Source organism: Xanthobacter autotrophicus, from assembly GCF_030015065.1.
GTDB lineage: Bacteria > Pseudomonadota > Alphaproteobacteria > Rhizobiales > Xanthobacteraceae > Xanthobacter > Xanthobacter autotrophicus_D.
In genome coordinates this window covers 1-55,344 of sequence record NZ_JAIVFN010000009.1, presented here as the reverse complement: position 1 = coordinate 55,344, position 55,344 = coordinate 1, and the positions used below count along the sequence as shown (strand labels likewise).

At 68.1% G+C, this 55,344-nt stretch carries 54 protein-coding genes, 2 tRNA genes and 3 pseudogenes (1 of these 59 only partly in view); 28 read left to right on the top strand and 31 right to left on the bottom strand.

The window, feature by feature from the left end; genetic code table 11:
* The 3 genes from K9U40_RS03955 to K9U40_RS03945 all read left to right on the top strand — a co-directional run.
* Positions 1-2,136, top strand: partial view of a hydantoinase B/oxoprolinase family protein gene (locus K9U40_RS03955; protein WP_282888910.1) — the 3' portion only. Its footprint begins 141 nt before the window's first position; only the last 2,136 of its 2,277 coding nucleotides appear in the window; its start codon lies beyond the left edge, outside the window; its stop codon occupies positions 2,134-2,136.
* Entirely contained in the window at positions 2,133-2,984 is an 852-nt protein-coding gene (locus K9U40_RS03950) for a hypothetical protein (protein ID WP_282888909.1), read from the top strand. The genes K9U40_RS03955 and K9U40_RS03950 overlap by 4 nt, the downstream gene beginning before the upstream one ends.
* A 396-nt stretch (positions 2,985-3,380) precedes the next feature.
* Positions 3,381-4,349, top strand: a complete 969-nt coding sequence (locus K9U40_RS03945) for a transporter (protein ID WP_282888908.1) — start codon at positions 3,381-3,383, stop codon at positions 4,347-4,349.
* Between the two features lie 73 nt (positions 4,350-4,422).
* Here the strand turns inward: K9U40_RS03945 and K9U40_RS03940 are convergent, their stop codons facing one another.
* The 3 genes from K9U40_RS03940 to K9U40_RS03930 form a co-directional block, all read right to left on the bottom strand.
* Positions 4,423-6,648: a xanthine dehydrogenase family protein molybdopterin-binding subunit gene (locus K9U40_RS03940; protein WP_282888907.1), complete on the bottom strand. Its 2,226-nt coding sequence runs from the start codon at positions 6,646-6,648 to the stop codon at positions 4,423-4,425.
* Between the two features lie 3 nt (positions 6,649-6,651).
* Positions 6,652-7,113: a (2Fe-2S)-binding protein gene (locus K9U40_RS03935; protein WP_282888906.1), complete on the bottom strand. Its 462-nt coding sequence runs from the start codon at positions 7,111-7,113 to the stop codon at positions 6,652-6,654.
* Between the two features lie 198 nt (positions 7,114-7,311).
* The gene (locus K9U40_RS03930; RefSeq protein ID WP_282888905.1) at positions 7,312-7,641 is read right to left on the bottom strand and encodes a hypothetical protein; all 330 of its coding nucleotides are present in this window, start codon (positions 7,639-7,641) and stop codon (positions 7,312-7,314) included.
* Between the two features lie 296 nt (positions 7,642-7,937).
* Here K9U40_RS03930 and K9U40_RS03925 point away from each other — a divergent pair, with 296 nt between their 5' ends.
* Positions 7,938-11,087 (top strand): hypothetical protein, encoded by a 3,150-nt coding sequence (locus K9U40_RS03925; RefSeq protein WP_282888904.1) that lies wholly within the window; start codon positions 7,938-7,940, stop codon positions 11,085-11,087.
* Between the two features lie 26 nt (positions 11,088-11,113).
* Here the strand turns inward: K9U40_RS03925 and K9U40_RS03920 are convergent, their stop codons facing one another.
* The gene (locus K9U40_RS03920; protein WP_282888903.1) at positions 11,114-11,848 is read right to left on the bottom strand and encodes a hypothetical protein; all 735 of its coding nucleotides are present in this window, start codon (positions 11,846-11,848) and stop codon (positions 11,114-11,116) included.
* A gap of 58 nt (positions 11,849-11,906) precedes the next feature.
* Between K9U40_RS03920 and K9U40_RS03915 the strand changes: the two genes are divergently transcribed.
* Together K9U40_RS03915 and K9U40_RS03910 are read left to right on the top strand one after the other, a co-directional pair.
* A complete protein-coding gene (locus K9U40_RS03915) occupies positions 11,907-13,838 on the top strand; it encodes a hypothetical protein (protein ID WP_282888902.1) in 1,932 nt (643 codons plus the stop codon).
* A gap of 22 nt (positions 13,839-13,860) precedes the next feature.
* On the top strand, positions 13,861-14,406 hold the full coding sequence (locus K9U40_RS03910; protein ID WP_282888901.1) for a hypothetical protein: 546 nt from the start codon (positions 13,861-13,863) through the stop codon (positions 14,404-14,406).
* Positions 14,407-14,752: 346 nt separating this feature from the next.
* Here the strand turns inward: K9U40_RS03910 and K9U40_RS03905 are convergent, their stop codons facing one another.
* From K9U40_RS03905 to K9U40_RS03895, 3 genes are all read right to left on the bottom strand, one after another.
* Complete coding sequence (locus K9U40_RS03905) at positions 14,753-15,016, bottom strand: hypothetical protein (RefSeq protein ID WP_282888900.1); 264 nt, start codon at positions 15,014-15,016, stop codon at positions 14,753-14,755.
* 120 nt (positions 15,017-15,136) lie between these two features.
* Positions 15,137-15,916, bottom strand: a complete 780-nt coding sequence (locus tag K9U40_RS03900) for an anti-sigma factor family protein (protein WP_282888899.1) — start codon at positions 15,914-15,916, stop codon at positions 15,137-15,139.
* Positions 15,913-16,443: a sigma-70 family RNA polymerase sigma factor gene (locus K9U40_RS03895; protein ID WP_282888898.1), complete on the bottom strand. Its 531-nt coding sequence runs from the start codon at positions 16,441-16,443 to the stop codon at positions 15,913-15,915. The genes K9U40_RS03900 and K9U40_RS03895 overlap by 4 nt, the downstream gene beginning before the upstream one ends.
* A gap of 200 nt (positions 16,444-16,643) precedes the next feature.
* Between K9U40_RS03895 and K9U40_RS03890 the strand changes: the two genes are divergently transcribed.
* On the top strand, positions 16,644-17,069 hold the full coding sequence (locus tag K9U40_RS03890; protein ID WP_282888897.1) for a nuclear transport factor 2 family protein: 426 nt from the start codon (positions 16,644-16,646) through the stop codon (positions 17,067-17,069).
* Between the two features lie 82 nt (positions 17,070-17,151).
* Positions 17,152-17,913: a substrate-binding domain-containing protein gene (locus K9U40_RS03885; protein WP_282888896.1), complete on the top strand. Its 762-nt coding sequence runs from the start codon at positions 17,152-17,154 to the stop codon at positions 17,911-17,913.
* Positions 17,914-18,300: 387 nt separating this feature from the next.
* Here K9U40_RS03885 and K9U40_RS03880 read toward each other — a convergent pair whose 3' ends face one another.
* From K9U40_RS03880 to K9U40_RS03840, 9 genes are all read right to left on the bottom strand, one after another.
* Positions 18,301-19,284: a beta-ketoacyl-ACP synthase III gene (locus K9U40_RS03880; RefSeq protein WP_282888921.1), complete on the bottom strand. Its 984-nt coding sequence runs from the start codon at positions 19,282-19,284 to the stop codon at positions 18,301-18,303.
* Between the two features lie 11 nt (positions 19,285-19,295).
* Positions 19,296-20,561, bottom strand: a complete 1,266-nt coding sequence (locus K9U40_RS03875) for an adenosylmethionine--8-amino-7-oxononanoate transaminase (protein ID WP_282888895.1) — start codon at positions 20,559-20,561, stop codon at positions 19,296-19,298.
* Entirely contained in the window at positions 20,558-21,199 is a 642-nt protein-coding gene (gene bioD, locus K9U40_RS03870; RefSeq protein ID WP_282888894.1) for a dethiobiotin synthase, read from the bottom strand. Before bioD ends, K9U40_RS03875 begins: the two co-directional genes overlap by 4 nt.
* Positions 21,196-22,335 (bottom strand): 8-amino-7-oxononanoate synthase, encoded by a 1,140-nt coding sequence (locus K9U40_RS03865; protein ID WP_282888893.1) that lies wholly within the window; start codon positions 22,333-22,335, stop codon positions 21,196-21,198. The genes bioD and K9U40_RS03865 overlap by 4 nt, the downstream gene beginning before the upstream one ends.
* A 207-nt stretch (positions 22,336-22,542) precedes the next feature.
* On the bottom strand, positions 22,543-23,154 hold the full coding sequence (locus K9U40_RS03860) for a GntR family transcriptional regulator (RefSeq protein WP_282888892.1): 612 nt from the start codon (positions 23,152-23,154) through the stop codon (positions 22,543-22,545).
* 271 nt (positions 23,155-23,425) lie between these two features.
* Positions 23,426-23,602: a hypothetical protein gene (locus tag K9U40_RS03855; protein ID WP_282888891.1), complete on the bottom strand. Its 177-nt coding sequence runs from the start codon at positions 23,600-23,602 to the stop codon at positions 23,426-23,428.
* A gap of 9 nt (positions 23,603-23,611) precedes the next feature.
* Complete coding sequence (gene kdgD, locus K9U40_RS03850; RefSeq protein ID WP_282888920.1) at positions 23,612-24,517, bottom strand: 5-dehydro-4-deoxyglucarate dehydratase; 906 nt, start codon at positions 24,515-24,517, stop codon at positions 23,612-23,614.
* A 65-nt stretch (positions 24,518-24,582) separates the two neighbouring features.
* Positions 24,583-25,314, bottom strand: coding sequence for a FadR/GntR family transcriptional regulator (locus K9U40_RS03845; protein ID WP_282888890.1), 732 nt, complete (start codon positions 25,312-25,314; stop codon positions 24,583-24,585).
* Positions 25,315-25,458: 144 nt separating this feature from the next.
* Positions 25,459-25,800: a hypothetical protein gene (locus tag K9U40_RS03840; protein ID WP_282888889.1), complete on the bottom strand. Its 342-nt coding sequence runs from the start codon at positions 25,798-25,800 to the stop codon at positions 25,459-25,461.
* On the opposite strand from K9U40_RS03840, the gene K9U40_RS03835 reads away from it, so the two are divergent.
* Complete coding sequence (locus K9U40_RS03835; RefSeq protein WP_282888888.1) at positions 25,793-27,322, top strand: aldehyde dehydrogenase (NADP(+)); 1,530 nt, start codon at positions 25,793-25,795, stop codon at positions 27,320-27,322. The genes K9U40_RS03840 and K9U40_RS03835 overlap by 8 nt on opposite strands.
* A gap of 110 nt (positions 27,323-27,432) precedes the next feature.
* On the opposite strand, the gene K9U40_RS03830 is transcribed toward K9U40_RS03835, so the two are convergent.
* Positions 27,433-28,179, bottom strand: coding sequence for a FadR/GntR family transcriptional regulator (locus K9U40_RS03830; protein WP_282888887.1), 747 nt, complete (start codon positions 28,177-28,179; stop codon positions 27,433-27,435).
* 337 nt (positions 28,180-28,516) lie between these two features.
* Between K9U40_RS03830 and K9U40_RS03825 the strand changes: the two genes are divergently transcribed.
* From K9U40_RS03825 to K9U40_RS03800, 6 genes and pseudogenes are all read left to right on the top strand, one after another.
* Positions 28,517-29,884: an MFS transporter gene (locus tag K9U40_RS03825; protein ID WP_282888886.1), complete on the top strand. Its 1,368-nt coding sequence runs from the start codon at positions 28,517-28,519 to the stop codon at positions 29,882-29,884.
* Between the two features lie 93 nt (positions 29,885-29,977).
* Positions 29,978-31,531, top strand: coding sequence for a galactarate dehydratase (gene garD, locus K9U40_RS03820; RefSeq protein WP_282888885.1), 1,554 nt, complete (start codon positions 29,978-29,980; stop codon positions 31,529-31,531).
* A 213-nt stretch (positions 31,532-31,744) separates the two neighbouring features.
* Positions 31,745-31,907, top strand: a pseudogene (locus K9U40_RS03815) (zincin-like metallopeptidase domain-containing protein); the annotation flags it as partial.
* A gap of 232 nt (positions 31,908-32,139) precedes the next feature.
* On the top strand, positions 32,140-32,385 hold the full coding sequence (locus K9U40_RS03810; RefSeq protein ID WP_282888884.1) for a helix-turn-helix domain-containing protein: 246 nt from the start codon (positions 32,140-32,142) through the stop codon (positions 32,383-32,385).
* Positions 32,382-32,990 (top strand): hypothetical protein, encoded by a 609-nt coding sequence (locus tag K9U40_RS03805; protein ID WP_282888883.1) that lies wholly within the window; start codon positions 32,382-32,384, stop codon positions 32,988-32,990. The genes K9U40_RS03810 and K9U40_RS03805 overlap by 4 nt, the downstream gene beginning before the upstream one ends.
* Positions 32,953-33,438, top strand: coding sequence for a hypothetical protein (locus tag K9U40_RS03800; RefSeq protein ID WP_282888882.1), 486 nt, complete (start codon positions 32,953-32,955; stop codon positions 33,436-33,438). The genes K9U40_RS03805 and K9U40_RS03800 overlap by 38 nt, the downstream gene beginning before the upstream one ends.
* Here K9U40_RS03800 and K9U40_RS03795 read toward each other — a convergent pair.
* Positions 33,412-35,154: an Eco57I restriction-modification methylase domain-containing protein gene (locus tag K9U40_RS03795; RefSeq protein ID WP_282888881.1), complete on the bottom strand. Its 1,743-nt coding sequence runs from the start codon at positions 35,152-35,154 to the stop codon at positions 33,412-33,414. The two genes, K9U40_RS03800 and K9U40_RS03795, sit on opposite strands and share 27 nt — an antisense overlap.
* A 132-nt stretch (positions 35,155-35,286) precedes the next feature.
* Between K9U40_RS03795 and K9U40_RS03790 the strand changes: the two genes are divergently transcribed.
* The 5 genes from K9U40_RS03790 (at position 35,287) to K9U40_RS03770 (ending at position 37,624) form a co-directional block, all read left to right on the top strand.
* On the top strand, positions 35,287-35,871 hold the full coding sequence (locus K9U40_RS03790; RefSeq protein WP_414114801.1) for a hypothetical protein: 585 nt from the start codon (positions 35,287-35,289) through the stop codon (positions 35,869-35,871).
* A 132-nt stretch (positions 35,872-36,003) separates the two neighbouring features.
* A complete protein-coding gene (locus tag K9U40_RS03785) occupies positions 36,004-36,204 on the top strand; it encodes a type II toxin-antitoxin system VapB family antitoxin (protein ID WP_282888880.1) in 201 nt (66 codons plus the stop codon).
* Positions 36,201-36,584 (top strand): type II toxin-antitoxin system VapC family toxin, encoded by a 384-nt coding sequence (locus K9U40_RS03780; RefSeq protein ID WP_282888879.1) that lies wholly within the window; start codon positions 36,201-36,203, stop codon positions 36,582-36,584. The genes K9U40_RS03785 and K9U40_RS03780 overlap by 4 nt, the downstream gene beginning before the upstream one ends.
* A gap of 126 nt (positions 36,585-36,710) precedes the next feature.
* Positions 36,711-37,097 carry a hypothetical protein gene (locus K9U40_RS03775; RefSeq protein WP_234053603.1) on the top strand — a complete coding sequence of 129 codons (387 nt, stop codon included), beginning with the start codon at positions 36,711-36,713 and terminating at the stop codon, positions 37,095-37,097.
* Positions 37,094-37,624, top strand: coding sequence for an RES family NAD+ phosphorylase (locus K9U40_RS03770; protein WP_282888878.1), 531 nt, complete (start codon positions 37,094-37,096; stop codon positions 37,622-37,624). The genes K9U40_RS03775 and K9U40_RS03770 overlap by 4 nt, the downstream gene beginning before the upstream one ends.
* Before the next feature lie 15 nt (positions 37,625-37,639).
* On the opposite strand, the gene K9U40_RS03765 is transcribed toward K9U40_RS03770, so the two are convergent.
* From K9U40_RS03765 to K9U40_RS03755, 3 genes and pseudogenes are all read right to left on the bottom strand, one after another.
* Entirely contained in the window at positions 37,640-37,870 is a 231-nt protein-coding gene (locus K9U40_RS03765) for a DUF2274 domain-containing protein (protein ID WP_282888877.1), read from the bottom strand.
* Positions 37,867-38,139, bottom strand: a pseudogene (locus K9U40_RS03760) (TrbI/VirB10 family protein); the annotation flags it as partial. The gene K9U40_RS03765 and the pseudogene K9U40_RS03760, both read right to left, overlap by 4 nt.
* A 695-nt stretch (positions 38,140-38,834) precedes the next feature.
* A pseudogene (locus K9U40_RS03755) lies at positions 38,835-39,517 on the bottom strand (IS5 family transposase); the annotation flags it as partial.
* 161 nt (positions 39,518-39,678) lie between these two features.
* Between K9U40_RS03755 and K9U40_RS03750 the strand changes: the two are divergent.
* The gene (locus K9U40_RS03750; protein WP_282888875.1) at positions 39,679-40,149 is read left to right on the top strand and encodes a hypothetical protein; all 471 of its coding nucleotides are present in this window, start codon (positions 39,679-39,681) and stop codon (positions 40,147-40,149) included.
* A gap of 102 nt (positions 40,150-40,251) precedes the next feature.
* Here the strand turns inward: K9U40_RS03750 and K9U40_RS03745 are convergent, their stop codons facing one another.
* Positions 40,252-40,476 carry a hypothetical protein gene (locus K9U40_RS03745; protein ID WP_282888874.1) on the bottom strand — a complete coding sequence of 75 codons (225 nt, stop codon included), beginning with the start codon at positions 40,474-40,476 and terminating at the stop codon, positions 40,252-40,254.
* A 248-nt stretch (positions 40,477-40,724) separates the two neighbouring features.
* Between K9U40_RS03745 and K9U40_RS03740 the strand changes: the two genes are divergently transcribed.
* On the top strand, positions 40,725-40,910 hold the full coding sequence (locus K9U40_RS03740; RefSeq protein WP_282888873.1) for a hypothetical protein: 186 nt from the start codon (positions 40,725-40,727) through the stop codon (positions 40,908-40,910).
* A gap of 197 nt (positions 40,911-41,107) precedes the next feature.
* Entirely contained in the window at positions 41,108-41,692 is a 585-nt protein-coding gene (locus K9U40_RS03735; protein WP_282888872.1) for a recombinase family protein, read from the top strand.
* Between the two features lie 118 nt (positions 41,693-41,810).
* Here the strand turns inward: K9U40_RS03735 and K9U40_RS03730 are convergent.
* Positions 41,811-41,887: transfer RNA gene (locus K9U40_RS03730), tRNA-Arg, on the bottom strand.
* A 152-nt stretch (positions 41,888-42,039) separates the two neighbouring features.
* Between K9U40_RS03730 and K9U40_RS03725 the strand changes: the two genes are divergently transcribed.
* Both K9U40_RS03725 and K9U40_RS03720 read left to right on the top strand, forming a co-directional pair.
* Entirely contained in the window at positions 42,040-42,507 is a 468-nt protein-coding gene (locus K9U40_RS03725; protein WP_282888871.1) for a hypothetical protein, read from the top strand.
* Between the two features lie 294 nt (positions 42,508-42,801).
* A complete protein-coding gene (locus K9U40_RS03720; protein ID WP_282888870.1) occupies positions 42,802-43,047 on the top strand; it encodes a helix-turn-helix domain-containing protein in 246 nt (81 codons plus the stop codon).
* Positions 43,048-43,058: 11 nt separating this feature from the next.
* Here the strand turns inward: K9U40_RS03720 and K9U40_RS03715 are convergent, their stop codons facing one another.
* On the bottom strand, positions 43,059-43,373 hold the full coding sequence (locus K9U40_RS03715) for a hypothetical protein (RefSeq protein ID WP_282888869.1): 315 nt from the start codon (positions 43,371-43,373) through the stop codon (positions 43,059-43,061).
* A gap of 263 nt (positions 43,374-43,636) precedes the next feature.
* A tRNA-Ile gene (locus K9U40_RS03710) sits at positions 43,637-43,712 on the bottom strand.
* A 225-nt stretch (positions 43,713-43,937) separates the two neighbouring features.
* Here K9U40_RS03710 and K9U40_RS03705 point away from each other — a divergent pair.
* Together K9U40_RS03705 and K9U40_RS24675 are read left to right on the top strand one after the other, a co-directional pair.
* Entirely contained in the window at positions 43,938-44,693 is a 756-nt protein-coding gene (locus K9U40_RS03705) for an SIMPL domain-containing protein (protein WP_282888868.1), read from the top strand.
* Positions 44,694-44,978: 285 nt separating this feature from the next.
* Positions 44,979-46,304, top strand: a complete 1,326-nt coding sequence (locus tag K9U40_RS24675) for an NUDIX hydrolase (protein WP_349239406.1) — start codon at positions 44,979-44,981, stop codon at positions 46,302-46,304.
* 233 nt (positions 46,305-46,537) lie between these two features.
* Here K9U40_RS24675 and K9U40_RS03695 read toward each other — a convergent pair whose 3' ends face one another.
* Positions 46,538-47,335, bottom strand: a complete 798-nt coding sequence (locus tag K9U40_RS03695; RefSeq protein WP_282888867.1) for a DUF2189 domain-containing protein — start codon at positions 47,333-47,335, stop codon at positions 46,538-46,540.
* 104 nt (positions 47,336-47,439) lie between these two features.
* Entirely contained in the window at positions 47,440-47,910 is a 471-nt protein-coding gene (locus K9U40_RS03690) for an Lrp/AsnC family transcriptional regulator (protein WP_282888866.1), read from the bottom strand.
* A 171-nt stretch (positions 47,911-48,081) separates the two neighbouring features.
* Here K9U40_RS03690 and putA point away from each other — a divergent pair, with 171 nt between their 5' ends.
* Positions 48,082-51,747: a bifunctional proline dehydrogenase/L-glutamate gamma-semialdehyde dehydrogenase PutA gene (gene putA / locus K9U40_RS03685; RefSeq protein WP_282888865.1), complete on the top strand. Its 3,666-nt coding sequence runs from the start codon at positions 48,082-48,084 to the stop codon at positions 51,745-51,747.
* 23 nt (positions 51,748-51,770) lie between these two features.
* Here putA and K9U40_RS03680 read toward each other — a convergent pair whose 3' ends face one another.
* The 4 genes from K9U40_RS03680 to K9U40_RS03665 all read right to left on the bottom strand — a co-directional run.
* Positions 51,771-52,046, bottom strand: coding sequence for a cysteine rich repeat-containing protein (locus K9U40_RS03680; RefSeq protein ID WP_282888864.1), 276 nt, complete (start codon positions 52,044-52,046; stop codon positions 51,771-51,773).
* Positions 52,047-52,183: 137 nt separating this feature from the next.
* Positions 52,184-53,128 carry an L-threonate dehydrogenase gene (gene ltnD, locus K9U40_RS03675; RefSeq protein WP_282888863.1) on the bottom strand — a complete coding sequence of 315 codons (945 nt, stop codon included), beginning with the start codon at positions 53,126-53,128 and terminating at the stop codon, positions 52,184-52,186.
* Between the two features lie 209 nt (positions 53,129-53,337).
* Positions 53,338-54,357, bottom strand: a complete 1,020-nt coding sequence (locus tag K9U40_RS03670; protein ID WP_282888862.1) for a polysaccharide deacetylase family protein — start codon at positions 54,355-54,357, stop codon at positions 53,338-53,340.
* A 172-nt stretch (positions 54,358-54,529) separates the two neighbouring features.
* Positions 54,530-55,344 (bottom strand): ABC transporter permease (locus tag K9U40_RS03665; protein WP_349239405.1); only part of this gene is annotated, 815 nt, incomplete at its 5' end.

Sequence of the window (55,344 nt, the reverse complement as noted above, 5' to 3'; positions counted from 1 at the left end):
ACGGCGGACGAGGACGAGGCCATCGGCAAGGTGTCCGACGCCCACATCATCGCCAAGATCCGCGATCGCATCCAGTCCGGCTGCGACGAAGGCTACGAGATGGTGGAGCAGATGGGCGCCGCCCCCGGCGCCAAATGGGGCGACGTGATCACCGGCGTCTATTCCGCGTCCGGCGACCTTGCCATCGCCTCCGCCGGCGGCGTGCTGATCTTCTCGGCGCTGGTGCACCATCCCATCAAGTTCATCATCAAGAACTGGATCAACGACCCCACCGTGGGGGTGCGCGAGGGCGACGGCTTCATCCACAACGACTCGCGCTACGGCAACGTTCACAACACCGACCAGTCGATGATCCTGCCCATCTTCCACAAGGGCAAGCTCGTGTGCTGGGTCGCCTCCACCGTCCACGAGGGCGAGAACGGCGCCATCGAGCCGGGCGGCATGCCCTCCATGGCGGAGAGCCCCTCCGACGAGGGGCTGAAGATGTCGCCATTCCGCGTGGTGGAAAACTACCAGATCAAGCGCGATATCCTCACCTTCCTGCAGAATTCGGTGCGCGAACCCAAGCTGCAGTATGAAGACATGAAGGTGAAGTTGTTCGCCTGCCTGCGCATCAAGCAGCGCATCGAGGAGACGCTGAACACCGACGGCCCGGAGGCTCTCATCTCCACGCTCCGCCTCACCATGGAGAACGTGCGCGCCGAGGTGAAGCGTCGCATCTCCGAGTGGCCGGACATGACGGTGCGCACCTACATCATCCAGGACTCGACCCTGCGTGAGAACTGTGTGGTGAAGATCAACTGCAAGCTCACCAAGACCGGCGACCGGCTGATCTTCGATTTCCGCGGCTCCGCGCCCGAATTCACCAACCGCGCCACCAACACCATCGTGGCGGGCCTCAAGGGCATGCTGGCGCAGGTGTTCCTGTGCTATGTGTGGCCGGATCTGCCGCGCGGCCAGGCGGCCTTCGCCCCCATCGAGGTGATCACCGACCCCCATTCCATCGTCAACTGCTCCTACGACGCGCCCAATTCCCAGAGCCTGATGTCCATCTTCACGGGATTCACGGCGGGCCAGCACGCGGTTGCGAAGTTCCTCTATTCCTGCCCGGAGAAATACACCAAGGTCCACGCGCCGACCTTCAATATGATCAACACCTTCATCTGGGGCGGCGTGTCCCAGCACGGCGAGACGCTGGGCAACCTCTGCGCCGACCTCAACGGCATGGGCGCGGGTGCAACTGCGGACCGCGATGGCGAGCACGCCCTCGCCCCCATCTTCGCCACCATGGCGGATATCGGCGAGCAGGAGCTGAACGAGGAGGAGGTGCCTTTCCTCCAGCTCGTCTCCAAGAAGATGACGCGGGATGCCATCGCCCCCGGCAAGTATCGGGGCGGCCAGGGCTACACCATGATGGTGGCCACCAAGGACAGCGAGCAGTGGGGCTTCATGACCGTCTGCCAGGGGGCGAAGATCCCGCCGCTCCAGGGCCTGTTCGGCGGCTATGCCTGCGGGGCCTATCCGCTCTCCAAGGTCAAGGGCGTGGATGTCTATGACGTGCTCATGAATACGCCGGAGAAGTTCAAGCACTCCATCGAGGAGATCATGAACGAGCAGCCCTTCGAGGGCGCGAGCTACACCACCCATCATATGGGCATGGGCTTCGAGATCTCGAAGCGCGGCGAGCTGTTCATGATCTCGCAGGGCGCGGGAGCGGGCTATGGCGACCTGCTGGAGCGCGATCCCCGCGGCGTCATCAAGGACATCGAGGAAGGGCTGATCTCGCCGGAGGTGGCGGCACGGCTCTACAAGGTGGTGTTCGATCCCGAGACCCTCGCCGTCAACGAGGAGGCGACCGAGGCCGCCCGCGCGGCGGAACGCAAGGCCCGGATCGCCCGCTCGCGTCCCTATTCCGAGTTCGTGAAGGACTGGAGCCGCCCCAACCCGCCGTCGTATCTCCAGTATTTCGGCGCCTGGGGCGATGACGTGTCCAGGCTCTACATGGGCAGCCCCGAGAAGATGCGGGACGCCGCCACGCCGCGCCCCAACTACATGACCCACCCCAAGGACGTGCGCATCGCCGAGCTCGAGGCGCGTCTTGCCGCCTTGGGTGGCCTGGAGCACGAGAAGCAATGAGCCCGCGCCTCATCGACGACCTGCCCCGCCCCTCCGGGGCGCGGGGCATCCGCGTCTGGCTGAAGGCGTCGGGCTATGCCCGGCGGCTTCTTCTCGGCGATGGGGGCGATCCCTGGGTGAGCGCGGCGAGCTATCTCGCCTTCTTCAACCAGGCCCAGGGCCTGCTGCGTCCCGATGTGGGAGTGGTGGACGTGGGCGAGCTCTACCGTTCCTGGATCGGGCGGCATCCGGCGTTGGCGGCCGAGATGGCGGCGAAGAAGCGCGCCGCCTTTCCGCTCCGGCGCATGCTGGAGGATGCCGCCCCGCGCCGCCTCCTGGCCGAGGTGGTGGAGGCGGTGGCGGCGAGCCTGCGCGGCCAGACGCCTCTGGTGCTGGCGATGCCGGCCCCGCGCCACTGGCTGGCCGAGGCGGCGGCTCTCGCCGGGCGGGATGGCGTGGAGATCGAGCCCGACGCCATCGAGGATGCGGCCATGTACATGGCCGACCTGATGCGCGCCGTCTCGACCCTGCCCATCGGCGGCCTGCTGCTGGAGGAGGCGCCGGGCGCCATCCCGGTGCCGGATGCGGACATGGAAGGCTATCGCCCGCTGGTGAATGTTGCCCGGCACTATCGCTGGGGCCTGGCCTTGCGCGCGCGTCCCGGCCGCGCGGCGGCGGAATTCGACTCCGTCATTTCCGCCGATCCGCCACGGGGCGGCGACCTTGCCCTGGGGCTCGACGTGGGCGGCGACTTCTGGTCCGGCGCGCCCCTCGCCGATCTGGATGCGGGGCAGTTCTACTTCGCCGAGATTCCGGTGGGCGCCGAGCCGGAAGCGGTGCTGAAGCATCTGGCCCGGCTTCGGGCCTAGAGCGCGATCCGAGCAAATTGAATCAATTTGCTCGGTGAATCGCCCTCTAAACGCAAGAAAGAGAACGCGTTGTCCGATCAGCTTGTGATGCAGGCAGATCGGCGCGTGCTCTAGTGGTTCGACCGCGACAGATGGAACCCATCTGTCGCAAGCTGGTCGGATCGCGCTCCAGAGCATTTTCGAGCGAGGTGGAGCCCGGCTCGCGCGGAGAAAATGCGATAATTCAAGAGCCTGGAGCGTTTCATCGTTGCCATGAAACGCTCCAACGGCGCCAAGACCGGGGCCGGGTAGGCCCCGGTCTTCTCCCTGCACCAACCTTTGAACGAAGCCCTGCCGGCTCGCGCCGCACGGGCGCGAGCCAACGCGCCCGTGGCCAGGAAAGCTCGAGGAGGAACCATGACGCCAAACCTGACGCCCATGCAGACGATCCGATCCGCCATCCTGTCCGCCGGAGGCGGCACACCGCATGACGACGGCCGCAAGACCCGCCTTTGCGCCGGCCTGCTGCTCGCCCTCGTGCTGCTGCCGCTGCTGTCCGCGCGGGCCGGGGCGGTGGATGTCAACGCCTCGGACTATGTGCCCGCGCCGGGCGGGACGAACCTTTTGCTGTTCTACAGCCAGTATGCGACGCGCAGCAGCTATGAAGGCACGTCGGGCCCGGCCATCTCCCAGGACACGGGGCTCGATTCGTACGTCAACATCCTGCGCTATGTGCATTATTTCGAGATCGCGGGGATCACGGTGGCGCCCCAGGTGCTCATTCCCGCCGGCACGCTCTATGACGGGCGCATCGCCGGGGTGCCGCTCGATGCCGCCGCCGGCCTCGGCGATCCCATCATCGCGACCACCTTCTGGGTGGTGAACAACAAGGCGACGCAAACCTATATCGGCGTGATGCCCTATCTCTTCGTTCCGCTCGGCCAGTACAAGGCGGCGGACGCGCTCAACATGGGCGAGAACCGGTGGAAGCTGGATCTCCAGGTCGGCTGGTACCAGGGCCTCGGCAGCGGCTTCGCGCTCCAGCTCACCGGCGATGCCATGTGGTACGGCGACAATACGGATGCCGGGGGCGGCGGACTCGTCCTGACACAGGACAATACCTATCAGCTGCAGGCCTGGCTGTCCTACAGCTTCGCCGAGACCTGGCAGGCCGCCATCGGCTATTCGAAATACTGGGGCGGCACCGAATATCTCGACGGTCTCGCCACCGGGAACGCCACGCAGCGGGACCAGGTGCGCCTCGAGCTTTCCAAGTTCATCACCCCGACCTTCCAGGTGCTGGGCCTGATCCAGCGCGATTTCAACACGTCGGGCGGCTTCCCGGAGGATTTCCGGGGAACCGTGCGCCTGATGCAGGTTTTCTGAAGATAAAGGGGAAGGCGCCGGGGAGGGGCTCTCCACCCCTCCCCGGCGCGATGCTGCGGGAAGCTTGCCGCGTTCAGGCCGGTTTGAACGCCTGCCCGGCGAAGGGCAGGCGGTGGACCGGCCGGCCGGTGGCGGCAAGCACGGCGTTCGCGACCGCCGGGGCAAGCGGCGGCACGCCCGGCTCGCCGACCCCGGTGGGGGCTGCGTCCGACGCGACGAGGTGTACCTCCACCTTCGGCATCTGCGACATGCGCAGGGGCTCGTAGGTGTCGAAGTTGGCCTGCTGCACGGCGCCCTTGTCGAGGGTGATGGCATCGTGCAGCGCGGCCCCGAGGCCGAAGCCGACGCCGCCCTCGATCTGGGCCCGCACCACGTCCGGATTGACCACGACGCCGCAATCCACCGCCGCTACGACACGCTCCACCTTCACGCCGGCATCGGCGAGGGAGATCTCCACCACCTCCGCCACATAGGTGTTGAAGCTCTTGTGGGCGGCGATGCCGCGGCTGCGGCCCGCCGGCAGCGGCGTGCCCCAGCCGGCCTTGTCGGCGGCGAGGCGGATCACCGCCTTCATCCGCTCGTCCGTGGCATAAGCGAGGCGGAAGGCGACGGGGTCCTGTCCCGCCGCGCGGGCGAGCTGGTCCATCACCACCTCCACCGCGTAGGCGGTGTGGGTATGGCCCACCGAGCGCCACCACAGCACCGGCACGCCCGCCTTCATGGTGGAGAGCTCCACCTTCATGTTGGGAATGTCGTAGGTGCCGTGGGTGCCCTCGATGGAGGTCTCGTCCACGCCGTTCTTCACCATGACCTGCTCGAAGAAGGTCCCGGCGAGGATCGACTGGCCGACCACATGGTGATGCCACGCCACCGGCTTGCCCGAGGCGTCCACCGCCGCGCGGACCTTGTGGACGTAGGCCGGCCGGTAATAGCCGGCCTTCATGTCGTCCTCGCGGGTCCACACCAGCTTCACCGGCACGCCCTTGCCGTGGGCTTTGGCGATGGCCACCGCCTCCACCACGAAGTCGGAGCTGGCGAGCGCACGGCGGCCGAAGCTGCCGCCCGCCCAGAGGGTGTGGATCTCCACCTTGTCCGGCGCCACGCCGGCGGTGCGGGCGGCGTTCGGCAGGTCGGCCGAGGGGAACTGGCAGCCGGTCCAGATGGTGACCGCCCCGTCCTTGATCTGCGCCGCCGCGTTCATGGGCTCCATGGCGGCGTGGGCGAGGTAGGGGAACTCGAACTCGGCCTCCACCAGCTTCACGCCGGGCGCCTTCAGCGCCTTCTCCACGTCCCCATGGGCCTCCACCGGCAGGCCGGGCTTGCCCAGCGCGCCGCGATAGTCGGCGAGGATGTCCGAGGAGCTGCGCGTTTCGGCCCCGCTCTCGTCCCACACCACCTTCAGGGCGTCGCGGCCTTTGATGGCGGCGTGGGTGGTGGTGGCGAGCACGGCGACGCCCTGCGGCACCATCACCACGTCCTTCACGCCCTTCACCGCCTTGGCGGCGGTGGCGTCGAAGCTCTTCGGCGTGGCGCCGAAGCGCGGCGGATGGGCGACCACGGCCACCAGCATATCCGGCAGCTTCAGGTCCTGGGTGTAGATGCGGGCGCCGGTGGTCTTGGCCAGATTGTCCACCCGGTGCACGCCCTCCTTGCCGATGAGGGTGAAGGCGGAGGCCGCCTTCAGCTTCGGCTCGGCTGGCACCTGCTCCTTCGCGGCGGCCTCGGCCAGGGCGCCGAAGCCGGCGCTGCGGCTGCCGGCGCTCACCACGCCGTTGGAGACCGTGACGGTCGCGGGATCGACGCCCCACTGCCGCGCGGCGGCGGCCACCAGCATGGCGCGGGCCGCGGCCCCCGCGGTGCGGTAGATGGTGTAGCTCGCGGCGATGGAGGTGGAGCCGCCCGTGCCCTGCGCGCCGCCGAACGCGGCGTTGCCGTAGATCTTGGGATCGGCCGGCGCGAACGCGGTGGTCACCTTGGACCAGTTCGCATCCATCTCGTCGGCGGCGAGGGTGGCAAGGCCCGTGGCGATGCCCTGGCCCTTGTCGAGATGCTTGACGATGACCGTGACCGTTCCGTCGGGCGCGATACGCACGAAGGGGTTGAAGGCCGGTCCGGTGGCGCCCGTGCCGGCCGGGGCGGCGTGGGCCACCTCAGGTCTGAGCCCGAGCACGAGGCCGATGCCCGCCCCGCCCATGGCGGCGAGGACGAAGCGGCGGGAGAGCGGCGTCTGCGCGGCGCCGGAGAGCGTGGCGGCAAGGCCGGATACGGCGCCGGGCTCGAGCTTCTGGAGCATGTGCATGGGTCAGGCCTCCAGCCGGCGTGCCGCGTCGTGGATCGCGGCGCGGATGCGGTGGTAGGTGGCGCAGCGGCAGACATTGCCGTCCATCGCCGCGTCGATGTCGGAATCGGCGGGCTTCTTGTTCTCGGTCAGCAGCGCCACGGCGGACATGATCTGCCCGGACTGGCAGTAGCCGCACTGGACCACGTCGAGGCTGACCCAGGCGGCGCGGACCGCCTCGGCCTCGCGGCCCTGGACACCCTCGATGGTCACGATCTTGGCGTCGCCGACATCGCCGAGCGTGGTCTGGCAGGAGCGCGTCGGCGTGCCGTCGAGATGCACGGTGCAGGCGCCGCACAGGGCCTGGCCGCAGCCGAACTTGGTGCCGACGAGATCGAGCTCGTCGCGCAGGACCCAGAGCAACGGCGTATCGGGATCGGCGTCGACGGTGCGCGCCTGTCCGTTCACGGTGAGTGTGACGGCCATGGGTACCTCGTTGTTGCGAGAGGCACAGCCGCATCTGTGCTTGATATGGGAAGGGGGACGCGCGTGCTGCACGTCCTGCGGAATCACGGCGCCGCCCCGACGCAGGTGATCCCGTTGCTCAGGCTAGCGCCTTTTTTTGACGGTTTCCAGACTGCGGCCGCTTCACGATCCGGGGAGCGGCGCGCGGGCCGGCCGTGCTCAGATCGGCTCGCTCGCGCCATGCGCGACGACGATGTCCACGAACTGCTGCAGCGCCGCCGGCAGGAGCCCCGGCACGAACGCGATGGAATGGACGAGGTCGTCGTCCATCTCGAAGGTGAGGTGGGAGGCGTGCGGTCCGTCCCGCAACGCGAATTTTGGCAAGGCGTCGCCGGTCTCGAGCGCGCGCGTGTCGGCGATCAGGCGGTCGATCTCCTCCTCCTTGTCCGTCGGAAGGACGCCGCGCCACAGCGTGAAGCGCTCCATGACCGGAGCGCCGATGCCGGGACCTGACGCGACGATCACCACAATCTGACTGAAGCTGCTCATGATACCGCCCCCGACACGGCACTGCCGCCAATATAATTCTAGAGCATTTTCGAGCGAAGCGGGCACCGGTTCGCGTGAAGAAAATGCGATAGCTCAAGAACCTGGTGCGCTTCATTGGTTCCATGAAACGATGACATGCGCCAGCCCCTGCACGCGCGCCGCGGAATGTGCGCCGGACGACGCGGCCCGGCTGTTGCCTGCCGGCCCCGCTGGTGGGATTCTGCCCGCCGCAACCCGTGTGGACACAGGCGCGGCGGGCGCCGGCATGGCCTGCGGGGCGAGGCTGGGAGGTGGCGATGGACCCGCCAAGGCTTCCACTGGAGCAGGCGAGCCGGGGGGCGCTGCTGGCCTTCGTCGAGCTGTTCGCGGACCATTATCACGACATCATCTCCGTCCGCGTCGCCCGGCAGACCGGCGTGTGCGCCGTGGTGGAGGCGGTGGACGCAGGGCCGGCCAGCCGGCAGCTCGTGGTCTTCAATTCCGGCTTCCGCATCGAGAAGGCGCATGCGCCGGGCTCGCGGCTGTTCGAGGCGGGGCCGTTCCGGCAAATGCGCGGCGGTCGCCCCGTCACCTACATGCGCACCCGGAACGGCATCCGCGTGGAATATGACCGGGGCGTCATCACCGCGGTGGAGACGCCCGACGGACGGCGCCTCGCCTTCGACCGGGCCACCGGCCTGCGCACGTTTGCGGAAGTGGCCATCGAAGGCAATGACCACCATGCCGAAATGCGCCTGCTGAGCTGGGCGAAGCAGAACGGGCGCACCATCCTCGCTTTGGCTCCCACCCGCGGCTGCTGCGCCACCTGTAACCTGCGCCTGCGCGCGGAATTCGGCGCCGATTTTCACCAGATTGTGCCGGCAAGCCGGCAGACGCGGGAGGCTTGCTCCGCCCACCGCGCCGAGCTGCGCCGGCTCGGGGTCGGCTCAAGGCCCATCGGACGGACGCTCGACCCCCATGCGCCCGCGGCCGGTGGCTCGTTCGTTGCCCGCCCGCCGCAGACCAATGCCGCCACCCGCGCGGTGGCGCGCCGTGCCGTCGGCGGGCTGCGGCCGGGGGATCCGCGCCTGCTGCGCCTCTCCCGCACGCTCCGCGTCGCCGGCCCGGTCATGGCCGCCTTCGACGCCGCCACCACCTATGCGACGGCGGCCGAGCAGTGGCGGACCGGCGAAAAGGCCGGCGCGGCCCAGACGCTGGCGGCTTTCAGCGGGCGGATGACGGGCGCGCTGATCGGGGCCGAGGGGTTCGGCCTGGCGCTGGGCGGTTTCGGCAGTGTCGTTCCCGGCTTCGGCACCACGGTCGGGGCGCTCACGGGGGCGGTGATCGGCGGCGTGGTCGGGGCCTATGTGGGTGAGCAGAACGCGAAGGCGCTGTGCGCCGAGATCATGGACTGGGCCGGCGGCCACCCCCATGCCGGCGGCGCAGCGCGGGCCGCGCCGGACGCTCATCCGCCCGCCGAGCCTTCGGCGACCTTTCCGCCGGAGGTGGAGGCGCTGGGGCGGCATCTGGCCGAGAGCGGCTATGGTCCGGCCGAGCGTGATTTCGTGTGCCGGCTTGTGGAGGCCCAGCCTGCCGCCGCCGGGGAGGCGGGGGCGGCCGCGCCCCTCGCCGTCCTCGGCGCGCTCGCCGAGCGCATTCCGGCTCCGGCTGCGGCGCTGGAGCCCGATCCGTTCGCCGCGCCGCTGGCGGACTACCCCTGGCCTCCGGTGACGGGGGAGGGCTATGGCGCGGACCCCATGGCGGCGCCCGCCATGGCGCAGGCCGGAGCCGACGCGGGCGAGACGGCGTCCCGGCCCTGGCCGGCGCTCGACGACGAGGGGTGGGAGGCTCCCGAAGCGGATCTCGATGACTGGGACGATCCTGCCGGCGCTGCCGAGGATCTCGCCGATACCGACTGGAGCGAAGGCGAGCCGGCGGATGAGCGGGCGGAGGGTACCGTATCCGGTGAGGGGGTGGCGGTAGATGGCGGATCGGTCGAGGGGCCGCCGCCGGCGGGAGAGCGGGAGCCCGACCCGGTTGAGGTGCCCGCTGCGGAGGTTCCGGCTCTCGTGCCGGACCATGAGGAGGTGGTGACGGGCCGGCTCCTGCCCGGCGACGATGCCGGCACCGGCGCGCCGGATGGCGGATCGGTCGAGGGGCCGCCGCCGGCGGGAGAGCGGGAGCCGGACCCGGTTGAGGTGCCCGCTGCGGAGGTTCCCGCGCCCGCGCCGGACCAAGAGGAGGTGGTGACGGGCCGGCTCCTGCCCGGCGACGATACCGGTGCCGACGCACCGGATGGCGGATCGGTCGAGGGGCCGCCGCCAGCGGGAGAGCGGGAGCCGGACCCGGTTGAGGTGCCCGCTGCGGAGGTTCCCGCGCCCGCGCCGGACCATGAGGAGGTGGTGACGGGCCGGCTCCTGCCCGGCGACGATACCGGCACCGGCGCGCCGGATGGCGGATCGGTCGAGGGGCCGCCGCCGGCGGGAGAGCGGGAGCCGGACCCGGTTGAGGTGCCCGCTGCGGAGGTTCCGGCTCTCGCGCCGGACCATGAGGAGGTGGTGACGGGCCGGCTCCTGCCCGGCGACGATGCCGGCACCGGCGCGCCGGATGGCGGATCGGACGAGGGGCCGCCGCCAGCGGGAGAGCGGGAGCCCGACCCGGTTGAGGTGCCCGCTGCGGAGGTTCCCGCGCCCGCGCCGGACCATGAGGAGGTGGTGACGGGCCGGCTCCTGCCCGGCGACGATACCGGTGCCGGCGCGCCGGATGGCGGTATTCCCGACGCTGCCCCGGACCAGCCGTCGCCCGACGATATCCCGCCGCTCGCTCCGGTTTCGGCAGGTCCCCCCGATCCAGCATCCGAGGACGCCGAGGGAACCCCGTTCCCGCCGGAGGGCGGGGGAGGGGCCGCGCTTCCGGTGGATGCCGGCGGCGGGTCTGCGGGGGAGGATACGGAGCCGCGCATCGTCCTCGACGTCACGGCGCAATTGCGGTTGCCGCCCGCCGTTGACGAACCCGGCGCGCCGAAGCCGGACGCCCCCGAAGGCCCCGACGTCGCCGGTCCTGAAGACGACGAGGACGACAGGCCGGACGATCCCGACCCCGATGAAGTTGAAGTCGTCGATCCTGACGAAGTTCCAGAAGAGGACGACGACCCCGACGACCCCGACGACCCCGACGAGGACGACGACCCCGACGAGGGCGACGACCCCGACGAGGACGACGATCCCGACGATTACGACGATTACGACCCGGACGATCCCTATGGCGATGACCCCGGCGATCCCGACGAGGACGACGACTACGACCCGGACGATCCTTATGGCGACGACCGGGACGATCCCGAGGACGAGGGCTGGCCGGATCAGGGCCGCGGCGGCTCCGGCCATGATGATGAGGATGATGATGACGGCGGTGGCGGTGGCGGCGGAGCCGGCTCCGGCGGGGGGTGGGACGATGACGATGAGTGAGGGATGAAACACCGCCCCCTCGGGCCTCAGCGCGGCAGCGCGCTCAGGTCCCGCTTGACGATGGCGAGGATGGCGGCCGCAAGCCGGGCCTCCTCCTCGTCCACGCTGAGCCCGGCCTTCAGCTCGGCCTGGGCATGGACGAGGTTGCGGTACTCGCGTAGGGTATGGGAGATCTTCTTCACCCCCTCGCTCACCAGCTTCAGCTCGAACGCGGCTTCGATCCAGCCATACAGGTTCTTGGGCTTTTGCGGCTTGCCTCCCGCCTCCGCGGCCTGCGCCATGGCGCGGCCTGTCGCGTCGATCAGCATCGCCTCCATGATGCCGCCGCTCAGGACAACCACGGACTTCCAGTTGCCCGCGGAAAAGCTGCGCGCAAGCTCGGCGGAATCCCGCTCCAGGATGCGCCGCAGGGCGGCATCGCTGAGGAAGGAAAAGTCGAGGGCCAGGACCTCGCGCGGAACGCTCCTCTCGTCCCGGGGCTCCAGGGCGGCGGACAGGGTGGCGAGGGCGACATCGAGCCAGCGCCGCACCCGCCCGGCCTCGTAAAGATTGAACTGGGGCGGCACCCGGCCGCGGAAATAGTCCGGATCGAACAGCGGCAGCGCGCCCGGGCTTGCCTGCTCGATGCGCGCCACATGCTCCGACAGCAGCCGGAAATCGCCGGCGGTGATCTCGTTGCGGGGGCTTCGGGCAAATTCCGCACGCAGGGCTTCCAGGGCCGCGACGGCGCCGCGCAGCGTCTTTCGTTGGTCCTCACGCATCGCCGAACCTGCTATGGTGTTTCCGGCATCGTTGCGGCGTCCAAACGGGAGTTTGGCGATGGCCCAGGACGAGTCAAGGCAATCCCCCGCCGCGCCGGCCGCCGGCGCGAGCGTGCCGGACGGCGAAGCCCGGATTGTCCTCGATCCGTCCGGCGCCGGTCGCCGTACCTGGAACGAGCCGGATCTTGCCGCAATCCTCGCCGCAGCCGGAATGATGGCGCCCGAGGTGGGCGTGGATTTCATCGCCCGCGCGCTCGATGCGGCCGGCACCGATGCCATGGGCCCCATGACCTGCCGGCTCCTCCTTTGTCTCGGCACCTTCCATCTGCGGCTCGGCGCCGTCGCCCCGGCCGAAGCTGCGTTCGCGCGGGGCCTCGCCATGGCGCTGGAGATGCCGGACCGGCTGCTGGCCGGGCGTTTCCTCCACCAGAATTCGGTTATCGCCTGGCAGGCGGGGGACCACGGCCGCGCGGTGGAGCGCGCCATCGAGGGACTGGTATCCAGCCTCGATGCGCTTCACGCCGACGCCATCGCGCGCAAAGGCGGTGGCTTCGCCCATCGTCCCGACGAGCCGATCCAGCAGATGCAGTGGCTTGCCCAGATGTTCGCCGCGCTCCGGCACTGGGACGCGGCGGAGAGCCTCCAGGTGCTCCTGCGCGAGAGCTGCGAGGCGCGGAACGACCTGCCGCTGCTCGTGGAGGTGCTGGCGACCCATGCCGCGATCGCGCTCGCCGCCGGCCGGCGGGCGGCGGCGGACGCCAGCGTCGCCCGTGCCGTCTGGTCCGGCCGCATCGCCGGCATGGATGTGGCCAGGCTGTTGGCCGCGCGCGGGCTGCGGGTGACGCTCGCCGCGCCGAAGGATTGCGCCATCGAGAGCAATTGCGAGGGCCGCGCGGCGCTGGAGGAGAGCCTCATCGCGCAATATCGCCAGATCGCCCTTGGCCTCCTCGCCGACCGGCTCCTGCTCGGCGACGAGCCGTCCGAGGGAGCATGGCGGCAGGCCTTCACCAGCCTGCGCGGGCCGGAGCGCCCCGGCCCTGCGAACGACGCGGAGAAGGATTTCCTGGCGTCCCAGGACGAGTTCCAGGACGAGTTTCAGGACGAGTTTCAGGACGAGATCTTCCAACAGGTCGCGTCCGGCGCCATCACGCGGGTGCGCCCGGCGGATCTGCTCACCCGCGCCATCCGGATCGACGGGGTTGAAATTCCCTGCTGGCAGGAAGGCACCATCAACCGGCATCTGGCGGAGATCGGCTCCTCGCTGCGCCTGTTCATCGTCGGGAGCGACGTGGTGCGGGCGGTGCACCTGCTCTCCATGCTGGGCCATGCCCCGGAGGAACCGGCGACGCCCGCCCTCTTCATTCTGGGGCGGATCGCCCCCATGACGACCCTGGGCAAGGCGTGCCTGTTCGATTTCGTCACCGAGTACGCCGTCTCGCCGCACCTGAACCCGGATTCGCCGGGCCTGCACGATCGCGGGCGCGTGGTCCTGCGCCGGCCTTTGGTCGCCAGGCTGCTGGCGCGGGAGGAGAGCTGCCGGAAACAGCCGGAGGCGGGCGGCGGGCCGCCGTCGCAGGCCGCCGAGGCCCGGCGCATCCTCGACGACCTCATGGCCGGCACCAATCCCGGCATCAGTCGGGAGGACATCATCGGCAACGGGCTGCTCGGCCATGAGCTCGGCCATGTGGAGCAGGTGTTCCCGGCCGGCAGTGGCGGGCTGTTCTCGTCCTGGCATGCGGTGACGCGCGACGACATCTGCCGCTTCGCCCAGATGCCGCGCAGGCTGGACGAAATTGCCGCCGCGTTCCGGCGCAATTTCCACGGGCTGGACGGCCCTGAGCGCTATCCGGCCTTTCTGCGCAGCTTTCCGCCCGGGGATTCGCCCGCCGAATATCCCTTGGATCTGATCCTTGAGAGGATGTGCGCGGACCGTCTGCTGCGGGTGCTGCCGGATGGGCGGTACCATTTCGCCGGCTTCATCGGGCACTGAGACCACTGACGGGGAGGAGAAGATGAACGTCAAGCTGCCTTTCCGACGCCTCGTGTGTCCCCACTGCGCCGCCGAGGCCGAGCACAGGCCGCGCGGCATGTCGCCGGACGGCATGTTCGCCGAGGTCCGGTTTCAGGCCGAAGGGGGGCGGCCGGCGCGGTCGGTCGCCATCGACGTGCTGCGTCTGAAGGTGGAGGACAGGGGCGAGGGGCTGACGCATGGCCATGTCACCGCGCGCGTGCCCTGCATTGGCGGCGATCACACCCACGACATCGACATCAGCGACGTCTACCGCGCGCCCCAGCTCCACCTTGAAGGCTCTGTCCGTTGCAGCCGCGGCCACCCGATGACGCTGGATAAGGTGACGTCCTGGGAATATCTCGACGATGGGGAGTATGGCGGCACCATCCTCGTCTCAGGCCTCCTGAGCTGCGTGGCGTGCGGCGGGCCCGCGATTGCCGAAACCGTGCGTCTGGCCGCTCCCGACATGGCGTCGGCCGCGGCTGGCGGGGACATGAGGCTGAACCTGGAAGCGGCATTGCCCGGCCGGCGCCCGGACCAGCCGTAACAGCGCCGCAGCGGCGCTGACGGCGTTTGCACAAGCCGGTCGGCCGGTGCCCGCGAGCCGGGGCGGCCGGCCCCTTCGGGGCTGCGACCAGATGCGTCTTGCGCGGTCTCTGGTTGCGGGCAATAATTTTTTTCATTCATTGTATATATTGTGGCCATTTGCGACATGCGAAAACCGGTCGGCCCTACGTGGCATTTTGTCGGCAAGTTAATTGTCCTTCTGGTTACGCTCCCTTTGGCCGGCGTCCTGGCAAACTGGGCGGCAGGAGCCTTCGAGTTGCTGGCGGCTCTTCCGTTTCTTCTGGGAAGTTTTCTGTTCGGCTATTTCCGCGGGCAGCCCGGCAGCCTCAATCGGGATTGATCCCGGCTTTCGCGAGAAAGAGGCGCATCGCGGCATCCATCCAGGGCGCCCCCCTGTCTGTTGCGTCTGTGAGAGAGTGATGGAGCGGATGTAGCGGACGAGCCCGCCGAGGGCTTCCACCGCGGCTGCCGTCGCGGTCCCTCAGAGCCGCCAGCATGCGCTCGTGGTGGGCCACGATCTCCCTGCGGTCCCGCACCCGGAAGATGATCATGTTGCTCACCGGCATGAGGGCTTCCACCACCGCGTTCATCCGGAAGCGCTGCGGGGCGTCACCTGCCGCATCCGCGCCAGCGGGAGCGACAGGCGTCCGGCGAGGGCGGGGGATATGCCGTCGCCCGCATCCGGAGGATGTTGGGGCGACTGAACGGGGTCAGGCTTGCCGGTGGATCTGCCGGCGCGCCTCGTGCGCCAGCGGGTGGAGCGTCTCGGGGGCGGCCTGCCCCACGAGGCTGTAGCCCAGCCCGTTGTCGGACCAGCTGAAGCCGTTCACGCCATCCCTGGCATGAGGCGTCATGGGCGCCTTCGGATCGGAGGCGAGCGGGCGGGCGAGCATCACCAGGCGGCTGCCGGCGTCGTCGTCGTACATGAAAAGGGCCGCCGGGCCATGCTCGGTGGCGACCACGCGCCCGCCCATGAAACGATAGCCCGCGTCGGCGAGATCCGGAATGGCCACCGGCCGGCCGAGGCGCCGCGATGTCCAGGCGACGAGCTGCGCGCGGTCCTCGGCACGGATCTCCACCGGCCGGCCCTTGTCGGGCGCAAACACCGCGTAGCTCGCGGCAGCTTCCCGTCCGAGCGCCTGCAGCCCTTCGGCGGGCGCGGAGCCCATGCCGCGCAGCAGCCAGCCTCCCGCGCCGCCCACGCAAACCAGCAGCAGAGCCGCCGCCGCCATGGCCCAGCGCGGCGGCCCCGGGGGCCGGCGCCGCGCCTCGACCATGCGGGCGAGATCGAGCTCCGCCGGCAATGGCTCCTCCACGATCGGGGCCAAAGCGGCACGCAGCATCCCGCGCTCCGCGCCATAGGCGGCGACGCGCGCGGCCACGTCGGGGTGGGCCTCCAGATAGGCGCTTACCTGCTCGCGCCGCTCGGGATCAAGCGCGCCATCCACATAGCCGTGGAGATCGTCTTCGGTGATGGGACGCATGGTCATTTCACTCTCCGCAGATGCGGGTGGGCGCTCTCCGGCCGTGGCACCTCGGACATGGCCTTGCTGAGCCGCTCGCGGGCGCGCGACAGCCGCGACATCACGGTGCCGATGGGGATGCCCAGCACTTTCGCCGTCTGCGCATAGGAGAGGTCCTCCACGCCGACCAGCAGCAGCACCGCCCGCTGCTCGTGCGGCAGCTGCGCGAGCGCGGCGAGCGCATCGCGGTAGCGCAACCGGTCTTCCTGGGTGGCGGGACGGGCGAGATCGCCTTCCTGGGCGTCCTCGATGGGCACCGGACGGGGCCGCGCGGCGGCGCGGCGCAGGCGGGTCATGGCGAGATTGTGCAGGATGGCGAAGATCCAGGCCCGGATGTCGCCCTCCGCATGACGCTGGTGCCAGTGGCCGATGGCCCGCTCCAGGCAGTCCTGCACGAGGTCGTCGGCCGCCGCGCGATCCTTCATGAGCGCGCGCGCATAGCGTCGCAGCGCGGGAATGACGGGTTCGATCAGTCGCACCATCTCGGTGGTCATGAGGGTTCCATGGGCTCGGGACCACGCGATCCGCCCTCGTGCCGTATGGCTGGCGGCAGAATGGGGCAATCTCTCGGATGGACTCCGTTTGCCCCCACTTTATTCCGCAGGCAGCGGAAATAAATTCGCACAGGCACGGCGGAATAAAATCCGGCGCCGCGATGTCTCATCCCTGTCCGACCCCTGACAGGAGGCATCCCATGCTGCGCCGTTCCATTCTTGTTGCTCCGCTCGCGTTCGTTCTGCTCTCGACGGCCGCCATGGCCGGCCCTGCGGAAGATCTGGCCAGGTCGCGCATCCAGAACATCGCCGCCGGCGACCTTGCCAAGGTCGCGGCCGACTACGGGGCCGGCGCGACGCTCCACTGGGTCGGCGGCCCGCTGGACGGCACCTATTCCGACCCCGAGGCCATCAAGGCGGTGTGGTCGAAATTCTTCACCGCCCAGGGCAGCCAGAAGCCGACCGTGGCGGCCGTTTCCGAAGCGGCCAACCCCAAGGGCGCGACCGTGACCGCCGACGTGGCGTTCGCGGGGAAGGCCACGGTGAAGGTCCGCTACGTCCTCGTCTATCGGGACGGCAAGCTGGTGGACGAGGTGTGGCAGGTCAATCCGGCCGCCGCCTACTGAGCCCCCGCGCCCGTTCGATGCAACCCGCCCGGCCGTCCGGCATGACCGTCCGGCCGGCCCGGCTTTCACGGAGATGTCCTGCATGTTCAAACACGCCGTCATCGCGCTTGCGGCGCTTGCCGCGGTCGGCTCGGGCGCCGTCGCGGCCGATCTCAACGTCTATGGCCCCGGCGGTCCGCTGCCGGCCATGAAGGAGGCGGCCGCCGCCTTCGGCAAGCTCAACGGCATCGAGGTCAACGTTACGGCCGGTCCGACCTCCGCCTGGATCGACAAGGCGCGCGAGGATGCCGATCTGATTTTCAGCGGCTCCGAGACCATGATGACGGATTTCGTCGCTGCCATGAACGGCCAGGTCCGCAGCGAGGAGGTGGAGCCGCTGTATCTGCGCGCCGCTTCCATCCTGGTGCGGCCGGGAAACCCCAGGCAGATCCGCGGCCTTTCCGACCTGATGAAGCCGGGCATGAAGGTCCTGGTGGTTCAGGGGGCCGGGCAGAACGGCCTGTGGGAGGACGTGGCCGGGCGCACCGGCAGGATCGAGGAGGTTCGCCGCCTGCGCGCCAATATCGCGTTCTTCTCCCCCAACAGCGCCGCCGCCAAGCAGAAATGGACCGAGGACCAGACCTTCGACGCCTGGATCATCTGGAACATCTGGCAGGTGGCCAACCCGACGCTGGCCGATACCGTCGATATCGACGCCGACCACCGGGTCTATCGCGACGTGGGCGTCGTCCCCTCCGCACGCGGGCGCGAGAAGCCGAATGCCGCGGCCTTCGTCGCGTTCCTGAAGAGCCCGGAGGGCGCGAGGATTTTCCAGAAATGGGGGTGGATCACCCCCGCGTCTTAGAGCACGCGCCGATCAGCCTGCATCGCAAGCTGATCGGACAACGCTTTCTCTTTCTTGAGTTTAGAGCGTGTTTTCAAACGCCATGGGATGGGCGCGGGCTGACCACCAGCACGTTCTCGCCGTCATGGCCGGGTTTGTCCCGGAAGTCGGCTGTTGCCGACTTCCGCCCCTGAGAACGGAACCCGCAAACATGCGGGTTCCGGCCATCCACGCGCGGCGGCCGGGAGGCGCTTTCGCACGCAAGCGCAGGCGGTTGGGCGTGGATGCCCGGCACGAGGCCGGGCATGACGTGGTGATGTCGGCAATGCCTGTTTTAAGCCTTCAGACACGCCCTCCAAACTTGAAAAAGGGTACACGTGCTCTGGCGGCTCCGGTCCGGCCGCATCCTCAGAACCGGAACACGGCGGCGCCGCCGGTGAGGCCGGCACCGGCGGCCGTCAGGAGAAGCACGTCGCCTTCCCCATAGGCGCGGGTCGCGCGCAGCGCCGAAAGGGTGAACGGAAGCGTCGCGGCCGACGAATTGCCGAAGTCCGCCACGGACGACAAGGTCCGCTCCGGCCCGATGCCAAGCCGCTCGGCCACCGCGGTGATGATGCGGGCATTGGCCTGGTGCGGTAGGAAATGGATGACATCCTCCGGGGCGAGGCCGGCATCCTCCAGCGCGGTGCGGCAGGAGGATGCCATCATGGCGACCGCCCTGGAGAACACCGTGCGGCCGTCGCGCATGACCATCCGCGCGTCGCCGCTCGTCAGGCCGCTCGCCGACAGCCGGCTGCCACTGTCGGGAATCTGGATGAGGTCGTAGGCCGAGCCGTCGGACGCGAGCGATGATGCGATGACGCCGGCATCGGCCCGCGGCGACGGGGCGAGGACGATGGCGCCGGCCGCATCGGCGAACAGCGCCGCCGTCGCGGCGTCCCGGGGATCGGTGCGGCGCGACAGGATGTTGGCCGCCGCCACCAGGGCGACGCGTCCCGTCGTCCGGACGAAGCCGTCGGCCAGGACCAGGGCGTAGAGAAAGCCGGCGCAGGCCCCGGTGAGGTCAACGGCGCCGCTGGACGTCAGGCCGAGGCGGTGGGCGAGAAGGGGGGCTGTGGGCGGCAGGAGATGGTCGGGGGTGCTGGTTGCGAGCAGGGTGAGGCCGACCGCGCCTTTCGGCAGCGCCGCGTCGGCCAGGGCCATGTCGGCGGCCGCGACGGCGAGGTCGCTGACCGCCTCGTGCGGGGCGGCGACACGGCGCGCGTGGATCCCGGTGCGTCCCGCGATCCACCCCTCGGCGAGGCCCAGCCGGCGCTCGATCTCGGCGCTCGTCACCACCTGGTCCGGAGCATGGTGGCCGAAGCCGGCGATGCGCGTGCCCATCCGGTTCATGTCCGTCCTGCTCATGCCGGCCCGAACCGGTCGGCGGCGGTGGCGATGGCACCATAGACCCGGTCGAGGTCCTCGCCGGTGGTGCAATAAGGCGGCATCACATAGAGCGTGTTGCCGAGGGGGCGGACCAGCAGGCCTTCCGCGCGGAAGAAAGCCGCGAGCCGTGGCCCGACCCCGGCGAGGTAGCCGGGATCGTCGGCGACAAGGTCCAGCGCGGCGATGGTGCCGAGGCGTCGCACGTTCGAGAACCGCCTGTCGTCGCGGAACGGCGCGAGCCGCGCCTCCTGGAGCGTCCCGAGGGCGGCGATGCGCCCGGCCACGGGCTCACCCGCCCAGATCTCCAGATTGGCGAGGGCTGCGGCGCAGGCGATGGGGTTCGCCGTGAACGAGCTGGAATGGAAGAAGGTGCGCGCGCGGTCGGTGGAATAATGCGCCGCGAAGATCTCGCCTCGGCACAAGGTGACGGCCAGGGGCAGCGCGCCTCCGGTGAGCCCCTTGGCGTAGCAGGCGATATCGGGGGTGATCGCGGCCTGCTCGCAGGCGAAGAGCGTCCCGGTGCGTCCGAAGCCGGTCATCACCTCGTCGGCGATGAGGAGCACGCGGTGGCGGGCGCAGATCGCCGCCATCTCGGCGAGCACATCCGGCGCGTAGATGAGCATTCCGCCCGCGCCGAGGATCAGCGGCTCCACCAGCAGCGCCGCCGGAGCCTCCCGGCAGGCGGCCTCCAGGGCATCGAGGGTGGCCTGCTCGCGGCCCGCCTCGGGGAAGGGCAGGCGCGTCACCTCGAACAGGAAGGGCTCGTAGGCCGCATTGTAGACGCCGCGCGCGCCCACCGACATGGTGCCGATGGTGTCGCCGTGATAGCCGTGCTCCAGCGCGAGGATGCGGGTGCGCGGCTCCCCCGTGTTGCGCCAGTAGCCTGCCGCCATCTTCAGCGCGACCTCGACGGCGGTGGAGCCGCTGTCGGAGAAGAACACATGGTCGAGCCCCGGCGGCGTCATGGCGACGAGCCGGCGCGCCAGCGCTTCGGCGGCCGGATGGGTGTGGCCGGCGAAGATCACCTGGTCGAGCTGTCCGGCCTGTCCGGCGATGGCCGCGACGATCCGCGGGTGGCAATGGCCGTGGGTGATGACCCACCAGGAGGAGATGGCATCGAGGATGCGGGCGCCGGTCGCGGTTTCGAGCCAGGCGCCGTCGCCGCGCACCACCATCGCAGGCTCGGGCGCGAGCGCGTGCTGGGTGAAGGGATGCCAGACGGGGGAGGGGCTTGAGGTCATGGCCGGATCTCCCCGGAGGCGAAGGCGTCGCGCCGGAAGGCTTCAGCGAATGCGGTGGCGAGGGCGGCGGGCGTGAGGGCGGCAAGGTGCGGCAGGCGTCCCAGCCGGCGCACCGCGCCGAACTCGGCGATGATGTGCTCGCTGTCCTCGTTCGCCGCGCCGATGAAGGCGACGCCATGGACGAAAATGCCGCGCCGCTTCAGGGCCTCGATGGCGAGCAGCGTGTGGTTGATGGTGCCGAGGCTGGTGCGGGCGCACAGGATCACCGGCAGCCCCCACGTGGCGAACATATCGGCGAACAGCAGGCGGCGGGTGAGGGGTACGAGCGGGCCGCCCGCCCCCTCGACCACCAGCGGATGCGGGGTCGCGGGGAGCGCGAGCGCATCCGGATCTATGGTGACGCCCTCGGCCTCGGCGGCACGGTGGGGAGAGGCCGGCAAGGCGAGGCGGTAGGCTTCCGGCAGGATGCGGTCGGCGGCGAGGCCGGACAGGCGGCGGGCCGCCTGCGCGTCGGTCTCGCCTTCGAGGCCGGCCTGGACCGGCTTCCAGTAGGCGCCGTCGAGCGCCCCGGCGAGCGCCGCCGAGAACACGGTCTTGCCGATGCCCGTATCGGTGCCGGTGACGATGAAGCCGGTCATGCGGGCGATTGTTCCAGTTCTGCGCCGAGGGCGGCCATGAGCGCGTCGAGGTCGCCTAAGGAGGCGTTGAGGGTCAGCGCGAGGCGCAGGCGCGCGGTGCCCTCCGGCACGGTGGGGGGGCGGATGGCGCGCACATCGAAGCCCTGCTCCTGCAGGCCGGCGGCGATGGCCGTCGCCCGCCGGTCCGGGCCCAGCACCACTTTCTGGATCTGCGAGGAGGTCGCCGGCAGGCCGATCGCCGCGAGCGCCCTCTGGGCGTGGGCGATGCGGGCCATGAGCCGGTCCCGCCGCTCCTGCGCCTGCTCCGCGAGGACCAGGGCCGCCCGCACCGTGGCGGCGAGGAGCGGCGAGGGTGCGGTGGCATAGATGAAGGGCCGGGCGCGGTTCACCATGTAGTCCTTCAGCCCGCGCGGCAGGCACACCAGCGCGCCCATGACGCCGAGCGCCTTGCCGCAGGTGTGCAGGGTCACCACGTTCGCCCGCCCTTCGAGATGGGCGGCGAGGCCGCGGCCTCCGGGGCCGTAGACGCCGGTGGCATGGGCCTCGTCGAGGAGCAGCATGGCGTCGTGCCGCTCGGCCACGGCGCACAGATCGTCGAGCGGTGCGAAGTCGCCGTCCATGCTGTAGAGCGTTTCCGCCGCGATCCAGGGCTGCCCGCGTCCGCCCTCGGCGCGCCAGCGGCGGATGGCATCGTCGGTGGCCTGCGCGTCGGCATGGGGGGCCGCCACGGCGGCCACCCGCTCGGCCGACGCGGCTCCGGCCAGCCCTTCATGGATGCTGGCATGGATGAGGGCGTCGTAGACGACGAGGTCGCCGCGTCGCGGCAGGGTCGAGACCAGGGCTGCGTTGGCGGCAAATCCCCCGGCGAAGAACAGCGCCGCCTCGGCGCCGAAGAAGGTGGCGGCTTCTGCCTCCAGCGCCTCGTGCTCGGCGTGGTTGCCGCGCAGCAGGCGCGATCCGCTCGCGCCCAGGGGCACGCCGCGTGCCAGCGCGGCGCAGGCGGCCTGCCGCAACTCCTCCGATTGGGCGAGGCCCAGATAGTCGTTGGAGGCGAAGTCGACGCCACAAGCGGGCGCCAGGGTGCGCAACCGCCCCCGCCGCGCCAGCGCCGCCAGCGCGGCGTCATGCGCCTCCACGGGCAGCCTCGCGGATTTCTGCCGGTCGACAGGGCGGCTCGGCCAGCATGGCAATCTCCAGATTATAGATAATTTATGAAGCCTATCTCCAATAGGTTTCACATGATCCGGGAAACGGCAAGGGGCCGTTCGGCGGAGTGGGGCAGGGGAGCCGCAGGTCCTGAGGTCGCGGCAGTGCGCAGTGCCGCGGGATCGGATCGCGCGGTGTCAGCCGATCCGCTTCACGTGCCGGGCGAGGGTGGCCACGGCGGTCTCGGTGTCGCCCTTGCGCAGGGCGGCGAGGATGGCGCGATGCTCGCGGTCCACCCGGGGTACGAATGCAGGAGCCGAGGTGGCGAACAGATAGCGTGCGCTGGCCGCATGCAGATCGTCGATGGTGGCAAGCAGCCGCGGCATGCCGCAGGGGGACAGGATCAGGCGATGAAAATGGCGGTTTGCCTCCTCCCAGGCACGGGTGTCGGTGCACCGGTCGGCCCGGTCGGCCGCTTCATCCGCATCCTTCAGGGCCGCGGCGGTGAGATGGGGCGCGGCATGGCGCAGCGCCAGCGCTTCCAGCGCCCCGCGCATCTCCACCACTTCCCTGATCTCGGCGCGGTCGAACGCGGTGACGCGCACCCCGCGCCGCGGCGTGCTGACGGCCAGTCCCTGGGCTTCCAGCCGGCGAAACGCCTCGCGGACCGGAACATGGCTCGCCCCGAATTCCTCGGCGATATGATCCTGGCGCAGCTTCTCCCCCGCCGCGAGCGCGCCGGTGATGATGCGCTCGGCAAGGATGCGCGCAATGCGTGTGGCGATCGATTCGTCGGGCCCGGACTCCATATTTCATAGATAATTTTGATGCGGGGGCTTGTCGAGATGGCCGGCGGTCGTGTCTCAGCTCGAAACAAGGCGTGGTCTTGCCCCTCTCCCGCTTGCGGGAGAGGGTTCCGCGGTGCGCCCAGTCAGAGCTGCAGGCTTTCAAACTGAGACATCACCTGGCCGGCGCCTGAGGGGCCCGCACGGCGAGCAGGTGGCGCCGGGGCTTCTCGTCCAACTCGCATGCCGAGGGGGCGTCGCGGCCCTCGGCAACGTCTTCCGGGGGACCCGCGCCCTACATCCGCAATTTCACGCCGGACTTGCCGCGGAAGCGGCTGCACGCCCCGCTCATGGAGCGCGTCTTCGCCGGCGCGCTGGTGCGGTCGATGATGTGCGCGGCCCTGGACGCGCGCTCGAACGGCACGTCGGGCTTGTGGTCGAGGCGGTGGGTGTGGACGGCCGCGCTCTTCATGGCGCGCGCTCAGCGTTTGTAGGGGGCAATCAGGGCGGCGAGCAGGCCTTCCTCTTCTGCCGTCAGATCGGCGAGGGGCGCGCGCACCGGGCCGGCATCGAAGCCCTGAAGGCGTACGCCGGCCTTGATGGCGGAAACCGCATAGCCCTTGCGGCGGTTGCGGATGTCCATGAAGGGATAGAAGAAGTCCTTGAGGATGCGCTCGCAGGTGGCGCGCTCGCCGGCACGCAGCGCCTTGTAGAACTCCACCGCCAGCCCCGGCACGAAATTGAACACCGCCGAGGAATAGGTGGTGAAGCCGGCGCCGAGATAGGCCTCGGCGAAGAGTTCCGCCGTGGGCATGCCGCCCAGATAGATCAGGCGGTCGCCCATGGTGGCGGTGATCTGGCGCACGAGGCCGATCTGCCCAGTGCCGTCCTTGAAGCCGATGAGGTTGGGGCAGGCATCGCACAGGCGCGCCAGCGTATCGACCTGCAGCACCGAATTGTCGCGATTGTAGACCATGACGCCGATGCCGACCGCGTCGCAGATCTGCTTCACGAGGGCGAACAGGCCCTCCTGTGGGGCATCAATCAGGTAATGGGGCAGAAGGAGGAGGCCGTCGGCACCGGCCTTCTCGGCAGCGCGGGCGATCTCGACCCCCACTTCCGCGCCGAAGCCGCAGCCGGAGACGATGGCGGTCTTTCCCGCGGCCTGCTTCGCGGCGGCAACGATGCCGGGAACCTCGCCGGGCGCGAGGGAGAAGAACTCCCCGGTGCCGCCGGCGGCGAACAGGACCGGCGCATCATAGCCGGCGAGCCAGGCGATGTGACGCTGGTAGCTCTCCGCATTGAAGCGGCCTGACGCATCGAAATGTGTGACGGGAAACGACAAGAGGCCCGACCCGAGCGCGCTCTTGATGTCCTGCGGATTCATCATGGTTCCTCTGCCAAGCTGACGGCAGAGTTGTCGTACATATTTGCGGGAAAATGGTCAACAACTCATATGATATGTTTACGCCGAGTCTGCAGGAGCGCACGGTAGCGCTGCTGGCTGCCGCGCAGGTGCACGCGCATGGCCTCGCGCGCGGCCTCCTCGTCGCCCTTGGATATGGCGAGGGCGATTCGCTGATGCTCGTCGTCGATCAGCTCGATGTAGGAGGTCGCCCGCTCGACGCTCTGTCCGTCGCGCTCCAGCACCACGCGAGGGATCGCCTCGCGCCCGATCATGGTCAGGAATTCGCGAAAGCGCGGGTTGTTGGTGGCGTCGGCGATGGCGAGGTGCAGGGCGAAGTCGGATTCGACGGTGGACTGGCCGGCTTCCATCGCCGCACGCACCGCGAAATGCCGCTCGAAGATCACCTCTTCCTGCGCAGGAGAGCGCCGCGCCGCCGCGAGGCCGGCCGCTTCCACCTCCACGCCGGTGCGCAGCTCCAAGAGCTCAATGGTGGATGAAACGCGTGTATTATCAATATTTTGGCTGGAAAACAGCGGCGCGCCGGGCGCCTCCAGCACGAACACTCCGGCGCCCTGGCGCGCCTCCACCAGCCCGTCCGCCCGCAGCGCGGCCACGGCCTCGCGCACGACGGTCCGGCTGACGCCATGGGCCTGGGTGAGCTGGGCCTCGCTGGGCAGCTTCGTGCCCGGGGGATAATTGCCCGAGCGGATGGATTGGCGCAGCGCTTCGCTGATCCGCGCCACCAGGGAGCCGCTGGCCCCCCTCGCGCGTGTCACGCCCGCAGATGCCGTGGCCGCAGAGGCCGCACGCGCGGGGGTCCCGCTCGAAAGCGCCAAGTCTGCCGGATTTACGGCCTCGGCCCTGTCGTCTGCGGCTCTCTTGGGCGTGGGGGGCACCGGTTTCTCCCGCATTTCACGACGCTACGTCAACATGGTGCGAAAAACAACTCGTCCGTCAACTGTGTTGCATCCTTCGCCATATTCATTCAACATATACGATGAGTTGGCCAGCAATTGGGCGCTCTTGGGGTTCGCATGCTTCAAAGATTGCTTCTCACAGGCGCCGCCGGCGGGCTCCGCCGCGCCATCCGCCCGCATGTATTTCGACAAGTTCGGGCAGGAGACGGCGCTGGTGCGCATCGGCAGCCGCATGGAGAAGCCGACCAACTGCCGGATGCCCTCCACCTGGATGCGCCGATCGCCGTCTACCAGGGTGGCCAGTTCACCCAGGATCCGATTTTCAAGGACAATTGAGATGACCATGATCCCCACCGGCGGCCACCTGATCTCCGGCGCCCGCGTCGAAGGCGGCGAGGTGTTCGAGAGCAGCCCGGTCAGCGGCGCGCCGCGGCGCTTCTTCTCGGCGACCGCGGCCGAGGTGGATGCCGCCTGCCGCGCCGCCGAAGCCGCCTTCTCTTCCTATGGCTGGACCAGCCGGGAGACCCGCGCGCGCTTTCTCGACGCCATCGCCGCGGCGCTGGAAGCGCGCGGCGCCGAGATCGTCGCCACCGCGGAGGCCGAGACCGGCCTGCCGAACGCCCGCCTCACCGGTGAGCTGGCGCGCACCACAGGCCAGCTGCTGCTGTTCGCCCGGCACATTCGCGACGGGGCCTATCTCGACCGTCGCCATGATGCCGCCCTGCCGGATCGCAAGCCGTTGCCGCGGCCGGATCTGCGGCTGATGCAGCGGCCGCTCGGCCCGGTGGCGGTGTTCGGCGCTTCAAATTTTCCCCTGGCGTTTTCGGTCGCTGGCGGCGACACCGCCTCCGCGCTGGCTGCCGGTTGCCCGGTGGTGGCGAAGGGACACCCGGCCCATCCCGGCACCAGCCAGATCGTTGCGGAAGCCATCGCGGCCGCTGCCGCTGCGGAGGATCTGCACCCCGGCGTGTTCGGGCTGCTGCAATCCTTCACGGTGGAGGGGGGTACCGTCCTCGTGCGCCATCCGCTCATCCGCGCGGTCGGCTTCACCGGCAGCCTCGGCGCCGGCCGCGCCCTGTTCGACCTGTGCGCCGCCCGGCCCGAGCCCATCCCCTTCTTCGGCGAACTCGGGTCGGTGAACCCCATGTTCCTGCTGCCCGCGGCGCTTTCGGCGCGGGCGCGGCAGCTTGGCGAGGGCTGGGCGGGCTCGCTCGCCATGGGGGTCGGCCAGTTCTGCACCAATCCCGGCATCGCCCTCGCCATCGACGGGCCGGATCTGGCCGCCTTCCTCGATGCCGCGAGCGCAGCCCTGGGAGGGGTCGCACCACAGCCCATGCTGACCGAGGGAATCGCGGCCGCCTATCGCAAGGGACGCGACCATCTCGCGGCGGCTTCGGGCGTGTCCTGCCTGGTGCGGACCGAGGCTGGTGGCCGGTTCGGCGCGCCGGCCCTGTTCTGCGTCACGGCGGCGGATTTCCTTGCCGACCGCAGCCTCGGCCACGAGGTGTTCGGCCCCGCCGGCATTCTGGTGCGGGTGCGCGACGCCGATGAGATGGTGGCGCTCGCCGCCACCTTCGAAGGGCAGTTGACCGCGACACTGCAGATGGACGAGGCCGATACCGAACTCGCCCGCCGCCTGCTGCCGATCCTGGAGCGCAAGGCTGGCCGCCTTCTCGCCAACGGTTTCCCCACCGGTGTCGAGGTGTGTGACGCCATGGTGCATGGTGGCCCCTATCCGGCCAGCACCAATTTCGGCGCCACCTCGGTCGGCACCCTCGCCATCCGCCGCTTCCTGCGCCCGGTGTGCTACCAGAACCTGCCGGAGACTCTGTTGCCGGAAGATCTATGCCCTCCGCCCCTCGCGTGAAGGTGCGAGGGCGCGCCGGTTTGCCAGCACCTGCCGCTCGCCCTGCACAGGGTGGGCGGCACTCGGCCCCGCCGACCGTCTTCAGGATGGTGATTTACCTTTCCGTGGCCTCAACTTCCGAGGAAGACACGGTCCCTTGTGCGGCTGAGATGCAGGGCCATGGCGGCGCGGGCCGCGGACGGGTCGCCGCTCTCGATGCTGTCGAGGATGCGCCGGTGCTCGCTTTGCAGCCGCTCGCCGCGGCGCTCGTCGGGCTTGGTCGAGAGCGCGCGGGCGAACTGGATGCACTGGGCGAAGTTGCCGCGCGCCGATTCCATGGACGACACGAGATACTTGTTGTGGGCGGCGGCTGCGATGGCGAGGTGGAACTGCAGATCCGCCTCCACGCCGCCCTCGTCCCGCACCAGCGCATCGCCCACCGCCTGGAACGCGGCGCGGATGCGCGCCAGATCCTCGTGCGTGCGGCGCACGGCGGCGAGCGCCGCGACCTCCGGCTCGATCAGCTGGCGGAACTCGAAGAAGCGCTGCATGTCGGCGATGCTGCCCACCAGCGGGAAGGCGAACATCCCCGCATTGGGACGGCGCAGGACGACGCTGCCCTGTCCCTGCCGCGAGCCCACCACGCCATCAATCTTCAGCCGCGACAGCGCATCGCGCACCACCGTGCGGGACACCTGGAACATCTCGCAGAACTGCGCCTCGGTCGGCAGGCGGCCGCCCTCGGGGATCTGCGAGGTCAAGATCAGCTGGAGGATGTCATCATAAATCCGGTCGCCCAGCGTCTGGCCACGCCCCGCCCGCCGCGTCGGGGCGGCCGGCACAATTTCGGGCGACGAGGGACCAGTCTTGCGCGCCATCAGGCCAGCTCCGCGGGGGTAAGGGGCACTGGGGCCGGAGCCCGTGTGCCCGGCCCCAGTTAGCGTGAGGAGGGCCGCAGGTGAAAGAGGGCGGGCAAGGTGTTCCCTCGGGTCACATCACAGTGCCCGATAATTTGTATTATTTGTATTTATTTTATGTAGACACGCCGGAAATTTGTACTCTATAAAGACAAGTGTCGATGTCCACCCGGCATCGCGTGTCGCCGCCAGCGGTCACGCGAAAACGCCAGCCTGCGCCAGGTGTGAGTCGATCTGCGGATGCGTTCGCCCTGCGCGCCGTTCGCGATTCGAAGAACGAGGACTGAAAGGAAACGCCATGGATTTCGCTACCGCGACGGCGGCGGCGCGGGCGCTTGCGCCCACGCGCGTGCGCTGGGGCATACTTGCCATGCTCTTTGCCGTCACCACCATCAATTACGCGGACCGCGCCACCATCTCCATCGCCGGCCCCGACCTGCGCGCGGCGCTCGGGCTGTCGCCGGTGCAGATGGGCTACATTTTCTCGGCGTTCGCCTGGTCCTACGTGCTGGCGCAGCTGCCCGGCGGCTGGCTGCTCGACCGCTTCGGCTCGAAGACCACCTATTGCGCCGGCCTCGTCCTGTGGTCGCTCTTCACCATGTTCCAAGGCGCCGTGGGCTTCCTCACCGGGGGCCTCGCGGTGGCGGTGCTGTTCCTGCTGCGCTTCCTCGTGGGCGCGGCGGAGGCGCCGTCTTTTCCGGGCAACGGGCGCATCACCTCGGCCTGGTTCCCCGCCAGCGAACGCGGGCTCGCCTCGGCCATCTTCAATTCGGCGCAGTATTTCGCCACCGCTCTCTTCGCGCCGATCATGGGCTGGATCGTGCACAGCCTCGGCTGGCAGGCGTTATTCTATGTCATGGGCGGGCTCGGCCTCCTCATGGCCACCCTCTGGGGCCGGGTGATCTATGGGCCGCTCGCCCATCCTCGCGTCAACCAGGCCGAGATCGACTACATCAAGGCGGGCGGTGCGCTGGTCGAACTCGACGGCAAGGCCGCCACCGAGCAGCCGAAGGAAGTGAACACACTGGCCTGCATCGGCGAGTTGCTGCGCAACCGCATGCTGCTCGGCCTCTACATCTTCCAGTTCTGCGTCAACGTGCTCACCTATTTCTTCCTCACCTGGTTCCCGGTCTATCTGGTGACCGAGCGGCACATGACCATCCTCAAGGCTGGCTTCGTCGCATCGCTGCCGGCGATCTGCGGCTTCCTCGGCGGTGTCCTGGGCGGCTATATCTCTGACCGGCTGCTGAAGGCCGGCTGGTCGCTCACCGCCGCACGCAAGACGCCCATCGTCTTCGGGATGCTCATGGCCATGAGCATGATCGCCTGCAACTACGTCACCTCCGACACGCTCGTCATCTTCTTCATGTCGCTCGCCTTCTTCGGCAAGGGCATTGGCGCGCTGGGCTGGGCGGTGGTCTCCGACACCTCGCCGAAGCAGGCGGGAGGTCTTTCCGGCGGCCTGTTCAACACCTTCGGCAACACCGCCGGCATCGTCACGCCCATTGTCATCGGCTACATCCTCCAGGCGACCGGCTCGTTCGCGTCGGCGCTCACCTTCGTCGGCCTCAGTGCGGCGGTGGCCCTGCTCACCATGCTGCTGATGGTCGGCACCATCCGTCGCGTGGAGCTGAAGACCTCGCTCATCGCGCCCGCAGCCTCCTGAACCTCTCCTGAGCCGGCGTTCGCGCGCCGGACCAGCACAGACCCTTCGGGCGGGGCCCTGCGCTCCGCCCCAAAGAACCGAGCCCAGACCGTCATGAACGCCCTCTCCGCCGCCCCCCTTCGGCCCCTCTCGATCAAGCTCCACCCACGCGACAACGTGGCCATCGTGGTCAATTCCGGCGGCCTTCCCGCCGGCACGACGCTCGACGAGGGGATCGAACTCGTGGAACACGTGCCGCAGGGCCATAAGGTGGCGCTCGCGGACGTTCCGGCCGGCGGCGCCGTGGTGCGCTATGGCGAGGTCATCGGCTATGCGGTGAAGGCCCTGCCGCGCGGCAGCTGGATCACCGAATTTCTGGTGGAGCTGCCGAGCCCGCCGGAACTGGAAAAGCTGCCGCTCGCCACCAATGTTCCTCCGCCGCTGCCGGCGCTGGAGGGTTACACTTTCGAGGGCTACCGCAATCCCGACGGATCGGTGGGCACCCGCAACATCCTCGGGATCTCCACCAGCGTCCATTGCGTTGCCGGGGTGGTGGACCATGTGGTGCGCATCATCAAGGAGCGCCTGCTGCCCAATTATCCCAACGTGGACGGTGTGGTCGGGCTCAACCACCTCTACGGCTGCGGCGTCGCCATCACCGCGCCGGCCGCGGCGGTGCCCATCCGTACCCTCCAGAACCTCGCCCACAACCCCAATTTCGGCGGTGAGATCCTGGTGGTCGGCCTCGGCTGCGAGAAGCTCACGCCGGAACGGCTGATGCCCGAGCTTTCGGCGGATGCGGCCCGCGAGAACATCCTGACCCTGCAGGACGAACGCTTCAGCGGCTTCCAGGCCATGGTGGACGGCATCCTGGAGATGGCCGACGCCCGGCTGAAGGTGCTCAACGCCCGCCGCCGCGAGACCTGTCCCGCCTCCGAGCTGGTGGTGGGGCTGCAATGCGGCGGCTCGGACGCCTTCTCCGGCGTCACCGCCAATCCGGCGGTGGGCTACGCCGCCGACCTCATCGTGCGGGCGGGCGGCACGGTGATGTTCTCCGAGGTGACGGAGGTGCGCGATGCGGTGCATCTCCTCACGCCGCGGGCCGCCACCGAGGAGGTCGGGCGTGCGCTGATCCGGGAGATGGCGTGGTACGACGCCTATCTCGCCTCCGGCCAGACCGACCGCTCGGCCAACCCGTCTCCGGGCAACAAGAAGGGCGGGCTCTCCAACGTGGTGGAGAAGGCGCTCGGCTCCATCGTGAAGTCCGGCACCGCGCCCATCTCGGCGGTGCTGGCACCGGGTGAACGCGCCACGACGCGGGGCCTCGTCTTCGCCGCGACGCCGGCCTCGGACTTCATCTGCGGTACCCAGCAGCTCGCCTCGGGCATGACGCTGCAGGTGTTCACCACCGGCCGCGGCACGCCGTACGGCCTCGCGGCGGCGCCCGTGGTGAAGGTGGCGACGCGCAGCGACCTCGCCAACCGCTGGCACGACCTCATGGACCTCAACGCCGGCCGCGTCGCCACCGGCGAGGCGACATTGGAAGAGGTGGGCTGGGAACTGTTCCGCCTTATCCTGGATGTGGCCAGCGGCCGCAAGAAACCGTGGTCGGACGTCTGGGGCCTGCACAACGCCCTTGCCGTGTTCAATCCTGCGCCCGTGACCTGAGGGGAGGCGAAGACCAAAGAAGGCCAAGGGAGGAGCACATGGAAAAACAACGGGACCGGGACCGGCCGGATCGCCGCATTCACCCTCGCCATCGCGCTGCTCGCGGGCGCGGCGCAGGCTGAGACGCTCGCCTCTGTCGGCAATGTCGGCAGCAATGACATCAGCGTGTTCCGCTTCACTGACCCCGGCCTCGTCCCGGTGGAAGCCTATTAAGCCACGCTCGCGCACGAGCTGACCCACTGGACCAAGCACGAAAGCGCCTTGCGCGGGACTTCGGCCGCAAGTGGGGAGTCTGCCCCGGCCTCCGAGCCGGGGTGACGAAGGCTTCGCCATGGAAGAGCTTGTCGCCGAGCTGGGCACGGCCTTTGTCTGCGCTGGATTCCTGCTGCCTGGGCAGAGTGTGTGGCAGCCCGGGAGGTGCCGACCCCACTTTCTCGATGTTTCATGATGCATCATGAAAAGCTGGGAGGGGACCCGACAAGGACGGGGCACGGTTCACGAGAGCCCGGCCAGCCAATGCAGGTGCGCGCTACGCATAGTCTGTAGACTCAAAGGCATCTGGTAGCTGAACCTCTTTGAAAGGATTCGCTTTTTTGGGCGGGGGGGGTATGCCGCCAGAGAAACTCAGAAGACCTAGCAAGTCACTGATTGGAACGCTCGCCGAGAATATCCGGCGGCTGCGGCATGACCGTGGCCTGTCGCAAGAAGAACTGGCGGATACGTGCGGCCTTCATCGAACCTATGTCGGGTCGGTTGAACGCGGCGAACGCAACGTCACTCTGAGTTCCCTGGAATTGCTCGCTAAGGCGCTGGGCGTCTCCGTTGTTGAACTCCTGACACCGGAAGATGAATGACCGCTGCCCCGCCAACCGATCCACAAAGTTACGTCAAAGCAATCCGCGCCAAGGGCCTGAGTATCTACGATCCGATTACGGTTGGCGATCCGGACTTTTGGATTCCGACACCAGAGTTGCAGGCACTTCTGGACGATGGCTTGCGTGGCCTCTCCTTAGCGGGATTACCGCTACGGACACGCTCGAAAGTCGTCAAAACCCGCGTCTGCGAGGTTTTGGGCTATCCTGTCCCCAATTCGTTTCAGAAGACGCAGCCCCGGTTCCCAGGGCAGATGTTCGACACCTACACCCAGAAATCCAACAATTTGCAGGTCTGGAATGAAGAGCTTTCGGCGGCGCGCCGGTATGTGATCATCCGTGTTTCGGATGCGGATGTGATCGCACGGGTCAAGGTGGTCACGGGCGACACGCTAGCGCTGCTGGACACGACCGGAACGCTCACGCGGAAATATCAGGCGCGTTGTGTTCCAGGCGCTCAGGCTACGGAGTTGATCGCCGCGACAGATACGGATCGGCTCTTGCCATTCGTCGCGCCGAATATTGATCTGGGCCGGATCGCAACCCCCGGTGCTCCACCCTGCTGCGGGCCAGATTCTGCCGATTGAGGCAGTATTCGAGCGCCTGTCTGCGCTTGTCGGCAGACAGTTCGCAGACGCCGGAGCGGATCAGGAACGCAACCGTGGTGCTGCGCTGCATCGACTCGTGTGCCAGGCGCTGGGCTATCGCTCTTATCAGGATGACGGTCAATTCCCGGATGTGCGGCATCAGATTCTCGAAGTGAAGTTGCAAACCTCGCCGACCATCGACCTCGGCCTTGTGACGCCGGAGAGCGTCGAACCACTGGATGTTCCTATGATCGGCGGCCAGCAAATCCGGCATTGCGATGTCCGGTACGGAATATTCTGCGGTGTGGCTGCCAATGGCACCGTGACTCTGACGCATTTCTTCGTGACGACCGGTGCGGCCTTCTTCACGCGCTTCCCGCAGTTTCAGGGCAAGGTTTTGAACGCGAAGCTCCAGATCCCGCTACCTGCAGACTTCTTCGATACCTAGCCCGAGTGCCTGCCACACAAGGCTGTCAAGTTCGCGCTCCAATTCCTCCGCCTGGGGCGCATGGTTGGCTTCATAGATCGCCTTCGCACGGGCGATAATGTCCCGTGAGAGTGGCAAAACGGGATCGGGCAGCGGAAACTGCTCGACATACTGCGTGATGAAGCGCCGTCGTCCAGCATAGAGCTTGTTGTTGAATCGGTGATCGTAAAACGACTCGGCAAACGTCGAGTTCGCGACCGCGCAAGCCAGCCAGAGCAAGTCCGCGTCATCCTCGCGGCTTGCCACAAGCCAGTAGCAATCGCCGTTCACCACGGAACCGTCGAGATCGATCCAGAAGGTCGGACGCTCGGAAATGTCCCGGAACACCAGCTTGGGCGCGCTCCACGCCTGTGGGTCTTGCGGCACCCATATCTCATACCAGCGTCGCCCGGCTTCGATAACATAGGAGCGGCTTTCGAGTGCCAAGCGGTGCGACTCCAGATAGGCGCGGCTCTTTGGGTAATTCTCAAGCGGGATCGCCTGTCTGCTTCCTTGCACGACTTCATGCGGATAGAGAATGGCGCGGACTTTTTTCGGCAGTGTGGCCCGGAACCGTCCGGCTCCGTGATGCGTGGTCAACGGACGCAATAGCTCGGGCTTGTCCGCGCCGAAGGCGCCGTCCCAATCGTGCCGAATGAAGATTTTGTCCGCGCAGGTCTTGACCCCGACGCGGACTTTACCGATCTCACCGAAACGCTTCCATGTGTGGCGATCTACGATGGCTAGCCATTCATCACCGGACTCGGACGCCAGCCGCCACACGTCGCTGCAACTTTCAGAAGAGTCCAAAACGCCGTGGCGTACAAGGAAACGTCGCCCGTCCTCCACGGCCACAATGCCAGTGTGAACCAACGCCTCTACCGGATCGGATGCATGGGCGTCGGGTTCGTCCTTGACTTCATATATCGATGTGAAACGTGGGGCGTCGGCGGAGTTCGAGGCCGTTCCCCGCGCAACGAGCACGGCAGGAAGAACAGCGGCGCTAAAGAGTTTTGTATCGCCAAAGTCCCAGATTTCGCAGAGATCGAACCGCTGGCGCAATGCCGAACGCAGCGCGCCACCTCCCTTGGTCGTCATGAAGCGGTTCGAGACGATTATTCCCGCCGCGCCGTCCGGGGCGAGTACCTGTGCCATGCCCAGAAGGAACGCCTGATACAAATCCACGCGCCCGGTGAGGCCAAAGGTGCTGGCGAGTTGCTGCGCGCGCTCCGATCCCATGATCTGGGTGCGAACGTAGGGCGGATTTGCGATAACTAGATCGAATGTCGGGGTTTCGTTTCCAGAAAACAGGGTCGGCGCTGCCGTATTACTGTCTGCTTCCAGTGCGAAATCTAAAAAATTTCCTAGCGTCAGTTCAAGCCGCGCGTTCGGGTACGCCGCGCGAATGCGCCGCGCTGACTCGTCAAGCGCCGAAACATCGGTGTCGAACCCGCGAACGTGCAGGGCTGCTCGAGTCTTGTCCTTCAAGGCGTCCAGCATTGCCAGCACAAGCGCGCCGTCACCAATGGCCGGATCAAGGATGGTGATCGCTTCCCTGCCTTCAAGCGCGGCGTTCTCAACGATCCGCTCCGCCACGAACCGCGCCAGATTGTCGGGTGTGTAGGTCGCGCCATGCGCCTTTTCGGCGTCAACGCTCTTGTAGCGGCGGGAAGTGTTTTGAACGGCGGGGTGATGCATGCGAACTCCGAATTTCCTTGCTACTCATAGTGTTCTTTTCAATGGGCGGGGTCAAGGCGTAAGTGCCTGTGGTTCCAAACACTCCCCCGAAAACTAAGCGCTAATGGAGAACCGCATCTAGGGACGCGCTCCTTGGCCGAAGTCCAGCCTCGGAAGGCTGGCGGCATCGGACGGTTGGTCAGGATTGCACAAGGGCAGGAATGCCCTTTGCTCGTGGGTTCGACGGACATGGCAGCGAAGCCGAAGGGCGGCGCGAAGAAGGCGTTCGCCATCCCTTTGTCGCGGCCGATGATCCGCTGCATCCTGCGGACGATGCGGGCCGCGCGCATCCTCTATCCGGACCAGGCCGAGTTCTGGCTGTTTCCCGCCGACAGCGACAGCGGGCATTTGGTCGAGCACAAGGAAGATCGGGACGTGCTGTCGAGATGGGGCAACGATCTGCGCCAGAGCTACCGGACGCTTGCGCAGGCGGCCGGCGTATCGGAACTCGACGTCCACCTGCTGATGAACCATTCCCTGCCCGGCGTGAACGCCGGCTACATCACGCGGGACAGCCTGCTGCGGGACCATCTGCGCAAGCGGCAGGAGCGCATCTCCAAGGTCATCATCGACAGCGCCAGGGGCAAGGCGGAAGGAGCGGATCTGGCTTGGCTGTATCACGCGAAGGTGGACATTCTGCCGGTGCTGCCCGAGGAGGGTTTGCACGCAGCGGCCTGACTGACCATTGGCTGCCATAGCTCTCGCTATGGCTCATATTCCGTCGGAACACCCCTTCGCCACCATACTGAATATATGCCATTTTAGCACCAAATGGTGCTAAGTGTGGTGCTAAGCGACGGAGACAAGGCGATGCGATCGACGATCAACATAGACGACACCCTCATCGACAAGGCCCGGTCCTTGACGGGAACGAAGGAAACGGCCGCGCTTGTCCGTCAGGCTTTGGAGACCTTGGTGCGTGTCGAGGCCGGCAAGCGGCTCATTGCGCTCGGCGGGACCATGCCGGATGCCGAGGCCGCCCCACGCCGCAGGAGCGCAGCGCGCAAATGATCCTGGCCGATACCTCGGTCTGGATCGACCATTTCAGGCATTCCAGCGCTTCGCTGCGCGCGGTTATCGAGAACGACGCCTTGCTTTGCCATCCGGCGATCATCGGCGAACTTGCGCTCGGCAGCCTTCGCGACCGGCGCACCGTCCTGTCCTTCCTGAACGCCCAGCGTGAAGTGGCCGTGGCGACCCACGACGAAGTCATGGGCATGATCGACCACCATGGGCTTTTCAGCATGGGGATCGGATACACCGATGCGCACCTCCTGGCCTCCACGCTGATCGACAGCCGTGCGGAACTCTGGACGAATGACAGGCGGCTGCAAGCCGCAGCCCAAAAGGCCGATGCCCGAGTCTATCGCCCAACGACACAGCCGAGCTAACGATCTAAAGCACTGGAGCATCGCCGCGACCAGATGGCCCGGTTCGGGCGGCGTCGCCTCATCAGTGCGCTTGATATGCTCATGAATGTGCATATATTGTGCTCTGATTGGTACGAGGTAGGTGCGATGGCTCACGTTGACAAAGCAGAAGCGGCAATCGTGTCGGGCTTCGTGCAGAGCCTGCAGGAGCCCAGGACGCCCTACATTTCCCCGAAGCGGCTCTCGAAGGTGCTCGGGGTCCAGGTCGCGAATCTGGCCCAGTTGACGGGTGTGCATCGCAATACCCTGCGCAACCCTTCGTCCGAGCGCCTTCAGAGCCGGCTGCGCGAAATGGTCAAAGTCATCACGGCCGCCGCCACGATCACCGGAGACATCGACAAGGCGATCTATTGGTTCCGGAACGAGCCGATTGTTGACTATGATCACAAGACGGCTGCTGAACTCGTCGCGGAGGGCCACAGCGAGGCGGTTTTGAGCTATCTCCGCGATCTGGAGAACGGGGCGCGGGGATGAAGATCATCCGGGTCGGACCGGATGAGGTCTTTCACCGCTACCTGACTCCCAAATGGGCGTTCGCACCCGCCAGCGGCGCAGGTGCTGCCGGCGATGGTGGCCGTTTCAACCGGCCCGGCGTCGAGGCATTGTATCTCTCGCGGGCGCCGCAGACCGCCCTGGAAGAATACCAGCAGGGCGCGTCGATTGTCCCGCCTGGCACGCTGGCGGCCTATATCGTCACGCTCGATCAGGTCGCCGACCTCTCGGCAGGCTTCGATCCTGCGACATGGTCGAAGGAATGGGCCGCATGGGACTGCCCGTGGCGGAAAATCGCTCGGATCGCCCGGAAGATCCCGCCTTCATGGCACCTGTCGGATTCTCTGATTGAGGCGGGATGCCGCGGCCTGCTGTTCCCGTCGCTGCGCCATGCCGGTGGCACCAACCTGGTGGTCTTCAACGCGAATCTGACGCCGGAGGACTCGGTCGTTGTTCATGACCCTGAATGCCGATTGCCGAAGGACCAATCATCATGGCCGGTTTCATAGCGCTCCAGAGTGCGGTCAAAGCTGAGGCTTCTGGTTCCTCATCTTCTTGAATCCCTTGTCCGCCGCCATGAACCGCTGGAGCATGGGCGCGACCAGCTTGCCGGGATCGAGCGGCGTCGCCTCTCCTGAGGCCTGAGCGAGGATCTCGGCATAGGCGACGAGGTCGCGGTGGACGGCGGCGGGCAGTTCGACGGTGATCTTCACCGGCTTGTCGTCGGGGATGGCGGAGAGCCTCAGCTTCGTCATGAACGTTCCTTTGCGGCGCCGTAGGGCTTCATCACCAAATCGCGGTTGACGAGGACCCGCACGGGGAAGCCGGGCCGGATAGTGAGGGTCGGCTGGATGTTGAGCTGGCGGCGGACGAGCTGCTGGCCGACGTCGGAGGCGGTGTCCTGGCTGCTCTCGCGGATCGCCTTGGCGATCTCGTTCTCGTCGTCGCCGGCGCCGATCTCGGTGCCGATGCCGAGCAGGGTCGAAAGTAAGGCGGCGCGGACAAGCTGGCCCCAATGGTAGTCATGACGAGCCGGGTCCATGACAGCCCGACGGGCACCCATCTCCTCATCCCGCAGGGCGCCCGTCGGGCTGTCATGGACGGGGCTCGTCACCTGGGCCGTGACCTGCCCCGGCAGGTCCCGAATGCTCGCTCTTGGTCCTTTCCATTGTCGGGTCACCCTTCGGGATCAAAGCAGGCCTCAGTCGGGGCGTCGGCTCACGCACAGGTTCACTACCCGATGCCTGCCGCGCACCGAGGCGCAAGACTGCTTCGTATATTGAGTCTGCAGAATCGCGAAATGACCATCACATGGGTGGAGGAGATCACCCCTCTCGCGCCGGCCGACACCGATGCCGCATGTTGGCTGAAGCAGGCCCGGCGATCGTCGCGATAAGGACCCGAATGGCAAAGGAGCCGAACCTATAGGGGGCTGTGTTGGTCGTGATCACCAGGGATGTCAGTATTTGGCCCGATCTGGATCGCGACCACAGGCCGGACCGGATTCCGTTGACGAACGGAGACCCTCCGATGAACAGTAATATTAAAATTATATTTGAATTGAACTCTTGAGCAGTTGACCTGTCGCACAAGACGCACGCCCCGCCAACTCGAGGCGGCCGCCAGTGGGATAAAGGTAGCGTTCAAGCTCGGCACACGAGATGATGAGCCTTCACCACGGCAAGAATCTTTCCGCCCCAGACTAAGGCCTGTGGGGATTCATCGAGAATTGATAACTGTGGCGACAAGGTAGATCATTGCTGAGAAGCTTTGGTCGGGTTTGTCGGCTCGCATGGCGATGCGTTTGAACTCTTTGAGATTGCAGAAGAAGTTCTCGATGAGATGGCGCCACTTGTAGAGTTCGCGGTCGAGAGGCAGTGGCGCTTTGCGCCGTGGATGCTGTGAGATGACGATCTTGGCGCTGCGGGCGTTGAGATCGTCGACGATCCAGTTGCTGTCGAAAGCCTTGTCGGCGATCAGACCGCCGAAATCGACACCTTCGATCAGTGGCTCGACGCCCACCGTGTCGAAGCGATGGCCCGGCAGGAGTTCGAAGCGCACGAGGTTGCCGAGCGCATCGGTCAGAGCGAGAATTTTGGTCGTCATGCCGCCTTTGGAGCGGCCTATGGCTTGGCTTTGAGTCCCCCTTTTGCGCCCTGCCCATGGCGGTGGACTTTGACGATCGTGGCATCGACCATGGCGTATTCCATATCCGGCTCTTCCGAGCAGGCTTCGAAAAGCCTCACGAAAACATCGGCTTTGCGCCAGTCGCTGTAGCGCCGGAACGCCGTGCTCCAGTTGCCGAACATAGCCGGCAGATCACGCCACGGACTGCCGGTCCGCGCGATCCAAAGCACCGCTTCGATAAAGCGACGATTGCCGCCGCCACTGCGTCCAGGGTCGGCTCTCACCCGCGTTCATTCTGCTCAAGGCTGAACGCGAAGCCCTGCGGCTTTCCTATGCCGCCGCCGAAGCAGCCATGGCGGCAGAGCCGGGGAACGAAGACAGCGAGACGGTAGCTGACGCCGTTCTTGCCCGGATTTGGGAGAGCGATAATCGCCTCATGGCGACGCCCGCCGCCATCCCGGCCGACCTCGGCTTGAAGGCCGACTATCTCGCCGCCCAGCTCGAGGAATTCGAGCAGTTGGAGCGCCGCCACTGCGTGGCCATCGTGGCGGACCTCTGCCGCCTCTTCCCCACCACAGCACACACCCAGGGCGCCCACGCTATGCCGAAGACGATCCCGAGCCTTTATGCTGAATGGCTTTCCGCTCGCGCCCAGGTCGCGGCCGTCGAAGCCGGCGCCGATGATGACGACGAGGAAGGGGACCGCGATGGCGACCTTGCCCGGGCGATCATGGCAACACCCGCGGCGGACGCGCGGGACGTGTTCCGCATGATCGGCATCCTCGAGCACTACATGACGTTCGACAACGAACCCACCCTGTGGTCGGACAGCCGGGAAGTCCTGCTGCTCGCGAGCATCAAGGCCGACCTGCTGCGCTTGCAGCCCGGCCAGCAGTTCAAGGAATGACCGAGACGGCGCAAACCCCTCCGCTCACGACCAAAGCCCCGCGACAGCATCGCGGGGCTTTTTCGTATGCCGGCCAGCGCCCGAAGGGGCCGCCATCAGGCGCTAGGAGCGTGGGGCCGACAAGAAGGTCTCCACATCATCCAGGCAGTCGCTATAGAGCCGCCCGATGCAGCCGGAAACGACTGTGTTCGTCGATGTGTCAACGATCATGTAGCCGACGCCGTGCTCGGCGCGCCGCCAGGAGCGCGCTGGCGTCTTGAACATGCGGAAGCCACCCTTTGCGAGCGCTCGACGCGCGCGGGCTTCCCGCGCCTCTTCTGAAGGCATGGCAACGGTATCCTTGAAACAGGATGATCCACCGTTGCGGCGATCCCGAACCCCCGTCTGTGGACATTGACAGGGCCGAGGGGCACACGCGGCGCCCATGCGTGACAATTCTGGATGAACAGGGCCATAGCATCAAGTGCTATGGAGCAACCCGCCACGGGGCTTTCATTGCGGGCGCCGCGCTGAACCAGGCCGTACCGTCGCAGTTCCGGCGCTCGACGGTATGATGGCGGCAGGAGGGGCGCGACATGGCCATGGGATCGCGAGGAACAGCGGGCGGAGACAAGCGCGACGTATTCAGCCGCCGTGCCCGCCGTCTGATGCGGTGGCGGCCCGGCGAGATGCGCAGAATCAAGCGGCGGTACATCAAGCGGTGGCGCAAGATCGCCCGCATCGTCGTGAACCGCGACGCCAATTCCATCATCCCGGAGTAAACGAACCGCCGCGCCGCACTTCCCGGCGGATTGATGCTTCAGCATGCCCCGCCGCCGCGCCGAACGCGTCAAATAGGGCAAGGTCCATTGGACGCACCCTCACTCAAGGTGCGTCCAATAGGATGATATTGACATTTCGGACGCCATGACGTTCAATCTTTAGACCCTAACGGACACATTTGGGCTGGGGCGGGACAATGTCGGGCGCGCTCATAGGATACGGGCGGAGTTCCACCACCGAGCAGGAGGCAGGCCTCGAGGCACAGCGCCGCGACCTCACGGCGGCCGGGTGCGCCAAAGTCTATCTAGAACGCGCCTCCGCCGTGAGCGAGCGGGCGGTGCTTCGCCAGGCGCTCGATTACGTGCGTGAGGGCGACACCCTCGTCATCACCAAAATTGACCGGCTCGCCCGATCCACAATTAACCTATGGGACATCGTGCGCGGCCTGGACGCGAAGGGTGTCGGGCTCCGGGTGCTGAACCTTGGCGGGGAGACTGTCGACACCCGCAGCGCCACCGGGCGGCTGATTCTGACGATCTTCGCCGGCTTTGCCCAGTTTGAACGCGAAATGATGTTGGAGAGACAGCGCGAGGGCATCGCCAAGGCCAAGGCGGAAGGAAAGTACACGGGGCGGAAGCCCACCGCGCGCGCGAAGGCCACGGACGCCCTGAAGCTGCACGCCGAGGGCAAGACGCCCACTGAAATCGCCAAGGCCCTCGGCATCGGCCGGGCCTCGGTTTACCGAATCATTCAGGGTGCAGCGGAAACCGCCACCGCATGAGCGCGAGCACCGCCCGGGCATCCCCTTCGCGGTGGCGACACGGTGGCGACAACGACAAATTCCAGATCCACGCGGGAAACCGGAAAAGCCAAAAACGATTTTATTGTCTTTGATTTGATGGCGCGCCGGGGAAGATTCGAACTCCCGACCCCCAGATTCGTAGTCTGGTGCTCTATCCAGCTGAGCTACCGGCGCCTCTTGCCCGAAACCGGTGGGAACCGGTCTGGAAGGGAAGCCCTTCCGGGGCGTCGCGGCGTAGGAGCGCCGCGAGGACCCGTCAGCTACTCCCTTTCTTTGGCCCATGCAAGACCGCGCAAGCGAGAAAAGCGCAACGAGCCGACGACCGTGTGGAAAACTCCGCCACGCGACAATGGCTCAGCCGCAAGCTGGCGCAGGTTGGCCTTCACCGGAACATTCAGACGCTCCGGTCCTGGATGTTCGGCAAGAACCTGATAGGTCCCAGGACGGAGGACGACATCCACGCCATCACCCGGGCCTACCCGACGAGATCCTACGGCGATCGGGACTGGGCAGAATGCTGGAACGCGATCCGTGAGCTGCGTGCGCTGCACATCTCCGCTGGCAACCGGCTCACGGGCCTCGTGGCGAGGCATTGTGGGGCTGCCGTCCACGAAGCATCCAATGTCGAGTTGAGCGTGGACCTCGGGTTTGGCAGGGCCTGGATCGACGAGGTTGCCGCGATCGACGAGGAGCTCCGGCCGTGTCCGGCATCGTTCGCCAACCGTCTCCACTGGATCGACGCTGGCTGGAGGGACCGGGCTGTTCGCTTTTCCATGAAACGGGAGGATGCATGATGGCGGTCATGATCCCTCCCCACGTGGCCCCTCCAGCCGATGGAGGTTCCGGCGAGATCCCGCGCCAGCTTCATGGCCGCGATGACCTTGCTGAAGCGCCCGTCCTCCGATGTCGCATGACTGCCGTTGGTGCCCATGGGATGAGTTCGGCGCTCCTTCCCGCATGCTTTTTACGCTGCGGCACTGCAACTTGGAGACGAGGCGCCAGGCGCGCAATGCGGCACTTTATCTGAAATCTCGATTATCTGAAAATCCGATTAGTTGGTCGGCCGCTGTCTCAATCGGAAGCCCGATGTGCCGCGTGACCTCCGCCAGCCCCGCTATGCCCGTCTGCGCCAATTGGTGACCGAGGCCCGCAAGGCGGCCGGCCTGTCCCAGGCGGCGGTGGCAGAGAAGCTCGGCCGGCCCCAATCCTACATCGCCGACATCGAGCGCAACGAGCGACGCATCGACGTGATCGAGTTCCTGGCCCTGGCCGATGCCATCAGCTTCGATCCCTTGGGCGTGCTCGAAGAGGTGCGCGCGGTTCCGGCCGAGTAACGCCGGCGCCGCTATGAAGCCAGTCCCCGCTCCCGCAACCCGGACCGCAGGCTCTCGGCCGCACCCATGTCCCGCACGACGATGCGCACGTCCAGCGGCCAGTTCCTCGCCAGCTCCAGCGCGCGCAGGATGGCGTCGTTGATCCATCGGTCGTCGTTGCCGAAGGCGCCGCCCCCGAGCCGGGTCAGGTACACCCTCGCCGATCCGCCGCGCCCGAGGTTCTCCATCGCGGCCAGCAGCGTCGCCTCGTAGGCAGCCTCCAGCACCAGCCGGGCGAAAGTTGACCAGAGCGCCGTGGGCACGCTCCGCTGGTAGCTGACCGGCAAGGCTGAGCAGAACGCCTGCGTGACGATAGAGCTTGAACGCCTTGTCCCGGCCCTTGGCGTTGCGGACGGCGATGTCGGATAGGGGCATGTGTTGGTATCTGGCCAATGCCGTGTTTTCGATACCAACACAAATGCCAACAAATTTCCCGGATGCCAACGAGCTCAAGCGAACGCGGATGACGGCTTTCTGGCTCCAACTACCTGATATCGTACGATCTTTCCGGGCCTCGGCGACCCGGAGCGAACCTCGGCGGCGCTGGAAATGGTGGGCCCGGCAGGACTCGAACCTGCAACCAGACCGTTATGAGCGGTCAGCTCTAACCATTGAGCTACAGGCCCCCGGGGCCGAGGCGGAGGCCGCCGCCGGGTTGCGGCTCCTCGTCTAGCAATCCCGTCGTCGGCGAACAACAGGGGAGCGCGCGCGCCGGGCGTGGACGGGCGCAAAACGCGTGGATGGCGGCAAGGCACGCCGCGCGCCGCCGCAATGGCGCCGCGTTCGCAGCGTCGTCTCCCGCCCGAAGGCCCAGGCGGGCCGCGCCATGCAACAGCCCGAAGGAAACGCACATGCTCCTCGCTCGGTCCGGTCCGGCGTCCGTCATCCGCGCTCCGCGCCGCGTGGTCGCCCACGCCGTGGCGGCGGCGGTGGCCACCCTGCTGCTCGCGGGCGGGCCCGCCGCGGCGGCCGCGACACTGACCGTGGTGGGCGAGGCGCGCCTGTCCGCGCCGCCGGACATGGCGGTCCTCACCACCGGCACCATGACCAGCGCCAAGACCGCCGATGACGCCCTCGCCGCCAATTCCAAGGCGGTGACGGAGGTGATCGCGGCCCTCAAGGCCGCCGGCATCGAGCCGCGGGACATCGCCACCGCGAACTTCTCCATCCAGCCGCAATATTCCTTTCCCCAGCAGGGCTCGCGCGAGGCGCCCAAGCTGATCGGCTTCGAGGTGCGCAATTCCGTGCGCGTCACCGTGCGCGACCTCGCCAGGCTGGGGGCGCTGCTGGACAAGGTGGTGCAGTCGGGCGCCAACCAGGCGTCGGGCCTGTCCTTCGCCCTCGCCGAGCCGGGCCAGCTCGACCGCGAGGCGCGGAGCGCGGCGGTCAAGGACGCCATGGACCAGGCGAAGGCGCTTGCCGCCGCCGCCGGCGTGCGGCTGACCCGCATCGTGTCGATCCAGCCCGAGACGCAGGGCGGCGGCCCGCTGCCGCCGGTGCCCATGATGATGAAGGCCGATGCGGCCCGCATGTCGGTGCCGGTGGAGGCGGGCGAGATCGAGGTGCGCGCCCGCACCCTGATGGTCTACGAGATCGAGCCCATGTAGGCGTGCAGGCGAGAGGGCCGAGGCCCCCGGACGCTTCCGGTCGCCTCCGGTCGAGACCCGGTGCCGCAGCACCGGCCCGGCTTTGCAGGGCGGGCGCTTGCCCGCTTCCGGCGCTGTGATAGATCAGAAAGGGTGACCGATTCGGGCGCGCGTTCGGCGCAGCTGGTTGCGTGTTTCGTCGGGTTTTCTTGATCAGCCTTCGGGTTTGCCGCAGGACCGCTCATGTCGCCTCCCTGGGGATGGCCAGCGCTTCCGGTCGCAACCGGCGGGCCATCCGGCCGGCGGGTGCAGTATGCTGCCCTGCCGTATCGCGTGCGGCGCGACGGCGAGGTGCAGATCCGCCTCATCACCTCCCGCGAGACCCGCCGCTGGGTGATCCCCAAGGGCTGGCCCATGAAGGGCCTGTCCCCGCCCAAGACCGCGGCGCGCGAAGCCTATGAAGAGGCCGGGCTGGTGGGGGTCGTGTCCCGCGAGCCGCTGGGCCTGTACACCTACGAGAAGCGGCTCGGCACGCGCTCGGTGCTGTGCGACGTGCTGGTGTTTCCGCTCAAGGTGAAGCGGCTGCTGGAAAAGTGGCCCGAGCGCTTCCAGCGCTACGGCTTCTGGTTCTCCATCGACAGCGCCGCCGCCGCGGTCCAGGAAGAGGATCTTTCCGAGCTGATCCGGAGCTTCGGCGAGATCATGGCCCGCAGGTGGGCGGCCAAACAGCTGGAGGCCGAGCAGAAGGGGCGGGAAAAGGCTGCGTCGAAGGAACAGCCGGAGCGCGCACCGCCCGCCGCCGGGCAGGTCGAGGCGCCTCCCGCGCAAGCCCCGGCGCCACAAGACACGTCGCAACAGGACCCGTCGGCGAAGGCGAGGCCCGCCAGGCAGAAGCCCGTGAAGGCCAGGCCGAAGGCCGCCGCGCCTGTACCGGATGCCGTCGCCCGGTCCGGCGTGGCCGCCGCGGAGCCGGCGGCTGCACCGGACACTGGCGGGAAGGCGAAGTCCGACAAGGGGAAGGCCACAAAGGCCAAGCCGGAAAAGGCCGAGATCGAGAAGGCCAAGTTAGAGAAGGCCAAACCCGGGAAGGCCAAGCCAGAGAAGGCCAAGACCGGGAAGGCTCCGAAGGGGCGCAAGGTGGCGGAGGCGACTGGGGCGGAAGCGCATTGCGTCGCGGCAGATGCGGATGCCGCCAATGCGCCCGGCGCGAAGACGGCGATGAAGGGCAAGGGCGGCAAGGCCGTCGGGTCCGGTCAGGATCTGACGCCTCCCGACACGTCGTCCCAGGGCGACACATCCCGAGAGCCGCCACAGACGCTGCCGCCGGCCGCCGAGCCTTTCAAGGCCCTGCCGCGGCCCCGGCCGATCCGCAAGGCGGCCGTGGTCAGGAAAGCGGAGGCCGGTGCCAAATCCGTCACCAAGCCCGCAGCGAAAGCGGCGGTGCGGCTGCCGGAAAGGAAGGCGGCACCCGCCAAGAAGGCGACATCGGCGAAGAAGGTTCCGGCAGCCAAGAAGGCGCCGGCCGCACGGAAGGTGACGCCGGCGAAGATGCCTGCAAAAGGCTTCAAGGCGCCGGCCACGGGCAAGCGCGATGCGAAGACGCCTGCGGGGCCGGAAAAGCCCGGCTCCTGAGAGCCTGTTAGAAAATCCCGCCGGGAAGCCTTTCGGCAGGTGGGCGCTCTACCCGGCTCGTCATGGCCGGGCTTGTCCCGGCCATCCCCCGAGGCGGACACGCGGCGCGGGTGGAGGCACATCGGGCGGCGTTCGGGTTCCGCGCCCGCAGGCGCGGAACGCCCCTGCCGGATGAAGCTCCTGCAGGCCGGCTTCGTCGCGACACCCGGAATCGGAATGCCGCGACCGGACCGTCAGGCGACGGGCGCCACCGCCTTGCGGTAGAGATGCCATGTGGCATGGCCCAGCACCGGCAGCACCACGATGAGGCCGAGGAAGACCGGCACCGCGCCGGCCGCGAGCAGGGCGACCACGATAAGGCCCCAGAAGATCATGGGGCCAGGGCTCGCCAGCACCGCCTGCACGCTGGTGATCATGGCCGTGACCACGTCGAGGTCGCGATCCATCAGCAGCGGGAACGACACCACGGTGATGGAGAACAGGCCCAGCGCCAGCGCCGCGCCCACCACATGGCCCACCGCCAGGAAGCTCAGGCCGTCCGAGGTGGTGAACACCACGTGCAGGAACTCGCTGAAGGTCCCGAACGAGGCGAAGCCGAGGAACAGCGCCAGCAGCAGGCGCACCTGGTACATCCAGATGATGAAGGCGAAGATGGTGACGAAGGCCATCCATCCCAGTTCCCTCTGGCGCTGGGCGAAGACCGTGGAGAACACCCCTTTCAGGGTGGGCTGCCGCCCGGCCTCAAGCTCCCGGCTCACGTCGTAGAGCCCGGCGGCCACGAACGGGCCGATCAGCACCGAGCCCGCGAACAGCGGGTAGGCCAGATAGCCAAGATCCAGCGCGAACACGCAGGACACGATGAGGATGCCGCCGAAGGCATAGATCGCCCCCAAAAGGGCGCCGATGACGGGCGCGCGATTGAAATCCTGCACCCCGGCGAGGAGGGCATCCTTCACGTCGGCAAAGGTAATGGCGCGCACGACAGGCGCCGCCGGCCCGGCTTGCGCCGGCCGATCAAGAATGGTGGCCATGTCTCAACTCCCTGACGGCCACGTTGGGCCTCTTATGTTTTGCTGAGAGAGTGAGGTCGCTTCGGCCGGTTGTAAAGGGAAACGAAGGGCGGGGCCGGGTCGGCTCATGCCCCGTCGTCCTTCACCGGCTCCATCACCACGTAGGTGGAGGTGCTCGCCACGTGGGGCAGGGCGGAGATCTTCTCCCCCAGCACCTCGCGATAGCGGCGGATGTCGCGGGTTCGCACCTTGAGCAGATAGTCGAACGGCCCCGCGATCATGTGGCAGGCTTCCACCTCCTTGATCCTGAGCACCGCCGCGTTGAAGGCTCCGAGCGCCTTCTCGGTGGTCTCGGAGAGCTTCACCTCGGTAAAGGCGATGTGCTCAAGCCGGAGCTTCACCGGATCGAGCACCGCACGGAAGCCCCGGATATAGCCCTCGTCCATCAGCCGCTTGAGCCGCGCCTGGCACGGGCTGCGCGACAGGCCCACCCGCGCCGCGAGGTCGGTGACGGACATGCGCCCGTCCTCCACCAGCGCGGCGATGATGCGGGCATCGAAGGCACCAATATGGCTGTCTGAGGCGTCATTTTCCATCAAACTGGTCTCATTTACAGCAAATTGGAGATAGTATGAATGGTATCTGGGGTCATGAAAAGGCGAATTGCCTCAATATCCTGGGCTAGGATGTTGCACATCGCCGAACCGGTCCCGCCCGCGACGGTCCGCGGGCCGGCAGACGAGGGAATATTCGCCATGAGCCGCGCCATGATCAGCGCCGTTGACGCCCCTTCAGCCGTACCCGAAGCCGCCGTCCCCTTTGCCGCCTTCGCGCCGCCGGCCGGCCCGCGCCCGGCCCTGCGCGAGGCCCTCGCCGCCGCCCATCGCCGTCCCGAGCGGGAGGCCATCGCCGATCTCCTGCCCGCCGCCCGCATTCCCGGCGAGATGCGCGGGCGCATCGCCGCGCGGGCGGGGGATCTCGTCACCCGGCTGCGGGCGAAGCCGCGCGGGTCGGTGGTGGCGGCGCTGGTGCGCGAATATGCCCTCTCCAGCCAGGAGGGCGTCGCCCTCATGTGTCTTGCCGAGGCGCTGCTGCGCATTCCCGACAGCGCCACCCGCGACGCCCTCATCCGCGACAAGATCGGTCATGGCGACTGGCAGGCGCATCTGGGCGGCGGGCGCTCCCTGTTCGTGAACGCGGCCACCTGGGGCCTTGTCCTCACCGGCAGGCTCGCCGCCACCGCCGATGACGGGCGGTTGTCCACCGCGCTCACCCGCCTCGTGGCGCGCTGCGGCGAACCCCTGATCCGGCGCGCGGTGGATATGGCCATCGGCCTGATGGGCGCCGAGTTCGTCATGGGCCGAACCATCGAGGAGGCGCTTCACCGCGCTGGCAAGCGCGAGGCGCAGGGCTTCTCCTATTCCTTCGACATGCTGGGCGAGGCGGCCATGACGGCGGCCGACGCGGAGCGCTATTTCGAGGCCTATCGCGGGGCCATCGCGGCCATCGGCAATGCCTCGGCTGGGCGGGGCATCCAGGCGGGGCCGGGCATCTCGGTGAAGCTCTCCGCGCTGCATCCGCGCTATGCCCGTGCCAAGGCCGGGCGGGTGATGGCGGAACTGCTGCCGCGGCTCGAAGCGCTGGCACTGCAGGCGCGGCGTCACGACATCGGCCTCACCATTGATGCGGAGGAGCAGGACCGCCTCGAACTCTCCCTCGACCTCCTGGAGGCGCTTTGCGCCCATCCCGGCCTTGCGGGGTGGAACGGCATCGGCTTCGTGGTGCAGGCCTATGGCAAGCGCTGCCCGGCGGTCCTCGATGTCCTTATCGACCTTGGCCGGCGCACTGGCCGGCGCATCATGGTGCGCCTGGTGAAGGGCGCCTATTGGGATGGCGAGATCAAGCGCGCGCAGGTGGACGGGATGGCGGATTTTCCCGTCTTCACCCGCAAGGTGCACACCGATTTGTGCTACATGGCCGGCGCCCGCAGGCTGCTCGCCGCGCGCGATGCGGTCTTCCCCCAGTTCGCCACCCACAATGCCCAGACGCTGGCCGCCATTTACGAGCTGGCGGGGCCGGATTTCCGCGCGGGCGACTACGAGTTCCAGTGCCTCCACGGCATGGGGGAGTCGCTGTACGAGGAGGTGGTGGGGCCGCTCGGCCGGCCGTGCCGCATCTATGCGCCGGTGGGCACCCACGAGACGCTGCTCGCCTATCTGGTGCGGCGGCTGCTGGAGAATGGCGCCAACTCCTCCTTCGTCCACCGCCTCGCCGATGACAATGTGCCCCTGGCCGATCTGATCGCCGATCCGGCCGAGACGGTGGCCGCCATGCCGGATCCGGGCGCGCCCAGCCCGGCCATCGCCGCCCCGCGCGACCTTTACGGGAAGCGGGCCAATTCACGGGGCCTCGACCTGTCGAGCGACGCCGTGCTGGCCGCCCTGGGCCAGGCCCTCGCCGCCGGTTGCGCGACGCCGTGGCGCGCGGCCCCGGCGGGCGGCGGCGGGCCGGCGCGGGCGATCCTCAATCCGGGCGACCATCGCGACCGGGTGGGGGAGGTGCGCGAGGCCGGCGCGGATGATGTGGCGCGGGCGGTGGCGATTGCCGCCGGCGCGGCTCCCGGCTGGGCGGCGCGGGCGCCGGCGGAGCGGGCCGCCCCGCTGCGCGTGGCCGCCGACATGCTGGAGGCGCAGATGCCCCACCTTCTCGGCCTCATCATGCGCGAGGCGGGCAAGTCCGCCGCCAATGCGGTGGCCGAGGTGCGCGAGGCGGTGGACTTCCTGCGCTATTATGCGGACGAGGCCGAGGCGCGCCTCTCCCGGGATCATCGCCCCCTCGGTCCGGTGGCCTGCATCAGCCCGTGGAACTTCCCCCTCGCCATCTTCACCGGGCAGGTGGCGGCGGCGCTGGCGGCGGGCAATCCCGTGCTCGCCAAGCCCGCGGAGGAGACGCCCCTCATCGCCGCCGAGGCGGTGCGCCTCCTCCACGCCGCCGGCATCCCGCAGGACGTGCTCCACCTGCTGCCCGGCGATGGATCGGTCGGCGCGGCGCTGGTGGCGGCGCCGGAAGTGGCGGGCGTCATGTTCACCGGCTCCACGGAGGTGGCGCGCCGGATTGCCGAAGTGCTCTCCCGCCGCCTGTCGCCCACGGGACGGCCGGTGCCGCTCATCGCCGAGACCGGCGGGCAGAACGCCATGATCGTGGATTCGTCCGCTTTGCCCGAGCAGGTGGTGGCGGATGTGCTGGCCTCCGCTTTCGACAGCGCCGGCCAGCGCTGCTCCGCCCTGCGCGTCCTGTGCCTTCAGGAGGAGGTGGCCGACGCCATGCTCGCCATGCTCAAGGGAGCCATGGCGGAGCTGGAGATCGGCCGCACGGATCGCCTGTGCGTGGATGTGGGCCCGGTCATCACCCAAGAGGCGCAGGCCGGCATCGAGGCGCATGTGGCCGCCATGGCGGCGCGGGGCTGCCGCGTCCATCGCATGCCTCTGCCGGCGGAGGCGGCCCACGGCACGTTCGTGGCGCCGACGCTGATCGAGATTTCATCCATGGCCGATCTCACCCGCGAGGTGTTCGGCCCGGTGCTGCATGTGCTGCGCTGGCGGCGGGCGGATCTCGGCCGCCTCCTCGCCGACATCGACGCCACCGGCTACGGCCTCACCTTCGGCCTGCACACGCGGCTGGACGAGACCATCGCTGAGGTGACGGGCAAGGCGGGGGCCGGCAACCTTTATGTGAACCGCAACATGATCGGCGCGGTGGTGGGGGTGCAGCCCTTCGGCGGCCACGGCCTGTCCGGCACCGGGCCGAAGGCGGGCGGGCCGCTTTATCTCGGCCGGCTGGTCCGGGGGCCGGCCTTCGCGCTGGGCGCGGGCACGGCGGACAGGACGGCGCTGGCCTTCGCCGACTGGCTGGAGGCGGGCGGGCGCGCGGACGACGCAGCGGCGGTGCGGGCGCTGGCGGACGCCGTTCCCCTCGGCCTCGCGCGCGAACTGCCGGGCCCGGTGGGCGAGCGCAACACCTGGCGGCTGCGGCCGCGCGGCACCCTGCTGCTGCTTCCGGTGACGCAGACCGGGCTGATGCGCCAGATCGGCACGGCGCTGGCCACCGGCAACCGGGCGGTGGTGGAGGCCGGGGCAGGGCTCCTGAACCATCTCGCGGGCCTGCCGCCATCGGTGGCGGCGCGCATCCGCACGGAAGGCGGGGGCGCGCCCTTCGCGGCGGCGCTGGCGGAAGGGGAGGGCGCGCGGCTCATGGCCGTGGCGCAGCGCCTTGCCGCGCTGCCGGGGCCGATCGTGCCGCTCCATGCGGCGGCACCGGAGGAGGTCGCGGCCTCGCCATTCGCCTTTCCGCCGCACCTGCTGCTGGAAGAAGTTTCGCTCAGCGTGAACACGGCGGCGGCGGGCGGCAATGCGAGCCTCCTGGCCGTGGCCTGAGGGCGCCACCGCCCGGACGCGTCCTATTGCTTGCGCAGGCTGGCCGCGAGGGCGCCGAGGCTCGCCTGGCAGGGCGGCGTCACCTCGTCCTTGTGCTCCTTGAGACACTGGACGAGACGCCCGCCGCCGGGCTGCACGCCCGCGCACAGCTTCTTCACGTCGGCCTCGCAGGCGGTGCGCAGGGCCTTGGCCTGCTCGGGCGAGATGTTCTGTGCCCGGGCCTCGGGGGCGAGCCCCAGCGCGAGGCCGAAGGCGAGCAGCGGCATGGCGAGGACGGACGCAAGAGGGGCACGGGACATGATGGTTCTCCTCATCTTCCGGCCGCCCTTCGCATCGGGCGGCCGCTGGCTGGCGCGACCCTGGCGGGCGCAGGTTACGGGGGCATGCCGTATGCGTGACAACGGGTTACGAAATGTAACAGGTCGGAGGGCCGGCCTCAGACGCCCGGCAGCTTCGTTCCGGTGATCTGCGCATAGAGCCGCGCCACGGAGGCGTCGTCGTCCCGCCCCATGCCCGATGCGGAGGCGGCGAGGAACATCTGGAGCGCGGCGGCGGAGACCGGCACCGGGAATTTCGCGCTGCGGGCCATGTCCTGGACGATGCCGAGGTCCTTCACGAAGATATCCACCGCGCTCTTCGGGGTATAGTCGCCGGCGAGCACGTGGGGCATGCGGTTCTCGAACATCCAGCTGTTGCCGGCGGATGCAGTGATCACCTCGTACACCTTCTTCAGGTCGAGCCCCTGCCGCGCGGCGAAGGCCATGGCCTCGCAGGCGGCGGCGATGTGCACCCCGGCGAGCAGCTGGTTGATCATCTTGAAGGCCGCGCCAGCCCCCGGCGCGTCCCCCAGCGTGTAGAGCTTGGCCGCCATGGCGTCGAGGGCCGGGTGGGCCCTGGCGAAGGCGGCCGGGCTGCCGGAGGCGAGAATGGTGAGCGCGCCTTCCGCCGCCCGCTGCGCGCCGCCGGAGATGGGGGCGTCGAGATAATGCCGCCCTGTGGCCTCGAGCCGCGCGGCGAGGGCGCGGGCGGCGTCCGGGTCCATGGTGGCGCAGGAGATGAAGACGGCGCCGTCCGGAAGGGCCTGGGCCACACCGTCGGGGCCGAACAGGACGGCCTCGGTCTGCGCGGCGTTCACCACCACGCTCACCACCATGTCGGCGCCCTCGGCCGCTTCGGCCGGGGATGCGGCGCCGCGCCCGCCCTGCGCGACGAAGCGGGCCACGGCCTCCTCGCCCACGTCGCAGCCGGCGACGTCGATCCCCGCCCGCAGCAGGGATTGTGCCATGCCGAGGCCCATGGAACCGAGCCCGATGACGCCGGCGCGCCTGGTGGTGGTCTTGGGCGTTTCAGCGGTGCTGGTCGTTTCAGCGGTGCTGGTCATGGGCGTGCTCCCGGTTCGCGATGCCGGCGCCGACCGCCGGAGCATCGTGCTTTTGGCCTTTGTAGGAGCGGCGGCGGGAACCTTCAAATCGTTTGAGCACGGCCGATGCTGGCCACGCGCGCAAATGGCCGGTATTGCGCCACATGCACAAATGAAAAGAGCCCGTTCCGGGGAACGGGCTCTCGGGTTCGACAGGGAACGCGGCTGCGTCAGTAGACGCCACCGGCGCGCGGCGGCTGGGCGGCGCCGGCCGCCGGCTTCGACGCCGGTTTGGCACCGTCCGGCTTGGCAGACGCGGTGGCCGGCTTGGGCTTCTGGGGCTTCTGCTGGGCCTGCTGCGGCTTGCCGGTGTTCGGCAGGGCTGCCAGTAACTGCACCTTGGGCGTCTTGTCCATGGCGATGAGGTCGGAAATGGTGCCGAACTTGTAGCCCTTGGCGATCAGCTCATCGAGCACGCGCGGCATGGCCGCCACGGTGGTGGGATAGATGTCGTGGGCGAGCACGATGGCGCCCGGCGTCACCTGGGCCATGATGGCGTCATGCACCTTCTGGCTGTCGCGGAATTTCCAGTCGTTGGGGTCCACGGCCCAGTTGACGGTGGTGAGGCCGTACTTTTCCTCGATCATGGTCCGCAGCGACGGTTTCATGGAGCCGTAGGGCGGGCGCAGATACATGGGCCGCTTGCCGGTGACCTGGAAGATGGCCTCGGACGTATTGCCCAGCTCCTTCTCCACCGCCGCCTGGCTGATGCGCGTGAGCTGCGGGTGGCTCCAGGAATGGCTGCCGATCTCGTGGCCCTCGTCGGCGATCATCTTCAGCACTTCGGGATGCTTGGCCACCATGTTGCCGAGCACGAAGAAGGTGGCCTTGATGCCGCGTTCCTTCAGGATGGCGAGCAGCTGGGGTGTGGTCTCCGGGTTGGGGCCGTCGTCGAACGTCATGGCGATGTAATTGCCATCCACGTTGAACGACTTGTAGGTGTAGTTCTTGCGCGGGGTCACCACCGGCGGGGGAGCCGGCGCGGGCGCCGGCGCCACGGCTTCAGCGTGCGCGGCGTTGCCCTGCGCCCCCTTGGCCTGCGCGCCCTGGGGGTTTTGGGAGATGGACTGCGTGGTGGCAGGTCCATCGTCCCTCACGGCCTTGGCGGACGTGAGCATGGGGGAGATCGCCACGCCGGCGCCGACGGCGCTCGCGACCAGAATACCAGAAACGATCAGGAGCGGCTTCACGGTGGCGGCTTCCCAGCTGTAATTCCATCTGGGTCACAGCCTCACGCGTTTTTGTGGATAAATCGTGAAGCGTGGTCGTCGCCGGCCTCCTTTTCTGCCGGGAGGGCACTTTCTTCGCGCCGGCGACGGGGCGGAATACCGGCAATGGTAATTTGCTCCGCAGGTCCGCCCCTCAGCGCTGGAGGCCCCAGCGGCGCACCGTGCGTTGCTCCACCGCGCGGAACAGCACCTCCACCGCAAGGCCGATGAGGATCACCGTGACGAGGCCGGCGAAGACGCGGTCGGTCAGAAGCTCGTTGCGGTTGCGGTAGACGAACCAGCCGAGCCCGCCGGCGCGGGAGGAGACGCCGAACACCAGCTCCGCCGCGATCAGGGTGCGCCAGGCGAAGGCCCAGGCGATCTTGAGCCCTGAGAGCAGCGAGGGCAGGGCGGCCGGAATGAGGATCAGCCCCACGTAGGAGAGGCCTTTCAGCCCGTAATTGCGGCCGACGAGGCGCTGGGTCTCGGGCACCTGCTCGAAGCCGGTGAGCGCCGCGAGGGCGAACGGCCAGAGCACCGCATGCACCATCACCAGCAGCAGGCTGGCCTCCCCGAGGCCGAGCCACAGCATGGCCAGGGGCAAAAGCGCGATGGCGGGCAGGGGATTGAACATGGCGGTCAGCGTCAGCAGCACCTCTTTCAGGAAGGGCACCGCGATGGCCGCCGAGACCAGCACGAGGGCCAGCGCCACCGCCAGCACATAGCCCTTGGTGAGCACCGCGAGGGAGGCGAGGGCGGCGGGGAGAAGGTCTTCCTCGGTGAGCGCCGTGACGAGGGCCGAGATCGTATCGGTGAAGGTGGGGAACAGCAGCGGGTTGTTCTGCCACGCCGCCGCCACCTGCCACAAGGCGGCCAGCGCCGCCAGCACCACGGTGCGGCGCACCACGGTGAAGCTCCACAGCCGGGCGAAGGCCGCCTGCGGCGACAGGCGGGCGGGGGCCTCGGCGC

Coding starts and splice junctions, on each gene's coding strand:
- K9U40_RS03950 (WP_282888909.1), top strand. CDS start 2,133: ATGAGCCCGCGCCTCATCGACGACCTGCCCCGCCCCTCCGGGGCGCGG.
- K9U40_RS03780 (WP_282888879.1), top strand. CDS start 36,201: ATGATCCTGGCCGATACCTCGGTCTGGATCGACCATTTCAGGCATTCC.
- K9U40_RS03945 (WP_282888908.1), top strand. CDS start 3,381: ATGACGCCAAACCTGACGCCCATGCAGACGATCCGATCCGCCATCCTG.
- ltnD (WP_282888863.1), bottom strand. CDS start 53,128: ATGACCAGCACCGCTGAAACGACCAGCACCGCTGAAACGCCCAAGACC.
- K9U40_RS03770 (WP_282888878.1), top strand. CDS start 37,094: ATGAAGATCATCCGGGTCGGACCGGATGAGGTCTTTCACCGCTACCTG.
- K9U40_RS03740 (WP_282888873.1), top strand. CDS start 40,725: ATGGCCATGGGATCGCGAGGAACAGCGGGCGGAGACAAGCGCGACGTA.
- K9U40_RS03735 (WP_282888872.1), top strand. CDS start 41,108: ATGTCGGGCGCGCTCATAGGATACGGGCGGAGTTCCACCACCGAGCAG.
- K9U40_RS03695 (WP_282888867.1), bottom strand. CDS start 47,335: ATGGCCACCATTCTTGATCGGCCGGCGCAAGCCGGGCCGGCGGCGCCT.
- bioD (WP_282888894.1), bottom strand. CDS start 21,199: ATGACCGGCTTCATCGTCACCGGCACCGATACGGGCATCGGCAAGACC.
- K9U40_RS03890 (WP_282888897.1), top strand. CDS start 16,644: ATGCTGCGCCGTTCCATTCTTGTTGCTCCGCTCGCGTTCGTTCTGCTC.
- K9U40_RS03875 (WP_282888895.1), bottom strand. CDS start 20,561: ATGACCTCAAGCCCCTCCCCCGTCTGGCATCCCTTCACCCAGCACGCG.
- K9U40_RS03925 (WP_282888904.1), top strand. CDS start 7,938: ATGGACCCGCCAAGGCTTCCACTGGAGCAGGCGAGCCGGGGGGCGCTG.
- K9U40_RS03680 (WP_282888864.1), bottom strand. CDS start 52,046: ATGTCCCGTGCCCCTCTTGCGTCCGTCCTCGCCATGCCGCTGCTCGCC.
- kdgD (WP_282888920.1), bottom strand. CDS start 24,517: ATGAATCCGCAGGACATCAAGAGCGCGCTCGGGTCGGGCCTCTTGTCG.
- K9U40_RS03835 (WP_282888888.1), top strand. CDS start 25,793: ATGACCATGATCCCCACCGGCGGCCACCTGATCTCCGGCGCCCGCGTC.
- K9U40_RS03765 (WP_282888877.1), bottom strand. CDS start 37,870: ATGACGAAGCTGAGGCTCTCCGCCATCCCCGACGACAAGCCGGTGAAG.
- K9U40_RS03830 (WP_282888887.1), bottom strand. CDS start 28,179: ATGGCGCGCAAGACTGGTCCCTCGTCGCCCGAAATTGTGCCGGCCGCC.
- K9U40_RS03905 (WP_282888900.1), bottom strand. CDS start 15,016: ATGAACGCGGTGGTGGAAGCCCTCATGCCGGTGAGCAACATGATCATC.
- K9U40_RS03940 (WP_282888907.1), bottom strand. CDS start 6,648: ATGCACATGCTCCAGAAGCTCGAGCCCGGCGCCGTATCCGGCCTTGCC.
- K9U40_RS03795 (WP_282888881.1), bottom strand. CDS start 35,154: ATGCATCACCCCGCCGTTCAAAACACTTCCCGCCGCTACAAGAGCGTT.
- K9U40_RS03690 (WP_282888866.1), bottom strand. CDS start 47,910: ATGGAAAATGACGCCTCAGACAGCCATATTGGTGCCTTCGATGCCCGC.
- K9U40_RS03775 (WP_234053603.1), top strand. CDS start 36,711: ATGGCTCACGTTGACAAAGCAGAAGCGGCAATCGTGTCGGGCTTCGTG.
- putA (WP_282888865.1), top strand. CDS start 48,082: ATGATCAGCGCCGTTGACGCCCCTTCAGCCGTACCCGAAGCCGCCGTC.
- K9U40_RS03920 (WP_282888903.1), bottom strand. CDS start 11,848: ATGCGTGAGGACCAACGAAAGACGCTGCGCGGCGCCGTCGCGGCCCTG.
- K9U40_RS03825 (WP_282888886.1), top strand. CDS start 28,517: ATGGATTTCGCTACCGCGACGGCGGCGGCGCGGGCGCTTGCGCCCACG.
- K9U40_RS03810 (WP_282888884.1), top strand. CDS start 32,140: ATGCCGCCAGAGAAACTCAGAAGACCTAGCAAGTCACTGATTGGAACG.
- K9U40_RS03895 (WP_282888898.1), bottom strand. CDS start 16,443: ATGACCACCGAGATGGTGCGACTGATCGAACCCGTCATTCCCGCGCTG.
- K9U40_RS03705 (WP_282888868.1), top strand. CDS start 43,938: ATGCTCCTCGCTCGGTCCGGTCCGGCGTCCGTCATCCGCGCTCCGCGC.
- K9U40_RS03855 (WP_282888891.1), bottom strand. CDS start 23,602: ATGAAGAGCGCGGCCGTCCACACCCACCGCCTCGACCACAAGCCCGAC.
- K9U40_RS03745 (WP_282888874.1), bottom strand. CDS start 40,476: ATGCCTTCAGAAGAGGCGCGGGAAGCCCGCGCGCGTCGAGCGCTCGCA.
- K9U40_RS03935 (WP_282888906.1), bottom strand. CDS start 7,113: ATGGCCGTCACACTCACCGTGAACGGACAGGCGCGCACCGTCGACGCC.
- K9U40_RS03805 (WP_282888883.1), top strand. CDS start 32,382: ATGACCGCTGCCCCGCCAACCGATCCACAAAGTTACGTCAAAGCAATC.
- K9U40_RS03840 (WP_282888889.1), bottom strand. CDS start 25,800: ATGGTCATCTCAATTGTCCTTGAAAATCGGATCCTGGGTGAACTGGCC.
- K9U40_RS03900 (WP_282888899.1), bottom strand. CDS start 15,916: ATGACCATGCGTCCCATCACCGAAGACGATCTCCACGGCTATGTGGAT.
- K9U40_RS03930 (WP_282888905.1), bottom strand. CDS start 7,641: ATGAGCAGCTTCAGTCAGATTGTGGTGATCGTCGCGTCAGGTCCCGGC.
- K9U40_RS03750 (WP_282888875.1), top strand. CDS start 39,679: ATGGCGACGCCCGCCGCCATCCCGGCCGACCTCGGCTTGAAGGCCGAC.
- K9U40_RS03885 (WP_282888896.1), top strand. CDS start 17,152: ATGTTCAAACACGCCGTCATCGCGCTTGCGGCGCTTGCCGCGGTCGGC.
- K9U40_RS03910 (WP_282888901.1), top strand. CDS start 13,861: ATGAACGTCAAGCTGCCTTTCCGACGCCTCGTGTGTCCCCACTGCGCC.
- K9U40_RS03860 (WP_282888892.1), bottom strand. CDS start 23,154: ATGGAGTCCGGGCCCGACGAATCGATCGCCACACGCATTGCGCGCATC.
- K9U40_RS03785 (WP_282888880.1), top strand. CDS start 36,004: ATGCGATCGACGATCAACATAGACGACACCCTCATCGACAAGGCCCGG.
- K9U40_RS03880 (WP_282888921.1), bottom strand. CDS start 19,284: ATGAACCGGATGGGCACGCGCATCGCCGGCTTCGGCCACCATGCTCCG.
- garD (WP_282888885.1), top strand. CDS start 29,978: ATGAACGCCCTCTCCGCCGCCCCCCTTCGGCCCCTCTCGATCAAGCTC.
- K9U40_RS03915 (WP_282888902.1), top strand. CDS start 11,907: ATGGCCCAGGACGAGTCAAGGCAATCCCCCGCCGCGCCGGCCGCCGGC.